The organism is Proteiniphilum sp. UBA5384, assembly GCF_002410825.1.
Classification (GTDB): Bacteria; Bacteroidota; Bacteroidia; order Bacteroidales; family Dysgonomonadaceae; genus Proteiniphilum.
This window is the reverse complement of the sequence record NZ_DHOS01000047.1, coordinates 129,693-187,363: the sequence shown is the minus strand read 5'-3', so window position 1 is coordinate 187,363 and position 57,671 is coordinate 129,693. Positions and strand designations below refer to the sequence as shown.

Below are 57,671 nucleotides of genomic sequence, written 5' to 3'. Positions count from 1 at the left end.
ACACCCGACAAAAAACGGTATAAAGGCACCTTTATCATGGCTGACAGCTGTTTTTTCGATTTGCTTCCCCGTCCGATGATTAGAGGGAATGCCAAAGAGGTGTTGTCGCGTCCGATGTACGCCATGGTCTCGCAATCCACTGCTGAGAAAATGGGAGGCGATGTCATTGGGAAACAGATACAATTAGAAACCTATCCCGGCAGGGAACTGACAATAGATGGGGTATTCAGCGATGTTCCTGAAAATTCCCATCAACGTTATGATGTGGTTGTTTCTCTCAACTCGATGGCCTCCTTCTACAGCTATGACGGACGGGAAAACTGGCTGGGAAACGACCGCTATCGGGGGTATGTGAAGTTGCATCCGGGAACCGATCCTGAAAAATTGGCTCCCTCCGTTCGACTGATGCAAAAGAAGCACCAGGAGATAGAGGAGATAGAGGCTAAAAACGGCTGGACTCTCACTTATGCTCTCCTCCCGTTAAAATCCATCCATAGCGATTCTCCCGAGGTCAAGAGGATGACACTACTGCTTACAATTATAGCTTTCGCACTGATTCTTACGGCTATCCTGAATTATGTACTGATTGTGATCACCGCATTGGTAGGTCGTTCCAGGGAGATAGCAGTATATAAATGTTATGGAGCTGAAAACCGGAATGTGGGTAGTTTAATAATGACCGAGACATTCCTTCACTTTGTCTTGTCCTTGCTACTTGCCGGTTTACTTGTATTCAGTTTCAGGGGAACCATTGAAGAGATGCTTTCTGCATCATTGGGTTCATTGTTCAGTCTCCGTTCTTCCCTCTATCTGGCGGTAATTGCCGTTCTTATCTTTCTGTTTACCGCATTCGCACCCGCATATATTTTATCCCGTATTCCCGTGGCAAGCATTTTTCGGGGTACAGGACAGATCCGGGCAAGATGGAAACTGGTATTACTTTCAGTGCAATTCGCGGCGGCAGCATTTCTTTTTTCGTTGTTGGTCATTGTCAGCAAACAATACAACCTGATGACCAACGATAACCCGGGTTATTCTTACGGGAACGTTTTACATGCCGGCACTTTCGGTGTACCCCGGAATACTGTCCAGACGGCTATAGATCGGTTGCGGCAATTGCCCCAGGTGGCATCAGTAGCAACGGCGAGTATGCTCCCATTCGAGAATATGTCCGGTAACAATGTAATTATACCCGGAGAGGAGCGTGAACTGTTCAATATTGCTGACATGTACTGGGCGGATGAACATTACATCCCGTTGATGGAGATACCCATTGTTGAAGGAAAAGCATTTGACGCCAAGAGTGCCCCCAATGAAGTAGTCGTCAGCCGGTCATTCAAAGAAAAAATGGAAACTATCGCCGGATGGGACGATGTGGTGGGGAAAGATATCATTATTACTGAGCATGGACTGAGCCGGATCGTGGGAGTATTTCCGGATATCCGGCTGGGGGCAATTTCCGATCAGGACACGCGTCCGTCGGTACTATTTTTCAGAAATACCCCAAGTAACAATATTATTATCAAACTTCATTCGATGAACGGAGAGAATATCGAACAAGTCTTCGATCTATTGCAGGAGACCATGCCCGAAAAGGAAATAGCGCTTTCGCCCTATGCCGACAGCCTGGTGAATATGTATTCAGGGGAACGTCAATTCCGTGATGCCATTTTTATCGGAGGATTGATTACCGTGCTTATCACTCTTATCGGGTTGATTGGTTATGTCAACAACGAGATGCTACGCCGCAGGGCTGAAATAGCTATCCGGAGAATTAATGGAGCGACTTTGAGTGACATCTTGGGGCTGTTCATGAAGAGTATCCTTGTTATCGCCCTGTCGGCCTGTGTGGTGGGAGAAGCTGCGGCAGCCCTGGTGGCTTCTAAATGGATGGAGAATTTTACTGAGAAAATCGGATTGTCTCCGTTTTTATTTATCGGATGCGGAGTCATAGTGATATTGTTTATCGAATTGATTGTGGGTATGAATTGTCTGAAGACAGCCAATCAGAATCCTGTCGATTCGCTGAAGAAAGATTGACGAAGTCAATGAGACTGATGAGGAAACAGTGGAAGTTTCGACTTTCATGTCTTTATTCTTGGCTCTTAAAAAAAATGATATGAATATTCTACGATCTTACAAACGTACCCGATTTTTCTTATGGGTAAATATTACCGGGTTGGCCATCGGGTTGGCGGTTTCTATTATGCTGATCCTGTTTGTGGTAAATGAACTGAGTTACGACAAGCATTTCGAGAACAAAGAGCGGATCGTACGCTTGATAACCGTTTGGGAGGGAAATGAGCAGACTACTCATTATGCGATCAATATGCGCAAAGCTTATACGGAACTTCCGGCGAAAATACCCGGAGTGGAAGCGGCTGTTCAACTCTATCAGAGAGGAACGTTAGAGGTCATTCAAGAGAAGGAGCGCTTTCAGAATGTCCGTACTTTATGTGTGGATCCTGAATTTTTCAAGGTATTCCGGATGAAGTTTGTGGAAGGAGATGCCCAAACGGCATTGAGTAACCCCAATTCAATTGTGTTAACACGTCGGCAGGCTGATATTATTTTTGGTGACAGCCACAGCGCGATCAACCAGATACTCAAAATCAGCGACCGGGATTATGCTGTTTCGGCAGTAGTGGAAAATCTTCCGGCCAATACTCACTTCTCATTCGATGCATTGCTTCCCATGAAGTCAATAGATGATTGGATGGGAGGTATGCCGGGATTGGAATTTCTGACCTACTATCTGGTGAGTGCGGATGCATCGCTCAGCGATGTAAGGAGTGCCATCGAAAAAGAATATTCCTCTATCACTACCGCTTTCGGAGAATCGTTCAGTGCGAAAGTTTATGGCAAAACAGATAAACTGACCGATATCTATTTACATTCCGATGGATTCAGCGGTAACATTGGCAGGATGGGAGACATGCGGTTTGTCTGGCTCTTGTCCGGTCTCGCATTGTTTATATTGTTGCTCGCTGTCAGCAACTTCATTAATCTGTTTATCGCACAGGGTGAGACCCGTATGCGCGAGATCGGTATCCGCAAAACGAACGGTGCGGCTATCAGTGATATTGTCAGGCAATTCTTTTCCGAGGTCTCCGGTATCGTATTGATTGCCTTTATCATCGGAGTGGTTCTCACGATCATACTTGCTCCCTATTTTTCGGAATTGATCCACAGGGAGATTGATATGGTCCAGTTATGGAATCCCACTTTTATCCTGTCTGCCGCCGGCCTTTTCATCGTGACCGTTGTTTCTTCGGCGTTTTATCCCGCACTGTATCTGAGCCGTTTCAGCCCGCTCGATATCCTGGGCAAAAGGATGATCCGGTTTTCAAAACGCAGGTTGATGGTGGGTGTAGTGGTTTTTCAATCCATCATTACCATCGTGCTTGTGTCGTTTATCCTGATTGTCAATAGCCAGACCAATTATCTCAAAAATATTCCCCTCGGATATAATCCTGAAAATGTAGTGACTATTCCGATGAATAATACGATTCGCAATAGTTTTGACGCGATAAGACAGGAATTGCTCTCCGTACCTGAAATAAAACAGGTAAGTGGAGCACAGCATACTTTCGGGAGGGGATGCAGCGGACAGGGTATCAGCCTGCTCGACAATAAGGAGGAAAGGCATAGCATCAATGAGTACCGGATCATGCCGGGAGTAGGTGAACTGATGGAATTGCAATTGGTCGAAGGTGATTTTTTCAAGGAAGATGCGCCCGACAGCATTTATCAAGTCGTGCTGAATGAAGCTGCTGTCAAGATGTTGGGGATGTCACCTCCGGTGGTCGGGAAATCTGTAATGTATACATGGGGTATTACTGAAATAGTCGGCGTCGCAAAAGATTTCTGTTATGCCTATCCGGCCGATAAGATTGCCCCCATCGCTTTGAGCAAAACAAATTGGGGAGGTACGATATATATCCGTTTCAGGGAAGGAACCGACAGGAGACATGCGCTCGAAAAAACGGCGGAAGTCTTTCATCAATTCGATCCCGACTTTATAATCAATGCCACCTGGAGTGAAGATATCTACAACCAAAAGTTTGAGACGTTCGCAACCACTTCGAGGGTAATCACACTGGCCTCGTTGCTTTCGATTTTTATCGCAATGCTGGGACTGGTAGCGATACACTTATACACCACCGTCCGCAGGACCAAGGAAATTGGGATCCGCAGGATCAACGGAGCTACCCCCGAAGCAATATTCACCTTATTGACCAGTGATATCGTCAAATGGATTGTGATTGCCGGAATCGTAGCCGTGCCTATTATCTATTATATGGCAACCCACATGCTAAATGAATACAGTAATCATACTTCATTGAACTGGACAATGTTCGTGATTCCCATATTGATCCAATGCATCATCGCCATTCTGGCTACATCGGGAGTGACGCTGTGGGTTTTGCACCAGAATCCGGTGAATGCGTTGAAGAAAGAGTAAACTCTTCCATTCTTCACTTCTAAATTCAAATTTCTAAACTTCTAAAATAAAAGCAACAATTATGATTAAGATTAACGATTTAAGAAAAGTATTCCGTACGGAAGAGGTGGAAACCATCGCGTTGAACAATATCGCCATGGAAGTAAAAGAAGGTGAATTTGTAGCCATCATGGGGCCGTCGGGTTGTGGTAAATCCACTTTGTTGAATATCCTCGGGCTGTTGGACAACCCCACGTCGGGAGAATACTGGCTCGACAGTAAGGAAGTAGGACATCTGAAAGAGAAAGAGCGTACCCAGACCCGTAAGGGTAAAATTGGTTTTGTGTTCCAGAGTTTCAACCTGATCGAAGAGATGACGGTATATGAAAATGTGGAGTTACCGCTTACCTATCTCAAAGTAAAAGCATCGGAGCGCAAGAAACGGGTGGAGGAAGTGCTTCGCCGCATGAATATCAGCCACCGTGCGGGACATTTTCCCAATCAGCTTTCGGGTGGTCAGCAGCAACGTGTCGCCATCGCCCGCGCCGTGATCGCCAACCCCAAACTGATCCTTGCCGATGAGCCGACCGGTAACCTCGACTCCAAAAACGGGAAGGATGTGATGGACCTGCTCACCGAACTGAACAGGGAAGGAACCACCATTGTGATGGTAACCCACTCGCAACACGATGCCTCGTTCGCACACCGCATCGTCAACCTGTTCGACGGACAGATCGTCACCGAAGTGCAGATGTAATTAAACGTTTCCAGCATAGATCTTTCTATCTCGCTGATGTTTGTGATTCAATGAAGAGGTAGCATAGAAATGAAAAAGTGAAGATGAAACAGTTTGTACGCGAAAACTGTCATCAGTGGGTGGGTGTTCCTGTTGTCGGTGATCTTCGCTGTGGTGGCGATGCTTACCGTTGGTTTTCAGATTTGGAAAGCGGCACGCGCCAATCCGGTGGATTCTTTAAAAGGTGAGTAAAATGAATATAACCCCAATTTTCCGTCGTTTAGTAAAGAGCAGGTCTCTGCGTATCGTCAACCTGTTGGGGTTGTCGGTGATCTTCGCCTGCCTGCTCCTGTCGTACCGGTATATCCGCAAAGAGTTGAGCTACGACCGTTTCAACGAGAATGCCGACCGTATGGTGCGGTTATCGATACAATATGACGATGAACCTTTGGACGGACGTCTCTATTTGCAAAACGTGGAATCGGAACTGGAGAAAATTGCTGAGATCGAACAATTTGTATCCATCACCAAAGTCAATACGGCTGTGTTGGCCTATGCAGGTGAACGACGCATCATGAACGACTTTTATGCGGTCTCTCCCAATTTCTTTGAAGTATTCAGCTATCCACTTGCGACAGGCGATCCTTCAAACGTGTTGAAATCGCCGGAGAGCATCCTTGTCAGTCAGTCATTGGCACAGGAACTGTTTGGTGACGAGAACCCCATAGGAAAAGAACTCTCTCTGGAAGGAAGGCGACTGGATTCAAAAACTTATTTTGTAAGTGGTGTATTCGACGATTTTCCCGAAAACTCCCATTTCCATACCGACCTGCTCTTTCACCGGCGACAAGACATACCCGAATGGACTTATGTATATCTTTTACTGAATGATATACGTAACCTTCCAAGAGTAAAAGAACAGATTGAAGCCCATTATGATGCATTCGAAAATCTAACCGAAGAGGTAACGGCCCACCTGATGCCGCTGACCGATATCCATCTCCATAGCCGGGCACAACGGGAAATGGAGCATAACGGAAATATCTATTATATCTATCTGATTGCAGGAGCCAATATCTTGTTGTTAGTAGTGGTATTGTTCAATTTATGGTTGAACCACAGCCTGCTATTCTCTTACAACAAAAGATATTACCGGCTATTGAGGCTAAATGGTGCCGACGCTTCCACTATCCTCTATAACGAATCCATACCGGCTGTCCTGATTGGTTTACTCTCTATCCTGATCGGGGGAATTGCAGCCTATTATCTGGCGCCCATACTTCATTTCCCAACGTTCCGGTTTCTCTCTTATGGAACAATCGGGCTGGCACTCTGTTTTTTGGGGCTTACGCTATTTGTGTCGCTTATCCCCGTACTGGCAAGCATTTCTTCTACGATGTTCATCAGTACACGCGATAGCCTGAACCCTTCTCGTTTCTCATTCTCCAATATCCGGTATATGCTTGTAATACAATATGCAATTGTGATATTTATCGTGATTATTTCATTCGGCATATCGAAACAGCTTAATTTGATAAAAACAACACAAGTAGGCGGCAAAACGGAGAATATCCTTGTGATGGAAGAACAGCCCGATGATGTAATCGATTATATCAGCAAAGGTACCATCTGCGGCGTAACCGATGATTTTACCTATATCAATATCTATGAAGAGTCTATTCCCCTGTTCATCATGCAGCGGCAACTGTTCCGGCATTGTTTTATGTTGAAATTCGCGCCGGACAAACAGGAAGAAGGATTGAGGATATTCGATGAAGTATGGAATAAAGTAAATCCTGATTACCCGCCCAACTATAGTTTTTTGCAGGATGTATATGGGACGGTCTACCGTAATGAATTCAATGCAGGACGGCTTGTCAACCTGTTCTCGCTATTATGCCTTGTTATCGCCAACCTGGGGCTGGTTATCTTTATGGCATTTATCGTCAAGCGGAGACGGAAGGAAATTGCCATCCGGAAAGTGAACGGAGCGCAACCCGGGCAGATCATCCGGATGCTGAATAGGAGTTTTATCTACCGCATCCTCTTCGCTTTTGTGATTGCCTCGCCGCTCGCCTGGTGGGTCATGCAACAATGGCTTGCCAACTTCGCCCACAAAACCTCACTCGACTGGTGGATATTTGCACTGGCAGGCATTGCCGTACTGTTATTTTCTGTGGTTTCCGTATCATGGCAAAGCTGGCGGGCATCCGTCCAAAATCCGGCTGAAGTGGTGAAAAGTGAGTGATGCAACGTAACTTTTTTCTTCCGTCGAGGTGAGGATTTTTAATGAGGAGTTTGACAAAGATACTGATAGACTTTATTCCCATTTCTGTTTTGCATGATTATAGCAGATAAAATTACCTGTTTACAATGAGATAAACAGATTTTCAACAGATATCAATGAGAGCTATCACACCTATCTGGACAGTGTGGATGCAGATGTTAAAAAAGGATCTATTACTCCCCTGTTGGATGACAGTGCAAAATTTCAATTTCTGGAAACAATCGATAAGGATGCTTTTTCTGCCATCTGGAGAAAGAGCTTGTCATATATCCCTTGGGAATCACAATGCAGAAAGTATCTTGAACTGAATTTTGAAGGAAAATATAAGAAATATCTGCAAGAGACAGGCAAATCTGACGATCGTTATGCCGGTATATACGAAGACTTGAATATGTCCGGTGATTTCTCCCCTGCGACTGTTGCAGAGTTTTTAAAGAATCACCAGGGACTTGATTTCACACTTTACAAGCACCGTTTATGGGCTACCGTATTCCTTCTTAGGATGGCTGAACCTCTTGAAATACCGGACGATCTCAACAGTAGGGTAGTATTATCTACGGATAAACGGGTTTATGAACTTTCTGCACTTCCCGAGAAAAGACCTATTTTAAATGCTCTTTAAAGAATATTTCCAACTTGTCGAATGGAATTACATCTACGTTGTCGTATAAATCCACGTGAACGGCATTAGGGATAATCATTAGCTCTTTTGGTTCGGAAGCATTTTTATAAGCATCTTCACTGAAATAACGTGAGTGTGCTTTTTCCCCTGCAATCAGTAACATGGGTCGTGGCGATATTTCTTTGATGTAAGTTAAAATCGGCATATTCATAAACGATAATGCATTGGTAGCATTCCACGCACCTGTCGAGTTTAGAGAGCGTTCGTGAAATCCTCTCGGTGTACGGTAATAGTCGTAGTATTCTTTTACAAATTGTGGTTCATCGCCTTTCAGCTTTTCGGGGTTTAATACTGCTCCTGCATGGAATATTCCCGCTTCTGCATCTTTCCAACGTTGCTCGCCCAATTGCTCTAATGTTTTGGTACGTTCTTCCAAAGTAACTACATCGTTATAGCCTTTTGACATTACTCTTGTCATATCGTACATGCTTGCTGTGGCTACGGCTTTTATACGCTTATCAATAGCAGTGGCGTTTAAAGCAAAGCCAGCCCAACCACAAATACCAATAATACCTATTTTATTTCTATCAACAATTTTTTGTATTCCAAGAAAATCAACTGCTGAACTGAAATCTTCGGTATTGATGTCGGGAGATGCAACGGCACGAGGTTCACCACCGCTTTCGCCTGTATAGGACGGGTCAAAAGCCAATACCACAAATCCACGTTCTGCCATTTGGTTAGCATATAGCCCCGAAGATTGTTCTTTTACAGCTCCAAAAGGCCCGCTAATAGCCAACGCAGGCAAAGCTTCGTTGCTACGACTTTTGGGACTGTATAAATCGCCTGTCAATGTTATCCCATAACGGTTGTTAAAGGTTACTTTTTGGCGTGTTACCTTATTGCTCAACTCAAAAGTATAGTGTTCTGTTTTTGCTGTTTCTTTCATATTTTCTACATTTTGATTGTTTATACTTTGTGTGCAGGACTGCCCTAAAAACAGAAGGCTTGCAACTGCTAAATTTGATAATCCTTTCATTTTTTCTGTTTTAAATGGCTTTAATGATTTTCGCGGGAATACCGCCCACAATTATATTGTCGGGAACGTCTTTTGATACTACCGCACCCGATGCTACAACCGAATTTTCGCCGATGGTAACGCCTTGCAATATGGTTGCTCCTGCACCAATCCATGCATTTTTTTTGATATGGATAGGTTTCGGTGCCAATGCGTGTCTGTTTTCGGGTTCTAATGGGTGTCCCTCTGATAATAGGCTGACTTTGGGAGCTATCAATACGTTATCTTCTATGGTAATTCCTCCCAAGTCAAGGAAGACACAATCAAAGTTTATAAATACGTTTTTGCCTATTTTTATGTTCTTCCCATAATTGAGGTATAGCGGTGTAAATACGGCAACGCTTTCGTCAATTTCTGTGCCTGTGATTTGGCTTAATAAAACCCTTATTTCTTTCGGGTTTGTGGCGTTGTTCATCTGTACCAATAATTCTTTTGTTTTGTATGATGCTTCACGCATTTTATAAGCTTCGGGGTCGTTTGGCAAAATGGTTTCGCCATTGCATAACCGTTCAAATATATCTATTTCTTGCATTACATTATTTTTTACAATGCAAAGTTAAAGACAAAGCCTTACAACAGCTTTGGCGTAAGGCTCAAATTATTTTGCTGTGAAGCTCAATTTTAAATTTCTGACGGTGGTATTCCGTATTGCTTTTTAAATGCAGTGGAAAAATGGGATGGATTTTTAAATCCGACTTCCATACAAACGTCCAGCACTTTTTTGTTTTCTTCTTTCAGCTTTATGTAAGCCATTTCCAAGCGCTTTTTTATCAGCCATTTTTGCGGAGTGAGGTTGCTTATCTTTTTGAAATCCCTTTTAAAAGTTGCCAAACTCCGCCCCGTAAATGATGCGATTTGCTCCATTGAAAGGTCCTCCATATAATTGTCATTAAGGAAATCCAAAAGGTCGATTTTCCACGGTTCGGCAAAGTCGAACAGTATTGGATAAAGCATTTCATTATTATTCAGCAAGGCATAAATTCCTTCCAATAATTTCAGATGAATAACGCCCTCCGTTGGTTTTACGTTGCTGTCAAAGTATGGGGTAAGCGACTGAAACAAACTTTCTATATCAGGGGTTTTATTTAGTTTGAAAACGTTCTTGTCGGAAATTGTTATGTCTTTCGGAATTTCCGATTTGTTCATTTTGCTGTAAAACTCACGCAACACATTGCGCTGAAATACAAGTGAAATTCCTTTGTACAGTTCCTTGCCCTTGCTGTTCTTGTACATTGTCAACCTGTGGTCACGTCTGATAAAGGCACACTCTCCTGCTTTTATGGTTATCCGTTTATTTCTGTCCTCGATAACCTGTTTGCCCGAATACAGATATAACAAAACGTGCTCGGGTTTTGAATGGACACAATGTGTACCCCTTTCGGAAAAACACGAAAGGAATATATCCGAATAGCTTATGGTCTGAAAGGCATCGTTTTGTTGTTCTGCCATAATTTTGTTGTTGCTGTTATTGAGTGGTACAAAGTTAGAAATTTTGTGTCTGCTTTAGTTTGCCGTAAGACTCAAATTATTTTGCTGTGAAGCTCAATATATTGTAGAGAAATATTCGGAGCACTCTTCTTAAGGTGAACAATACCTTAAGCGTGGATGCTTTTTTGCTGAAAATTCATTTTACAAATAGACAAAAAAGAACAGCCATCCTCCATTATATTTATCTGAATGAGTAATTTCTAAAACCCCGTTGATAACTTCTCCCGATATCTCCTCCTACCTTGGCCAATTTTCCGTATTTTTGTACACAGCTCAGAATAAAAAAATCGACCAATATATATGCATCCGTTTGTACATCTACACGTTCACTCTCAATACTCACTGCTCGACGGGCAGGCAAGTATACAGCGCCTGATTGACAAAGCCATCGGAGATGGCATGAAAGCATTGGCACTGACCGACCACGGTGCCATGTACGGCATCAAGGAATTCCTTAACTACGCAAGCAAGAAAAATGCACCGGTAAATGCCGAAATAAAAAAAATTAAAAGCGAGATCAGCGAACTGGAAAAGACCGGGAACGAGGAGAGCTTGGAGACTGGGGGACAGGGAGACGAGGCGACTAGGGCACAGGGAGACAGGGAGACAGGGAGACGGGGAGACAGGGAGAAGATCGGACAACTCCGCCAAAAGCTCACCGAAGCAGAAAATAAGCTGTTTAAGCCAATCGTGGGGTGTGAATGTTACGTGGCACGCCGCAGCCGTCACCTGCAGTCGGAGAAGATCGACGGCAGCGGATGGCATCTGGTAGTACTGGCAAAAAACCTGAAAGGATATAAGAACCTTATCAAGATGGTCTCCAAGAGTTGGACCGAAGGATTTTATTACCGTCCCCGTATCGATAAGGAACTGCTGGAGCAATACCACGAAGGGTTGATCGTATCTTCTGCCTGCCTCGGTGGGGAGATCTCCCGGAAAATAGACAGCGGACAAATCCAGGAGGCCGAAGAGGCGGTGCAATGGTTCAAAAACCTTTTCGGGGAAGACTATTATATTGAATTGCAACGGCACAAGACCGACCGGATAGATGCCGACCAGACTACCTATCCCAAACAGGAACGGGTCAACCAGGAGTTGATCCGAATCGCCCGGAAATATGATGTGAAGCTGATCGCGACCAATGATGTCCATTTCGTGAACGAAGAGGATGCAGACGCACATGACCGCCTTATCTGCCTGAGTACGGGAAAGGACTTCGATGATCCCAACCGGATGCGCTACACCAAGCAGGAGTGGCTGAAGACCACTGCCGAGATGAACCATATCTTTGCCGATATCCCTGAAGTGCTGACCAACACGCTGGAAGTAGCGGCAAAAATAGAATCTTACTCCATAGATCATGCCGCCCTGATGCCTTTCTACCCTATCGATTCCGCATTCGGAACCGAAGAGGGGTACAAACAAAAATATTCCGAAGCCGCCCTGATAGAAGAGTTCGGAGAGGCTAATTTTCATCGGTTGGGCGGCTATAATAAAGTAATCCGCATCAAGCTGGAAGCCGATTATCTGACATACCTCACGAAGGAAGGGGCAAGAAAAAGGTACGGGGAAACACTTTCCCCGGAAGTAGAGGAACGACTCGATTTCGAATTGGAGACCATCAAGACGATGGGTTTTCCCGGTTACTTCCTCATCGTGCAGGACTTTATCAGCGCTGCCAGGGCAATGGACGTGGCCGTCGGCCCGGGACGTGGGTCGGCTGCAGGGTCGGCAGTGGCTTTCTGTCTGAGAATCACCGATATAGATCCATTGAAGTACGATCTGCTCTTCGAGCGTTTCCTTAATCCTGACCGTATATCGATGCCCGATATCGATATCGATTTCGATGATGAAGGTCGTGGAAAGGTATTACGCTGGGTGACCGAAAAGTATGGCAGTGAAAAGGTAGCCCATATCATTACCTATGGTACCATGGCTACAAAATCGTCCATCAAAGATGTGGCGCGGGTACACAAACTGCCTTTGTCCGAGTCGAACCGGCTGGCTAAGCTGGTACCCGACAGGATTCCCAACGTCAAAAAAATTAACCTGAGAGCAGCTATCGAAAATGTGCCGGAGTTGCAAGAAGCCGCCCAAAGTAACGACCCTCTGGTAAAAAATACACTGAAGTATGCACAGATGCTTGAGGGCAACGTACGAAGCACGGGGGTGCATGCTTGTGGTGTAATTATCGGCCAGACCGATATATCCGATGTAGTGCCTATCAGTACGGCGGAAGACAAGGAGACAAAGGAAAAGTTGCTCGTCACACAATACGAGGGCTCTGTGATCGAGGAGACGGGATTGATCAAGATGGACTTCCTTGGCCTCAAGACACTCTCCATCATCAAGGATGCCGTAGCTATCATCGAACAGAACCGGGGGATAAAGCTAGATATCGACGCCATCGATATGAATGACGATACCACTTACAAGCTCTATTGCAGCGGACAGACCACCGGCACCTTCCAGTTTGAGTCGGCCGGCATGCAGAAATACCTCAAAGAGCTGCAGCCAAGTAAGTTTGAGGACCTGATAGCGATGAACGCCCTCTACCGCCCCGGTCCCATGGACTATATACCTTCTTTTATCGCCCGCAAACACGGCAGGGAGGAGATCGCTTATGATATTCCCGTCATGGAGAAATACCTCGATGAAACTTATGGGATTACCGTCTATCAGGAACAGGTGATGCTTCTTTCCCGTCTGCTTGCGGGGTTCACCCGCGGTCAGTCGGATGAATTGCGTAAGGCGATGGGGAAAAAACTGATCGACAAGATGACGGCGCTGAAAGAGAAATTCATCGCAGGTGGTACCAAAAACGGGTACGATGCCAAGGTACTCAACAAGATATGGAACGACTGGGAGAAATTTGCCTCGTATGCCTTCAACAAATCCCATGCCACCTGCTATTCGTGGGTAGCTTACCAAACGGCATGGCTCAAAGCCAATTACCCGTCGGAATACATGGCGGCAGTACTCTCCAACAACCTGAACAACATCACTGAAATTACCAAGTTCATGGATGAGTGCATGGCAATGGGCATCAATGTGCTGCCTCCTGACGTGAATGAATCGATGATGAAATTCTCGGTGAATGATGCGGGCGACGTCCGTTTCGGTCTGGCTGCTATCAAGAGCGTAGGTCAAAATGCGGTCAACGATATCATTGCCGAGCGCAAGCAAAACGGCCGTTATAGGGATATTTTCGATTTTGTGGAACGGGTGAACCTCTCTTCCTGCAATAAGAAGAATATTGAAGCGCTGGCGATGGCAGGAGCTTTCGACTCCTTTCCCGGCATACAGCGGGAACAGTTCGCGGCTCAGAATAGTAAGGGAGAGGAGTTTTTAGAGACCCTTGTCCGCTACGGCAATAAATACCAGCAGGATAAGATAGAAGCCATGAACTCACTGTTCGGCGACGATACTTCCTTCCAGATAGCACGCCCCGAAATACCCCAGGCCGTACGTTGGTCGGATCTGGAAAGACTGAACAAGGAGAGGGAATTGATCGGCATTTACCTCTCCGCACACCCGTTGGACGAATATGAGTTTATCCTCAAGTATGTATGTAATGCAGATACGCTGCAATTGCAGGATCTCGATTCGCTGAACGGGAAGGATATCACCTTCGGAGGGATTATTACAGCGGTACGTGAAGGGCAGACCAAAAGGGGATCGCCCTACACCATCTTCAAACTCGAAGATTATGCGGGTAAATTTGAGATCGCACTTTTCAGCGAAGACAGCGTGAATTTCGGCAGATATGCGCGCATAGGTTTATCCGTATATATCGAAGGAAGGGTACAACCCAAAAATTACCGGCCGGAAGAGATGGAAATAAAAATATCCTCTATCTCCCTCTTATCTGAAGTGAAAGATAAACTGGTATCAAAGATTACATTGCAAATACCTCTTTCAGAGATAGATGATACTTCGGTAACCGAATTATCGGCACTTGTAAAAAACAATTCCGGAAATTCATTGTTATATTTCCAAATCATTGGTGAAGAACCCCACATGAGAGTCCAGTTGTTTTCACGACCGGCGAAGATTCAAGTCAATAAAAGGTTCATCGATTACTTAAAGAGTAATTTATCTATCGATTTTAAAATCAACTAATTAATAATAAAAAAAGACAAATATGGCGCTTCAAATTACAGACGCAACCCTTGACTCAGTCCTGGATACGGACAAGCTAGTGGTCATAGATTTCTGGGCGGAGTGGTGCGGCCCCTGCAAAATGATCGGACCCATCATCGAAGAGATCGGGGAAGAATACAAAGATAAAGTGATAGTAGGTAAACTGAATGTGGATGAAAATGATGATACAACCTCAAAATACGGTATCCGCAATATTCCTACTGTGCTTTTTATTAAAAACGGAGAAGTAGTAGACAAGTTAGTAGGAGCAGGTCCCAAGACCCTGTTTACTGAAAAAATCAATAAGCTAATGTAAAGTAAATAGGTTATTTACGTTATCACTTATAAAACATCCCGGCAATTCACTTAACCGGGATGTTTTTTGTTTGGATGTCTGCTTTTGCTCTCTGACGGGTCAATATTCGTCTTCATTGAAAAAGAAATCCTCCTTGCTGGGATAATCAGGCCAGATATCTTCTATTGATTCAAATATCTCACCATCTTCTTCAATTTCCTGAAGATTCTCAATCACCTCCAGCGGAGCGCCCGAACGCTGGGCATAATCAATTAATTCATCTTTTGTAGCGGGCCAGGGAGCATCCTCCAATTTCGATGCCAATTCAAGTGTCCAATACATTGATAATATATTTAATTTGTTGTTACTGCTATTTTTCTATTTTTCCGCAAATGTATAAAAAGTTTTTATATATCGCCTTGTTCCCAAAATATTTCTTCGGATGTTTTATTGCTTTCATACCGGGCAAATACGAAAAGGTAGTCTGAAAGACGGTTCAGGAAAATCAAAACCTCTTCTGCGACCGGAAATTTTTCGGCAACCCGATACACGTTCCTCTCTGCCCTCCGCGCCACAGTTCTACATATATGGGCACGTGAGGCAGGTTCATTTCCTCCGGGTAACACAAACCGGTTCAATCGAGGTAATCTCCCGTCGATGATGTCGATCTGCTCCTCAATACGCGATATATCTTTCTCAGAGATAATACTGGCCGCTTTCGGATCCTTATTTTCTGTTTCTGTCGCCAGATAAGAGCCTACGGTAAAAAGTTTGTGCTGGATATACCGGAGAAAATCACGATGAATAGTATCATCCACTTCACAAATTAACCAGCCGATATAACTATTCAACTCATCCACTGTACCGTATGCATCAAGACGAACGTGCGTTTTACTTACCCGCATTCCCCTTACCAGGGAAGTCATCCCCTTGTCGCCGGTTTTCGTATATACTATGCTTTTTTTCATTTTTACACTTAACTATTTTTACACAAAATAATTCGCCTTTCCAAAGTCCTTCCTCAGAAAAACAACTCCTGTATCTTTCAAGTCGAACGTCATCCGGGCATTCACATCATGAACGATTTCATTCCAAAATTGTTTAGCCGATCCTCTATTTATAGGGTAAAAGACCCAAAAAGTGACTGGCTTACTCATCTCCGACAATACAGAAATATCGGGGATATCCCTATCTTTCAAATAAATAAATATAGCATCATAATGTTCACCCCTACAGTCAGCGAGGGAAGGCACCATCTTGCACTTCCGGCCGGCTTCTTCCTGCAGTCGTCCCGCCACTTCCACCTTATTCCTATCTTCTTCTACGCATGTACAATGGATATATGGTGACGGGGCAGTAAGAAACAGTGAATTCACACCTATCCCGGTATTGACTTCCAATATGTCTTTTGGGTTAAGATAATATACCAGACGAAAAGAAAAGTGATTAATCCTTCCAATTAAATAGGGATCAAGTCCGTTTTTAGAAAGGATCTCAGGGATATCTGAAAACGCATAAAAGCTATAAGGCGAATAAATAACATTGGTAATCAGATCAAAGGCAAAAGGGGAATGTACTCCATGTCCTTTCGACTGTTTTTTACGTAACAACCAGCGACACCGAGCATACAAACTCCCCCGACAAAAGGTCATGAACCTTGCTATTTTGTGAAAGCCGGACATATTCTGCCACCACTATGGCTTTTGGACAAGCGCCACCGCATAGGCGGTAATACCTTCTTCACGGCCTACAAATCCCATCTTCTCCGATGTGGTAGCTTTGATGGAAATGGCCTCTGCATCTACCTTCATCACTTCCGATAATTTCTGTTGCATTGCAGGTATATAGGGATTGAGCTTGGGCTGTTCAGCGCAGATAGTGGCATCGATATTTCCCACAGAATACCCCTTATCCCTTAATAAATCCATTGTCTTTTCCAAGAGAATCTTACTGTCCACATCGTGGAATTCGTCCGCATTATCAGGAAAGTGATATCCTATATCCCGTAAGTTGGCAGCTCCCAACAGTGCATCACAGACGGCATGGATTAGTACGTCGGCATCGGAATGGCCCAATAATCCTTTTTGGTATTCCAGTTTTATTCCTCCCATCCAGAGTGCTCTTCCTTCCTGAAGACGATGCATATCATATCCGAAACCTATCCTTATTTGCATAATTTATCGCATTAAATTTCTGATTCCCTGTATATCCAGACCGAAGGAAATACGTAATGTCTGATCCAATGGATTTGATTGCGCAGCTGATATCAGGTAAGCAGCGTCAATCTGGAAAATATCATTCCTGAAACCGGCTCCGAAAGCAAAATAACGACGATTACCCTTATATTCGTTCTCATGATAATAACCCGTCCGGAGAGCAAAGCGGTTATCATACCGGTATTCCGCTCCAACAGACCACATTACCTCCCTCAATTCTTCCTTGAATCCGCCGGGTGCATCGCCAAACGACTTAAAAATTCCCCCGATAGATGAGATATTCTGATAGTCAATTCTGCGCTGTTCAAAATCTTCATCGGTCTCATCTGCTGAAAGAAGCGGCGGTGTTGGCACCAGCAGCTTATTGATATCGAAGCTGACCGAGAGGGTATTTTTTGGGTCCAAAGGAAATCCTACCGAAGCACCCATCCGGAGATTCGCGGGAAGAAACATGCTGGTTGTCCCCCCGTCATAAGAAATTTTTGTTCCTATATTGGAAATATTAAAACCGAGCCCAAGGAGCGCTTCCGTACGCCCCATATGGAAATAAGATTCATTATAGCCGGCGATGTCTGCAGCGAAAGCATTGCCGGGGGTTGTGTCATCATCTCCGGTAGAATAATCTGCATGAATATAACGCATGGTGACAGCGGCAGAGAATGTTTCAGAAAGTCTCCTCGAATAGGCAACATCAATGGCAAATTCGTAAGGAGAAACGGTTTGCCAGAACTCATCGTTGAGGGTCCCAACCTCTGTGTCGCCCAGCGAAAAATAACGTATTGACGCGCTGATAGCATTCAGGTTCTCATTGCCGAATTTCCAATAGCCGGAGGCATAGAGCAAATTAATATCATTCACCAGTTTACTAAGCCACGGCGTATACGAAAAGGCAATACCCGCATTACCCGAAACAAACGGATACTTTGCCGCATTCCAATGTTGTGAGTAGACATCGGGCATGGTAGCCACCCCAATATCCCCCATACCTCCCCCCCTTGCGTCGGGAGCTATTTGTAGTGATGGTAACGCCACGGGGATAGGATTATAATCCTGCGCAGAGACAAAAGAATTCGATGCTGCACAAAGCGTACAACAGAAGATAGTAAAAATCACCTTGTTCATTTTGTATCGGTATGATGGTTGATTGAGTATCATTTTACTCTGAAATCCAATAGTTTTCTATCCTGGAGGTAACCCTGCAAATGATCACCAGTTGCTACCGGACCTATACCTGCCGGCGTTCCGGTGAAGATAAGATCCCCAATCTTCAATGTAAAGAATTGACTGATATAAGCAATAATTCTATCTACCGGATAAATCATCTCTTTGGTATTGCCCCGTTGAACAGTCTGATTGTTGATATCCAGGCGAAGATCCACGTTTTGAATATCTTCCATATTCCCTATGGGAATAAACTCCCCAATAACAGCAGAATTATCAAAACTTTTAGCGATCTCCCATGGCAGGCCGAACTCTTTCTGTTTTCTTTGCAAATCCCGTGCGGTAAAATCAATTCCTACGGTTACTTCACCGTAATAGCGGTGAGCAAAGCGTTCGGCAATATTCTTACCCAACCGGTTTATCTTTACCACCAACTCCGTCTCATAATGAATTTCAGAGGAGAAATCAGGCAAAAAAAACGGTTTATTTCCTTTCAGTAACGCTGTATCCGGTTTCATGAAAAGAACCGGCTCCTTACTGATAAACGTACGTTCCATCTCTTTATTGTGGGAAGCATAGTTCAATCCGACAGCAAAAATCTTCATTTCTTAAAAAATCATCCGTTCAACCGATTAAACATGACGGCAAGGTGGGCGTATAATGAGGTATTTTGAAGTACAATCCCTTCAGGAACACGTATGCGGAAAGGTGTAAAATTCCAGATAGCTTTCACCCCGCCCCGGATCATATAATCCGACACTTCCTGAGCGGCTCCGGGAGGTACGGTGAGAATGCCTATTTCTGCCTTCATCACTTTATTGCGTACAATAAATTCATCGGAGTGAAATACCGGAATATCGTGAGGATGATTAATCACAGTAGGATTCACATCATATCCGGCAATAATCTTTAACCCAAACTGCTCCAGTCCAGAGTCCGACAATAATGCCCCACCCAAGCTGCCCACTCCAAAAACTACGGCGGTATGGGTATTTGTAAATCCGAGAAACGATTCCAGTACATTGATCAGATCATCGATATCGTAGCCTACCCGGGTTTTGCCATTTATATCAACATAAGAAAGATCCTTGGCTATTTGTGAGGCGGAAACATCAATCTTTTTTGCAATGCGGGTAGAAGATACAATAGTTTCACCCTGACTTTTAAGCAACTTCACGTATGATAAATACCACGGCAACCTCCTGAGTGCCGGCTCTGGTATTTTTATGGAATATATCGGATCTGACATATCTTTTCCTCTTAATCTTTAGTAGCTCACAAAGATACATTCTTTTTAGGAAAAATAAAGAATAACTACGGATTCCTGGTTCCTTTTACATTCCGGAGGACAGCCCTGATAGTTCCTACTTTCAGCGTAGTATCTATAATTATCGGGATACGGTTCTCATCATTGGTAAGAGAGGCCTTCAAAGCATCTTTCTGATCTGTAAAAGCGTCATCGAGTATGGTCAGGGAGAGATTGATTACTTCATATTTCTTTCCGTTATTTGCTTTTACTGTTGAGATTCCCTGGTAATTGACATACATGTTCACCGACTTCTTTCCGGAAATAAACCGGATATGATGCCTGTCACCGGGCTTCATATCAGAATAATCAAGGTTACGGATATAAGGCATGACTGAAAGATAATCATAGGTACACTGGTCGGTAGTGATTACCTCGTCGAACTGCTCTTTTCCATTCCTCAACCGGAAAGTACGTATTTTCAACTGATCGCCATTATAGGTATAGGATTGCCTGTCTACAGAATAATCCTTTCCTTCAAATGCCTCCTTGGTAAACAGCAAAGGACGGAGATCCTTATCTACAAAAGAGGTAAGGGTATCATTTACCGTATATATATTACCGGCCAGACCGGAAGTATTGAGCATCATCACTATCTTATAAGCATTTTCACCACGGTAATTTGCTTCGGTCACCGAGAGGGACCCCTTACCGGCCCGTGCATTCAAAATACCCATATTCAGATAGAGATCATACTCTATATCTTCACCGCTTGCAAAAGCAGTATTGGTCAATTTACACTGTGCGTTCACCTCTATAAAAGAAAAAAACAAAAGCAGTAAAAAAAAGATTGATTTAGTTTTTTTATTGATCATAATTTCAATTTTAAGGGGAGGATGCAACAGGTGATTCAATATCGCATTCCTCCCGGTTGCTGCATCATATTGGAAGAGCTCCCGGCGCCTATACCTCCACCTGTTCCGGAAAAAGGAGGATTCTGCTGGTTTTGCTGCTGCCGTTGCCGCTCTCTTTCCTGATCCGGAGTAAGCCGCTTTTTCTCTTGCGGTTTATTTTTGGTTATCTCCTCTGGCTTCTGATTGATCACGGGCGTTGCATTGACGTTCCAATCCTGTTCATGATCAGAGAAAGCTCTTATAACCAATTTTCCGGGATAGTAAAACACCTGCTCCGGCTGCCGCCCCTCTTCATAATTACCGGTAGTCCATACACCATCGCCATTTTCATCTATTACAATACGTGCATAAATCTCACCGGGAGGCAGATCCTGAAATCTTGCCCTATTCGCTTTGACATCGCTTTTTCGAAAAGGTTTATCCGACTTGTCGAGCAGTTCCACGAAAGCCGGCTTCCCTTCAGGCAATCCGGAAATGGCGATTTCCAAATTTCCATACTGATCCAAGGGTTTCACGGTGAAGGATTGCTCATATTTATTGTTCCAAATTCCATAACGGCTGGTAACTGTCGCCGAATCGATCAGTATCTTGTATTTTCCGCCGGGTGTCCAACGAGGTCGCAGAGTAAACTTGCGGGGATTCAGGGAATCAGATTCCAGTCGGAAAGGAATAGGTTCAAACAGTGAATCGATTTCAGCCAGCAGGTGCACGTGGGTAGTGTCGAAAGCAACGACGGGATGTTCAAACTCTATCCGCACGGGATTGAACAACTCAAATGTTGATTGGACATTGGTCTTCACACTTAAAAATGTGAGCTGTTCTTCTTCCTCTTCTTTTTTCTTTTCTTTCTTTTCGGTCCCGCCCCGATCGTGCCCCTTTCGCCGCATATTAAAATTGAGTGTATCGGTGGCGATATAGTTTTTATTGAGCGAATCGGTACGGATATAATTGATTTGCATACTCAGCGAATCCTGTCGATATACCAGCGAATCAGTGATCCATAACATGAGCGTATCGTTTTTAGCACTTCGTTCAGTCACATACCAATCGTCTCCTCTCTTATCCGGTCTTAATAAGAAAAATGACGGTTTCTCTGTAGGGGCAGAGAAAAAAAGATTGATTCTATGTGCTTCAGGACGTTCATATTTTTGTAAGTATTGCCGTTGAAAATCCGAAAGGAAAGAATAAAGGACCAAATCATCCGGGGTAAAACGGGTATAATGAACTGTACGAACCGTATCAATTGTCAGGCTATCCTGAAAAATTGTGTCCTGCCGTACAGCCGGCATAGTAGATGGTATGACTATGGAATCCAGGAAGGCAATACTTTCCTGCGGGTTATCATATTTATAATCCCTGTTCAAGTCATCCAGAGCAAATACCTTATATTTTCCGGGAGCCATTCCCCTAACGGTGAATTTCCCGCGTGAATCCGTTCTGGAAATCCGCTCGAAAGGGATATGCGTAAATGCCGTATCACTGTGATTGGAATGGATGCCCACATAGATTCCCGTTACGGGTTCAAGGTTTTGAGCGGTAAGCACCTTCCCGGCAATAGATAAGGTATCAAGCCGGTCACCGGTAGAAAAGGAATAGACAAAATTTTCCAGCGGATTGCCTTCATTATTGTCTGCAATAGCATCGGTAAAATCGATAGTATAAGTTGTATTCAGCGACAGGGTATCTTTAAGTTCCACAATTGCTTTTCTCCCTGCAGAGCGGATCACTGGCATATTCTTCTGCGGAGGGGTTACGATCACCTTCTCGCTGGGCTTCTCGATCTTGATATTCTCGTCAAATTCTATCTCGATCCTGGTAGGAGAAGCATTCAGTGAATTAAAGTCGGGAGAAGCCCTTCTCACTACCGGTGGATCATAGTCCTGAGGCCCTCCGGTAGGTGCAGCCATATTCGCACAGGAATGATACAAAGCGGCAATTCCGATGAGAAGAAACAACCATATAAGAGGTCTGAAAATTCTATGTAACATTATATCTCAATGCTGTTTTCAACGCAAATGTACAATGTTTTACGCAGTATCATACCATTTTTTCATTTTTTACAACTCAAAACTCTATATCCTATTCTGCAGAAAGGACACTTCCGCAAATCACAATAAGCACTTCGAAGTTGTATAAGTGCCTGCGATTCTAAGGCATTACGGGGAATTATACCCGCCTCCCAAAAACCAGACACAATACTGTTTTTTTCCGGCTTCAACGACTCTAACAAGAGAATTGCCCTATCACAATAGTGGGTTGAACCGGTTTTTTGACCATAGGAGAATAATATGGGTGCCACTGTATTGATCAATAAAATCTGACGTGACGCATACCCTAATTGCCCGGTCGATTCGGAAGACCGCTTCCCGAAAGAATAATGGGTGTGCCAGTAGATAGAGGGAGATACTTCGAACAGCGGCATCCACTCGTTGACATTTTTCCGCTCCAACAGATGGGAGAAGAAGCGACCGGATGATTGTAATAATGCGGCCAGTTGTGCAATCCGTAATTCAGGGAAAGAATGGGGACGAATCCTCATGCGTTTGAAGAGATAACTATCCAGCGGTATCAGCGAATACTTGGTCTTCAGAAAACGATATTCATCTTGCAACTGCAGAAAATAATCATCCTCAGTCCTCAGGTCTCCAGGTCTCCTCGTCGCCCACTCCCCTCGTCGTCCACTCTCCCCAACTCCCCTATCCTCAGGTCTTCCCGTTTCCCTCTCTCGCAGTCCTCCGGTCTCCAACAGCCCTGCCTGTCCAAAAAGCAATGCCTCCACCTGTAATAGACTATCGCCATGACGACGGACATATTTAAACGGTAATGACAGAGCAAGCCGCTCAAATGCATCACCATTAATTCCAAATCCGAAATTACGGCTAAGCAGCACATAGAATACGTCATCCCACGACTGGCAAAAACGATCAAGGTGCGCATAAATGTCCTTAGTTTTCCGCTCCAGTCGCTCAATAGCCAGTTTATCAAGGAAAGAATATACAAATGTTGCCGGTAGTGAAGAAAGATAATCCTTACAGGGAAGAGAGACGTTACTGTAGAGAAGATAATCTGCATTTTTCCGTATATCTTCCGGTATTTTTAATTCGCATTGGGGAATCTGTTGGCCTCTCTCATTGACTACCGTCCTGTTCACACGTCCCGACAGGTGAAGAATCACCGAATTATATGCCTTATCAATATGATGACCATGCCGTTCCCATTCATCCGAAGCACGGTGAATCTCCACATCACCTGCCCACATTTTATCACCGATCCTTATCTTGGCATTAAAAAAATCGGGACCCGCATGCAGGTTATGCATGCCCGGATCAATCACCTCCACCCTCTGTCCATCCGTCGTCTCAAGCGAATCGGCAGGATAAAGCCTGAATTTCCATATATAATGCAATAGTTCTTCCTTGTCAGGCATAGTTATCAGGTTTATATTCCAAAAATAAAATGAATTATTCAAAATACCAAACCTTTAACTTTTCCGATATCATCGAATTATCACATCATCACACCCAATTTTCCACCATTCTCCTTCAATCATTGAGGAATTTTGACTAATTTTGTTGTTACATTACTCATTATTTTGCATTTGTCTTATGCTATCTATTGATAAAAGAAACCACATTCAGCAACTGATGCGTCAGGAGATAGTACCTTCTGTCGGGTGTACCGAACCGATTGCCGTGGCCCTTTGTGCCGCCAAGGCATGTAGTGTGCTTGGAAGAAAAGCAGAAAAGATAGAGGCATACTTGAGTGGCAACGTGTTGAAAAACGCATTGGGCGTAGGTATTCCGGGTACGGGTATGACAGGACTGCCTATTGCCATCGCTTTAGGCGCATTGACGGGCAAACCGGAAGAAGAACTCGAATTATTAAAGAATGTAACTCATGAACAGGTAGAGCAAGGAAAACGTTTCATTGAAGAGGAAAGAATAGGAATTCACCAACAGACCGGTATCACCGATAAACTATATATCAATATCCGATGCAGCGCGGCCGGGGAATCAGCTGTTGCTACTATTGCCGGCCACCATAACTATTTCACTTATATAGAGAAAAACGGGAAAGTACTGCTCGATAAGCCTGTATCAGGAAATCCGGAGGAAGATGCTGAAAACAACTTAACGCTAAACTTCCGCACAGTATATGAATATGCTGTTGAGTCTCCCCTCGAAGAACTCTCTTTCATACTGGAAGCTGCCCGGATGAACAGGAATGCATCAAGACAGGCAATGCTTCACAGCTATGGACATAATGTAGCGGGTAGTCTGAAGAACCAAAACGGACTTCATGTATTTGGTGACAACTTACATACTCGCATGATAATCTCAACTGCAGGCGCCTGCGACATGAGGATGGACGGAGGTTTGGTACCGGTAATGACCAATTCCGGCAGTGGCAACCAGGGAATAGCCGCCACTATGCCTGTCCTTACCTATGCCGAAAGTGAGTCGTGTAGCGACGAACAACTGATACGTGCGCTGACGATGAGCAGCCTGCTGATTATTTATATCAAACAGCAACTAGGCAAGCTCTCAGCCCTCTGTGGTTGTGTAGTAGCCTCTACAGGTTCCAGTTGTGGAATTACTTACTTAATGGGAGGCAGCTATGAACAAATCGTGTATGCGGCAAAAAATATGATCGCGAACATCACAGGCATGATCTGCGATGGTGCCAAACCGGGTTGTGCGCTTAAAATTGCCAGCGGAGTATCGACGGCTGCCCTATCGGCTGTGATGGCTATGGAAGACGAAGTGGTCACCTCCAAGGAAGGAATCGTCGATGAAGATATCGACCGCACCATAGAAAATCTGGCACGCATCGGCAATAGCGGGATGCAGGAAACTGATAAACTGGTGCTGGATATTATGACGAAAAAATAGGACGAAGCAATGGCTCGCCCGGGGTATTAAAACAAAGAAATTGCAATCAATAAGAGAACAGGATTTTCAGACTAAGAAAATCAGTAAATTAGTATGGGATTACGCTCTCCCCGGTATCGTGGGAACGATGGTCACAGCAATGTATAACGTAATCGGCCGTATCTTCATCGGACAGGGGGTAGGTGCCTTGGCTATTTCCGGTCTTGCCATTACATTCCCCGTGATGAATCTTGCCTCCTCCATTGGAATGTTGGTTGGCGCAGGTGCAGCAACCCGTATTTCCATCAGCCTCGGAAAACAAGACAGGATCACCGCAGAGAAGATACTCGGCATTTCATTATTGATTACGATCTTGCTCAATGCCATATTTATCACCCTTATGCTGATCTATCTCGACCCCATCCTCAGGGCATTCGGTGCCAGCGACTTTACTATCTCTTACGCACGTGACTACCTACAAATCGTCTTACTGGGGAATGTGTTCGTGAGCTTGTGCTACAACTACAATGCGATGATGCGCTCTTCGGGTTATCCAAAAAAGGCAATGATTACTATGCTGATTGGTGCTATACTGAACATCATCCTTACTCCCATCTTCCTGTATGTGTTTGATCTGGGGATAAAGGGAGTGGCTTGGGCTACGGTGATTTCCATGTTCGTCGGAATGCTGTTCGTGATGAACCATTTTACCAGAGAAAGCAGTCTGATCCGTCTCCGGTGGAAAAATATACGCTTCAACAAAAAAATCGCCGCATCCATCCTTTCGATAGGAATTTCTCCATTCAGCATGCAGGTAGCCGGATCGGCAGTAGCGGTACTGCTGAACACTTCCCTCCTGCATTACGGGGGCGATATGGCAGTAGGCGCATACGGGATCATCAACACAGTTATTATGATTTTCATGATGATCATTATGGGATTGAACCAGGGCACACAGCCTATTATCGGCTACAACTATGGAGCACGTAACTTCGGAAGAGTAAAGGAGACCCTCTTCTACTCAATGAAAGTAGCTACCATAATTACCACGGCAACCTTCCTTGTCGGCCAGTTCTTTCCCCATCTGTTCGCATCAATTTTCACCTCCGACCCGGAACTACTCTCAATTACCGAAAAAGGGCTACGGATTACTGTTGCGGCATTTCCGCTGGTAGGAATACAGATAGTAGCATCCAGTTTCTTCCAGAGCCTGGGCTATGCGGTTAAATCAATCATACAAAGCCTGAGCCGCCAGTTGATTTTCTTAGTACCCTTTATCATCATCTTTCCCCGTTTATGGGGATTAAACGGTGTATGGATCGCCATGCCCGTAGCAGACACGCTGTCCACCATCCTTTCCCTCTTTTTGTTGGCCATACAGCTGCGCCTGTTGAACAGGATGGAAGAAGAAGATAAAAGCAGAGAGTGTGTGAAGGATATACCTTTTTAATAAATTTGCAAGCCGATCGTCCTGTAATTAGGTTAAATTTGTGTAGTTTTGCAGAAAAATTAAAGAGCCGGGGCTTAGGGCTTTGGATTTGGGATGTAAGAATTGGGATGTAATCCTAACCACCTTGCCACTCCTAAAACAACGTTCTATCTCCCCCAGAGATAATTGGTAATCAGCAATTAACAATTTATAATTAATATAAATCAGTATGAAGAAAGTAGTCTTGATTCGCCACGGCGAAAGCGTATGGAACAAAGAGAATAGATTTACAGGATGGACTGATGTCGATCTTTCTGAAAAAGGAATTGCAGAAGCACATAAAGCGGGTAAGTTGCTCAAAAAAGAAGGTTTCCAATTTGAAAAAGCCTATACCTCCTATCTGAAAAGGGCTGTAAAAACATTGAACGTAGTACTTGACGAGATGGACCTGGACTGGATACCGGTAGAAAAAACCTGGCGGTTGAACGAAAAGCACTACGGTATGTTACAAGGACTCAATAAGGCAGAAACGGCAGAAAAATATGGTGATGATCAAGTACTTATCTGGCGTCGCAGCTATGATGTCCCTCCTACGCCACTTGACAGGGAAGACGAACGTTCTCCGTTTCAGGACCCTCGTTATAAAGGGGTAGACGAAAAAGACCTTCCTCTCACCGAAGCACTGAAAGATACCGTAGAACGTATTCTCCCCTACTGGAATAATACCATCGTTCCGGAAATGAAAAAATTCAACCAAGTGATCGTAGCTGCCCATGGTAACAGCCTGCGCGGCATCATCAAGCATCTGAAAAATATCTCCGACGAAGATATTGTAAGCTTGAATTTGCCCACTGCGGTTCCTTATGTTTTCGAATTCGATGATAATATGAATTTGCAAAAAGATTATTTCCTCGGCGATCCGGAAGAAATCAAAAAACTGATGGATGCCGTGGCTAACCAGGGTAAAGCCAAATAAATGACGGTTATAACTCCACATCAACCGGAAACAAAAAACAGGGCGGATTAAGTCTACCGTCTAAATAGAAAAACGGGTGCCGAAACTATTTCGATACCCGTTTTTTAATTCAATATTCACTCAAAGGATTGTCTTCAAATTTTCGGGAGTGACATTCATCGCGATGATTACTCCGTTCTCATCTATTAAATAGCTACGAAACCCCTCGTTCAGCTTTAAACCTCTATATACTTCTGAACTGGTTCCCCTTATCTCATAGAACTGAGATATATTCTCCAGCTTATCCAACATCAACGTCCTTTCCACTACATTCTTGTTTTCATCGAAAGCGACTGAAACGAATTCAATATCACTTTTATTCTTTCGCAGATAATTGTAGAGTTGAACATTGTTCGCTCTGGATTGCGCATGGTAAGTGGCCCAGAAATTGACCACTACTTTTTTGCCTTTATAATCATGCAGGTTTCGGGAATTACCTTCAGCATCCTTCAATACAATATCGGGAATCATTTCTCCAGGATAGTACCCGAAAGAAGGTAAGCCTGTTTTTACCGAACCGGCCGATAACACAAGAGTTATCACCAATACAAGGCAAAAGCTCAAATACTTCATAAAAAATTGAGTTTGGTTAGTATTCGGATAAAGCTACGGCTTCACGCAATAGTCTGAATCCCTTAACTGATAGGGCCTTTCGCTAAACACCCCATTTTTGGACTGGGCAAAATTACGTCACTTTTTTTATAAATGAATAATTTCATCAAAAAAAATCACTCTCAAATGTTAATTTTAGTTCCTTCCACCCATCAAATAATTGAATATAAATATATTACAAAAAAGAGACAATCACCTATAAATTCCGCCTATCAGTGATGTAGGGAAAAGAAGGATTCGATTAATTCAACAGAGGTATCCTTCAGTATCACTTTTTTATCCTTATCTAAGAGATAGAGCGTAGGATATGCACGTATATCGTATAGTTTTTTTCCTATGATCTCAGCCGTCTTGTCATATGCATATATCCATCTGGCCGGTATATCAGAAATGCGGGCAGTCCACTCATCCAGATTCTTATCGGGATAAAGGGCAAGCACAGTGAGCATGGTGCGTGTGGGACTATTCAATGCCAATGCGCTATTCAATTCTTTCGATTTATCGAGATGCTGCGTCACAGCAGCGCAAGTACTACAGTCCGGATCAATGAACATCAAAAGGGTATATTCACTCTTCAGGTCATATAACCGGAATGATTCTCCCGAGGAGACCGTATAAGAAAAATCATTGGCTTTTTCCCCAAGGCGGTTTTTCATACCCATTTCGAATTGAAACCCGTACCGGGAACGGATTTCGTCTGTCAATTGCGGAGATTTCGTAGCCTCTCCCAATACAGATAAATAATATTCTTCATTGCGAAAAGGAGAGTTGGGGTCGTATAAATATTTTTCGAATAATTCCATGAAATGGACAAGCATTACCGTATCAATCTGTGCCTTGCGCAATGTATATGAAAGAGAGGCATCGCTATCTTTTTTGGGCACATAGCCGAGGATATTGATATAATCCACAAAAGCCTGCTCTGTAATTTCGGGACGCCAGATAAGGCTCCTGTCTGTAAAATCGAACCTATCCCAATAATGCATTACCAGATATTTAGCCCTCTCATCAGTATCTTTAATTGTGACCGGCATCTGAGGCAACACAAACGTATCTGGTACAATGCTCTGAGGAGGAATCACCACTTCCTCCTCAGACAGCTCTGAATGCGCTTTTTTACTGGAGAGACAAGATAAACCTGTCATCAATACCATTCCTCCAAAAAGCAAAATTGAATAAATATATTTCATTCTTATTCCTAATTATAGCTCCAAAAATACATGAAAATTAAGTCATTTCCAAACAAATTCGGCATTTCACTCGGCTTTCACTATATTTCCATAATACTAGGATGCGCCTCGGAAAAGTTTGGCATTTCACTTGGCTTTCACTATATTTGTAACCTTACTTTTACAATTGCCCGATATATTTATGGATACATTTGTTGTTTCCGCAAGAAAATACAGACCTTCCACCTTCCGTTCAGTAGTGGGACAAGAAGCACTTACCACAACGCTGAAAAATGCGATTGCCGGTAATAAACTGGCACATGCCTATCTTTTCAGCGGCCCCAGAGGTGTGGGAAAGACTACCTGCGCCCGCATCTTTGCGAAAACGATCAATTGTCTCAATCCTGCAGCCGATCATGAAGCATGTAACGAGTGTGAATCGTGTGTGGCATTCAACGAACAACGCTCTTATAATATCCATGAACTGGATGCTGCTTCTAACAACGGGGTGGATGATATCCGCAATCTTATCGACCAGGTACGGGTTCCGCCGCAGATAGGTAAATACAAGGTGTATATCATCGATGAGGTACACATGCTCTCACAAGCAGCATTCAATTCTTTCCTGAAGACCCTGGAAGAACCACCCGCTCATGCCATCTTTATTCTTGCAACAACTGAAAAACAAAAAATTATCCCCACCATCCTGTCGCGTTGCCAAGTATATGACTTCAACCGCATCACCATTCACGATACGGTAGCACATTTGCAATATGTGGCAGATCATGAAGGGGTAAAGACAGAACCGGAAGCATTGAATATCATTGCTCAAAAAGCCGATGGAGGAATGCGCGATGCGCTTTCTATTTTCGACCAGACAGTAAGCTATACCGGTGGAAATATCACTTACCAGGCAGTGATCGAGAACCTTAACGTACTCGATTATGAATATTATTTCAAATTATCAGATGCCATTCTTAATGCCAATGTCACTGAATGCCTACTGATATTGAACGATATCCTCAACAGGGGTTTTGAAGGCCAGTACATTATCAGCGGTATTTCTAATCATTTCCGCGACCTGTTGGTATGTAAGGACCCGGCAACGGCACAACTTTTCCAGGTGGGCGCATCCATCCGGGAACGGTACATAACGATGGCAAAAAAATGCAGCAATGAATTCCTTTACAATGCTATCGAAATTTCAAACGAATGTGACTTGAATTATCGATTAAGTAAAAATAAACGCCTGCTTGTAGAATTGGCTCTAATAAGACTGTGCCAGCTACAAAAACCGGAAGGTGCGTCCTCCGGAAAGACGGAAAAAAAAAGTCCCATTGAACCGATAACCGCTAAGGAGAGGATAACACATAAGAATCCTATACAGGAAAAAATTCCCGATAAAGAATCTGTTTCATCGCAAACCCCGGCTCAAGACAGCACGCAAAAGACAGTTGAAAATAGTACCCAAAAACCGGTAGCGGAAAGCAACGTACGGAAACCGGCAGAAAAAGCAGCGCCACTAAAAAAGAGAACCGTTTCGCTTTCCGGAATGGGTGTATCCCTTGCGTCCCTCACCAATAAGGGAGAAGAAGAAACTCCTGACACGGGTCCTGCTACATACCATATCGGAACCAACCTTTTTACCGAGAAAGAACTCGTCAATGCATGGAAAAATTATGCCCGACAATTAGAAGAAGAGAAACTTCTTAAGAATACAATGTCGCTCTATATTCCTAAAATGCTGAGTGAAACGGTGTTTGAGGTTGAGGTAAATACGGAACTAAACAAACAATATCTTACGGATCATGCCAATTCCATTCTCTCTTTTCTGAGAGAGAAACTGGACAATGGAGATATCACCATGACTATCCGCATCGCGGAAGGAAACGCCATCAAGAAAGCACTAACCTCCCACGAGATATTCGAAGAGATGGTACAAAAAAATCCTTCACTTCAAAAGCTTTCAGATGAATTTGGCTTAGAACTGAGTTAACAACCATGCTTACAGGTATGTAAGAGATAAAACCTGTAACATACCGGTTGAAAATGTTAAACGAGATTTCCCTAATGAAAATTATCTTTTCGCTTTTATATATTCTTCTCACTCTTTTTGCATGCACGGAAAATAAAAAGGGAAAAAGCCCATTCACAGCATCAGAAAATCCGGCAGACACTACAATCACTCACTACCGATTTTCCCGACCACAAGAAGAGTTTCAACCAACATCAATAAATAAAGACACAATTGTTGATGCTGATTATAGTTTTGAAGAAGCGATATCCGGTACTGGAGCACCCCGGGAAATTATTGACCAATTAGCTCTTTTTGAAGTATTTTATCTCTCCACCGATGGAAGGATTCACCGTGGACAAATCCTTTCTAACAAAATAATTGCCGGGGATATCAGGACAATTTTCAGGTTTATGATGGAAGAGGGATTTGTGGTGGAGAAAGCAATTCCTATTGTAAAATACAACTGGAACGACAGTCTATCAATGAACGACAACAACAGTTATAGCTTTTGTTACCGAAATACTTCTTATTCCAAACATGCCACAGGAATGGCTATCGACATCAACCCCCGGTTTAATCCTGTGCGCTGGAAAACAGAAAAGCGCCCCAACCAACCCGAAAGGGCAGTATCAGATACTACTGTAAACGGCACATTCCATTCTGACCACCCCGTCGTCAATAAATTCCGTAAACTTGGCTTCCGGTGGGGGCACTCGTTTACAAAATACTACGATGATCATCACTTTGAAAAGAGGTAACCATTTCTCCTCTTTATAACGCCCAGCCCTCCCTATCAAGGTTCCGGTAGCTAATCGCTTCTGCCAGATGAGATGGTTGCACCTGTTTACTGCTGTCGAGATCGGCAATAGTACGTGAGACTTTAAGTATACGGTCGTAGGCGCGGGCAGAAAGGTGTAATCTTTCCATGGCTGTTTGCAATAACTTCAATCCGGTCCGGTCAGGAAGGGCATATTCACGCAGCATCTTTCCATTCATCTGTGCATTACAAAAGACGCCGATTCTATTTTTGAACCTGCGCAATTGAATTTCCCGTGCTTTCACAACCCGTTTACAAATATCAATACTCCGTTCCGCCGGCGTATCATCGGATATCTTCCCGAAGGGAACAGGTATAATCTCAATCTGTATGTCAATCCGGTCAAGCAATGGGCCGGACACCTTGTTCAGGTATTTCTGCACCGCTCCCGGCGGACATACGCACTCCTTACCGGGATGGTTATGATATCCGCAGGGACAGGGATTCATCGCCGCCACCATCATAAATCCAGCCGGATAATCCACTGTAAACTTAGCACGTGAAATAGTGATTTTACGGTCTTCCAGCGGTTGCCGCATCACTTCGAGCACATTCCTGCTGAATTCGGGCAACTCGTCGAGAAATAAAATACCGTTATGTGCCAGGCTTATCTCGCCCGGCTGTGGATAAGAACCTCCGCCCACCATGGCTACATCACTAATGGTGTGATGGGGGGCGCGAAAAGGACGTTTAGTCATCAATGAGTTGTTGAATCCTGTCTTTCCTGCGACACTATGGATTTTGGTTGTTTCAATTGCCTCCTCCAAAGAAAATGGTGGAAGGATAGAGGGCATTCGTTTTGCCATCATCGACTTGCCGGATCCGGGCGGCCCAACCATAAGAATATTATGCCCTCCGGCAGCGGCAACTTCCAGGGCCCGTTTTACATTTTCTTGCCCTTTCACTTCGGAGAAATCAAATTCAAAGGAAGAGCGATTCTCCAAAAATTCCCTCTGAATATCTATACTGGTGAGAGGCACATTTGATTCTCCATTGAAAAACCTTACCACCTCCCGGATATTATTCACACCATAGACCTCCAGTCCTTGCACTACGGCTGCCTCCTTTGCATTTGCCCCGGGCAGGATAAATCCTTTCAGACCGTTTTCCCTCGCCATCAATGCTATAGGCAATGCCCCTCTCAAAGGGAGAATCGTTCCGTCAAGCGATAGTTCACCCATCACCAGGTAATCACCCAGCTTATCAGTGGATACGGAACCGGAAGCAGCAAGAATACCAATGGCAAGTGGCAAATCATACGCTGACCCCTCCTTGCGGATATCGGCAGGAGACATATTGACAACAATTTGCCGACGGGGAAATTTCAATCCGTTCACTTCGATCGCCGAGACGATGCGCTCATGACTCTCCTTTACGGAGGTATCGGGCAGACCTACCAACATAAATCTGATCCCTCTCGAGCAGTTCACCTCAATGGTAATGAGCGTAGCTTCGATCCCTTGTACTGCCGCTCCAAATAACTTGACCAGCATGTTACCAAGACTTTTCTTACATTCAATCTTCTTCCGTAGTAGAATTTCTGATTGCATCCGCTACTCCCTGGGCGGGAATATTGCGTACCTTGATATTCCCGTCGGGAGCGATCAGAATATTAAAAGGTATATATTGCACATTGTACGCATCCACAATATCTGCACCCCAGCTTCTCTTTTCCGGAACCACCTTCCATGGAATAGAATCATTCTCCAGGTAATCCAACGGGTAAACATCCGAATCGATGTAAATTGTGAGGAAATCTACACTATCTTTATTTACCACCTGATAAACTTCTTTCAGCAGATCGATCGTCTCACGCGACTCTATTCCTGCAGTGGAAACAAATGAAAGTAAAAGATATTTTCCGTTGAAATCATGGGAATAGATATTTTTATCATCTTTATCTTTAAGCATAAAATAAGGCATCCGCGCACCTTCAGCAGAGCGATTGATCTTTTCAGAATAAAACTTCAGCTGGGCTGCATATTCTGTTTTGCCCACATCTCCTTTCAAATAGCCCAAAACCCTCTCTAGGGCTGAAGGATTATCACTGTTCATGAAAAAATTATTAATTAGGATAAGACTGGAAAGCTTGGTTGGATTAGCCTTGACAAACTCTTCCGCCTGTGATGTCAATTCATGATTAAGCAGTTGTAACTTAGTCATTTCATCATGGCGTATCATCGACTTATTGGTAATAGTATCTGATTGAGATTCCCTACTCAGGTTCAATAACAATTGTCCCCGTTGCATAAGTAGTTCCCGGTTTTGGGTTTTAAACAAAATAAGATCATCGTTGATCTCATTTCCACTCACTTCTATTAAATCCGGCAAAAGCGCATCACCCTTCACTTTTAAGGTCTCTCCCTTATCAGCAAAAACGACGGCGGCACTCTCATAATTATTCAGATAGAGAGAAAAAGAGGTAAGGGTGTCAATTTGGTTGGTGTAACTGAACTTTCCTTTTGTATTTACGCGGACGGTATCGATAGCTAGTGTATCGGCAGAAAGATAGGTCACCAGAATATAAGGAACTTCAAGATTTGAAATCTCCCCCCTGATGATCATCCCTTCTCCATTTTTACATGATAGGACGGAATATAAAACAAGCAAGTAAATAATTATTCTAGAGCATCTTATCATATAGCTGACAACTTTTCCCCATGCTTATTATTGTTTTCTTACGACAACGCTTGCAATACAACAAAATCAAATTTTCTTCGAAAAAACAAAGATATTCCTTTTTTTTAAATATTCAATGATTTTCACATTTATTTAACAGTTTTTTCTTTTATATCATTTCGCCTTCTATTCTCATCATGATAAGTTCCATTGAAATAAAATAATTAACTTTGTGTCGCTTAAATGAGTATAGCTTATGTTTTTTTCGATCATTATTCCTCTCTATAACCGTCCCGAAGAAGTGAACGAACTTCTTATGAGTCTTTGCGAACAGACCGATAAACGATTCGAGGTAATCATCGTAGAAGATGGCTCAACCCGTAGAAGCAACATCGTGGTGGAAAAATACTGCGACAGGCTCGATCTCACCTATTTCGAAAAGCCCAATTCTGGTCCGGGCCTCACCAGAAATGCAGGTGCAATGAGAGCAAAATATGATTATTTGATTTTTTTTGATTCTGATTGTATCATCCCTCCTCATTACATTGAGACCGTCTCCGGTTTTCTCGGAGAACATTTTGCAGATGCTTATGGAGGGCCTGATGCAGCATTGCCCTCCTTCACCCCCATCCAAAAAGCAATCAATTACTCTATGACCTCTTTCCTTACTACCGGCGGCATTCGTGGAGGGAGGAGATCGATGGAAAAATTCAATCCCCGGAGTTTTAACCTGGGTGTTTCCAAAAAAGCATTTGACATGTTAGGCGGCTATGGGACAATGCGGTTCGGGGAAGACATCGATTTTAGCTTACGTCTATTGGAAAAGGACTTCAATACTACGCTTATTCCCGGAGCTTATGTCTATCATAAAAGAAGAAGCACTTTCGCCCAATTTTTCAAACAGGTATACAATTCCGGCATCGCACGAATTAATTTGCATCTTACACATCCGAGGTCACTCAAGGCTGTACATTTATTACCTTCAGTTTTTGTCGTTGGTATAGCCTTCTGCTTTCTTTTATCTCTTTTCTACCCTCCCTTTCTATTTATTCCTCTGTTTTATTCATTGTTAGTCTTTATTGACTCCTTTATAAAAAATAATTCATTCGGTGTAGCAGCTTATAGCATTATTGCAGCCTGGATTCAGCTGACAGGCTACGGCACGGGATTTCTATCCGCCGCATGGAAAAGGTTAATCCTTAAAAAAAGGGAATTCAGGGCTTTTGAAAAAAATTTTTACGATTAGATCTTCTCCCCATAAGCAAGATCTCCGGCATCTCCGATACCCGGCACGATATATGCAGACTCATTGAGAAGAGGATCAATGGCAGCAGCCCAAATAGTTGTTTTCCCTTCCGGGAAGTTAGCCCTGCAATAATCGATCGCCTGCCTACTGGCAATAATAGTGGCTATATGGATATGCGCTGGGGTTCCCCGGGTAAGCAGCGCCCTATAGGTCAATTCCATACTGCTCCCCGTGGCCAGCATCGGGTCGGCCAGAATCAGCGTCTTGCCCTCTATGGAGGGTGAAGCAATATATTCGATATGAATGTCGAACGACTGGTGACCCGTTTCTTTGTATTTCCGGTAGGCTGAGACAAAAGCGTTCTCTGCCCCATCGAAATAATTCAGTATTCCGTGATGAAACGGAAGCCCCGCCCTGAGAATAGTGGCGATTACCACCTGCTCCTCAGGTACACTCACCTCCACTACATCAAGGGGAGTAGTAACCTCAATATTTTTATAATTAAACCCTTTGCTGATTTCGTAAGCCATAATCTCCCCAATACGCTCGATGTTTCGACGGAACCGGAGACGATCATTCTGAATAGTGATATCCCTTATTTCACGGATAAAAGAGTTAAGTAAAGAATTACTGTCCGAAAAGTTATTTACTTCCATTATATGAATCGATTTTTATTTCTTCCAGTCTGCCACGCGGCAAAACAAACGGGTACCGTAACTGACTGAATAAAGTAATTATTTCCGGAAAACAAAGGTAATGATTTTCCGTATTTGACTAAACTTTTGGCATGTTTTTTTGTTGAATTGTATTGTGTGGATAAAAAAACAGCCAATTAAAGAAAAATTTCTTTAATTATTTTTCTGTTTTAAAGAATTTATGTATTTTTGCATGCCTGTTTTAGGTTCACTAAAGTGGGTCGTTTCCCCACAACGGCACCATCCAAACGAGTTTGGTTTCTGCACGTTTTGCTTAACGAAAGCGTTAGTTCACAAGCAAGTTTTATAATCATAATATTAAACCCTAATTTTATTAAGATGGCAAATTTAGATTTAAGCAAGTATGGCATCACGGGTGTGACAGAAATTGTACACAACCCATCATACGAACAGCTTTACACAGAAGAGACCAAGTCGGAACTGGAAGGTTTTGAAAAAGGTCAGGTAACCGAATTGGGCGCCGTAAACGTAATGACCGGTGTCTATACAGGCCGCTCGCCCAAGGACAAATTCTTCGTAATGGACGATGTATCGAAAGACACTATCTGGTGGACTTCCGATGAATATAAAAACGATAATAAACCCATCACTCCGGCCACATGGCAGGAACTGAAAAAAATTGCCGCCAAAGAACTCTCCGGAAAAAGACTGTTTGTGATGGATACTTTCTGCGGCACCAACGAAAATACCCGTCTGAAAATCCGCTTTATCATGGAAGTGGCATGGCAGGCTCATTTCGTTAAGAATATGTTTATCCGCCCCAACGAAGAAGAATTGGCCAATTATGGCGAACCTGATTTCGTGGTAATAAACGCATCCAAAACCGACGCCGGTGAAAACTGGAAAGAATTGGGACTGAACTCCAAAACTTTTACCGTTTTCAACCTGACCGAAAAAATGCAGTTGATTGGTGGCACATGGTATGGTGGTGAAATGAAAAAAGGTATGTTCTCTTACATGAACTACTTACTTCCGTTAAAAGGAATTGCTTCAATGCACTGCTCTGCCAACACCGACAAGGAAGGCAAGAATACAGCTGTATTCTTCGGACTCTCCGGTACCGGCAAAACAACCCTTTCAACTGACCCGAAACGTCTTTTGATTGGAGACGACGAACATGGATGGGATGATGACGGTGTATTCAACTTCGAAGGCGGTTGCTATGCAAAGGTTATCAACCTGAGCAAAGAAAACGAACCCGATATTTACAACGCCATCAAACGCGATGCATTGTTGGAAAATGTGACTGTAGATGGAAACGGCAAGATTGATTTCTCCGATAATTCGGTGACTGAAAACACCCGTGTGAGCTATCCTATCTATCATATTGAAAATATCGTGAAGCCCAAATCAAAAGGGCCCGCCGCTCAACAGGTAATCTTCCTTTCGGCTGACGCTTTCGGTGTATTGCCTCCGGTATCTATCCTTACTCCTGAACAGACCAAGTATTACTTCCTGTCAGGGTTTACCGCTAAACTGGCCGGTACGGAACGTGGTATCACTGAACCCACTCCTACTTTCTCAGCTTGCTTCGGTGCAGCATTCCTTTCGCTCCACCCCACCAAATACGCAGAAGAACTGGTGAAGAAAATGGAGAAATCGGGTGCAAAAGCCTATCTGGTCAATACCGGATGGAACGGAACCGGAAAACGTATCTCCATCAAGGATACCCGTGGTATCATCGATGCTATCCTCGACGGATCGATTGACAAAGCACCGTCCAAGAAAGTTCCTTACTTCGATTTTGAAGTACCTACCGAACTGCCCGGTGTTGATTCCAAGATCCTTGATCCTCGCGACACTTATGCCGATGCTTCGCAATGGGATACCAAAGCGAAAGACCTCGCCGCTCGCTTCATCAAGAACTTCGACAAGTTCACCGGAAATGAAGCCGGAAAAGCACTCGTTGCTTACGGCCCGAAATTGTAAATAAAAGGAAGCATTGCTTTCCTCATAATAAAAAAATCCCGCTTCAAGGAGAGTCGGGATTTTTTTATTATACAATAACCCATACACCGGCATAAAAATCCGTTCCCTGCTATTTCTCCAGTACCATAATCTCTACTTTCCGGAAATCAATCGGATGCCCTTCGCTCTGCAGGGAGATGGTACCACTGCTCAGCATCTTATCTCCATCGTTCAGGTCAATCAATAAAGGATAAGTCTCATCTCGTTCATCCAGTTGCGGCTGCGTATACTGAAGTACGGTATCACCGTTGATAATATGTTTTATCACATCATTCCCTCTCACCTCTACTTCTGCGGTAATCCACTCTTCACCATAAAAATACCCGGTAGAGGAGTTGATACAATGATCGAGAATCAACTCGCCATTCATCACAATATTGGTTCCCGGAGTACAAACATTCATATTGGTACGCTCTACCAGAGAATCACTTCCAAGTAATTGTACTTCGATGGAAGTAGGGAAATCCTGATCTATTTCCATTGATTCAGGAGTTTGCCCATGGATCATAATACCACTATTTTTATATGCCCAATCAGGTGCACCGGGACATTGAAGCCCTACTATACGATATTCCACACGGAGTTTGTAGTGAGAAAACTCATCCTGATAGAACAAATGCCCAAAGCGGTTATCAAACGAATCATAAGCGTTGTAACGAACTTTGATCATTCCATCTTCCACACGGAAGGTATTTCCAAAATTATCACCTGCTTCATACCCCGTAATTTTGGGTATCCACCCCGACAAGTCCTTACCATTAAAGAGCTGCACCCATTCGGGCTGGGATGTTTTCTTCGCACCATTACAAGAAGCTAAAAACGTGATCGAAATAACACTCAACAAGATTAAAAACCTACTATACCTCATGATTATCTGCCGTTTAAATAAATGATAAAAAACAAAGATAATCATTTTTTCATCCCATGCCTTTAAAATATTCGAAATCATACGACCACATACTATTCCGCCTATTTTTATAATCTCAAAAAACAGCGCTTTTAAACTTTCATAACATACCTATGGTTAATTTATCTTTACAGCCTCAATAAATAATTCTTTTTATCCATTTTTCCACGACTCTATTTAATTATCTATTATTAAGCATATTAGCACACTATACCCGTAAATGACGTGATCAGCAATAATTCCTTTGCGACTTGTCACAACAAAAAAAATTACGAAACTGTCGTAGAGTTTAACTCAAAAAGCGACAGAAAACGTCCATTAAAAAATCGTAATCAGCTATTTAATCCACTATTTTATGGCTACTTTTGCTTGGTAGTCCGGTGTTTTTCAACGGAACTTTCAACATACCAACCTCGTAATCAATGCGTTTGAATATAAATTGGTATCTATCCGGCTATTTTGCTGTAATTTACTCAAAACTCGTAACCTTTGGCAATGAAACATCAAACCTCTGTTCTAATTGTTAATTCCAAAGAGAAGACAAGTAAAGTCCGTCAGGTGCCCACCCACATCATTGTCCACTGGCGGAAATACGCGGCGTTTCTCTCGTTGCTTATCATCTCTTTTATTCTGGTCTCCGGCTTTCTGGTCTATCAGAACACCAGCAGATTTTATCTGGAAAGGCTGGAAAGGGCAAATTTTGTCCAGAGCCAGATTGATCTTCAGAAAGCTCTTACCGCTTTTGCAACCATTGATTCGGGGATGTACCGCATTAATTTATTCCTTCAGGACAGGGGATTGGAAGAATTGAGAATGGAAAATGCGGGGGGAATAAGCGCTGATTTTGACATCGTCCTCATTAATGAATTTGCCGATTTTTATCAAAAACAGTTGCTTGGGCTGGAGGAAACATTGAATTCCGCACCTATAGGCAAACCATCCGACGGAAATATGACCTCCGGGTTTGGGTATCGCCGTAATCCGTTCACAGGAAGGAACTCGGAGTTTCATTCCGGTATAGATTTTAAAGGCCAGGTGGGAGACAGCGTCAAAACCACCGGTAGCGGGATTGTCACTTTTGCAGGTTATAAAGGCGGATACGGACGATGTGTGATCATTGAACACGAGAAAAATCTCCAGACATTATACGCCCATCTCTGGCAAATCAATGTGAAGACAGGGGATCATGTGAACAGTGGACAACTGATCGGGTTGATGGGCAGTTCGGGAAGAAGTACAGGCCCACATTTACATTATGAAATCATTAATCACGGGAAGAGAATTGATCCTAAAAAATATGTCAGTTTTGAAAAAAAAGCAGAAAGTTATGGCTAGAGAAGAAAGAAAAAAGGATCCCGGAGTTTCAAAGTTGGATTCACTGCCTATTACCACAGTGGTAGGTAACGATATGATTTTCAACGGGGATATCCATGGAGAGGGTATTGTGCGGATCGACGGGAAAGTGGAAGGAAACATATCGTCGAAACAAGGCATTATCCTGGGGGAAAAAGCAGACGTAGAAGGCACTTTGCAAAGCGACAACATCATTATCTTCGGGCATATCAAAGGTACTGTCAAAAGTAAAGAACTTATCTTAAAAACTACCGGATGGGTGCAAGGCGATATCGTTTCAGATTTTTTAGAGGTGGAAATGGGAAGCAAATACGACGGGAACCTGAAAATCGGACAATGCGAAACGCACAACGACAACAAGCAGGACAAGGTAAAAGGAAAAAATTTTTTTGTAGCTCCGCCGGGAATCGAACCCGGATCTACGGTTTAGGAAACCGCTATTCTATCCATTGAACTACAGAGCCAAATAGAAGTGCAAAAATAGCACTTTTCCGCTTATTTGCAAAAGATATTTGCGAATGGCAAAAATAAACAATATTCTTTTTAGGTTGTTTAGTGTAAATCCATGGGGTTACTGCTCATCTATTGTGGAACTATTGTGGAACATTTATAAAAATATTACAGAAATATTACAGAAAAAAATGAATAAAATAGCCATTTTATACGGATCATCGGGCGGAAACGCGGAATCTGTGGCAAGGCAGGTGCAAGACCTGTTCGATGGTAATGCCGACTTATATAATGTGGAGTATGTCTCCATCGATGAAATAAAAGATTACTCCTATTTCGTGGTAGGAACATCCACTACCGGTATTGGTGATTTACAAGATGATTGGGAAGGCTTTCTTCCCTCTTTCGCCGGAATAGATTTCACCGGGAAAAAGGTAGCCATCTTCGCACTGGGCGACAGTGCCTCCTACTCCACCAGTTTTGCAGAATCGATGAAAGTGGTTTACGACGAGATAAGCGACAAGGCCAAAATTGTCGGTGGGGTGCCGGATGAGGGTTATACCTACGACGATTCTACCGCCGTGATCGACGGCCTATGGGTGGGACTTCCTATTGATGAGGATAACGAATACGATATGACCGAAGAGCGTCTGTCTAAATGGGTGAAAACCTTAAAGGATGAGTTTGTCTGACCAAAGGAAGGGGAATGGGCTTTCCGATCATTTACCGGAAAATGAAACAACATTTTTCCGACCGATCTTTCAGGTTTTTGTCCATTACACGGTAACATCGACAAATCGACATTGTAATAGGCGGATGCCACATTTTGAATATTATAGCTACACAATACATTGTGAGCGAGAAATTTGTAAAGAAAATAGATAATTCTGTCTTTTACTAAAGATAATGAGCAGTACAGAACACGGCTATCAGGGTGTCCCTGTCTCGAAATTAGGAAAGAGAGGCTGTTATACAGGTTATACCTGAAAACAGCCTCTCTTATCTGACTTACCCTACAGGCAAGCGGAAAAGACCGCCTGCGTTAATTATCTTGCGTCAATATCAGCAATTATCGTTGTTAAATCGATATACATTTTTGCAGTATATCCTCCCAATGTTATACGATCCGCCGGAGCCAGCTCGTATGTGCTCCAATCCGCTTCGGACGGAGTTGCGGTTTTAAAGATATGAGTGATAAGCCGTCCATCGGGTTTAATGGTGCACTCTCCGTCGTTATTGAAATTGATTTTCTGCAATTTCGGAGTACCGGCAAGGGTTCCGTCTGCCGTCAACTTGTTATCGTAATAGAAGTAATAATCCGTATTCTTAGGGCCTTTGAACGTGGGATAGGCGGTGACCGCCACATATTCTCCCGACACAGGCTCACCGGTCACCCAGTTCACAATGATCACGGGTGAGATCTTCATCTCCTTTCCCGAAAGGGTAAAGCAGTAGCAGTTATTGCGCCCCAATGCAGCATCGTTGTTCAAGGTGACTTTTTGAACATATTGGATAGGCTGTTGGAGAGGATTCCCCTTCGTACTGTATTCCACTGTCATCCCGGCCGATGTAGATACTGTTTCCGGCAGGATAAGCATACATTCCAAAACACCTGCCGTCCTTACGTTATATGGCGTGTAAACATCACTGCCTAACCGGACACGCACACTGCCTTCATCAATATCACTCCGTACAATATCCTCGAACCTAAAGTTGATCATTGCCCGTTGATGTTGCAATTGTACTGTAATTTTTTTCTCGATGGTCAACTTGCTTTTGGGCCTATACAGTAAGTCCTGAGCAAGAAAATCTGCTTTTGCCGACTGGTCCATTACCACGCTTGCTTCTTTTGAAACTGGATAGAGCCAAGCTTCAGCATCAGGATGGAAATAGTTAGGGAAAAGAAGTTGCCTGTACGGATTGGGAATCCAACCCCCTACTCCGCCATCATATTCCCCTCCATCGAAAGATCCGTCAGCATACTTTACCGACGAGGCTATATCATTATTGAATAGATGAAGATCCAACTTCCAGCTTCCTCTCGCGGTAGTAAGATTGGTGCCATGAGTAAAGGTAGGATCCTCGATGGTGTTGACGGCATACGAAACACCGCCCACGGTGGCTCTGGTCATAGCTTGTGCGGATAATTCCCTCCCGGCGGATGTCTCGGTGAGTTCTCCCAATCCCAGCACGATACCGTCGACTTGCTGCATATCATCACCGAAGCCGGGATTGTCGGATTTGTCGCAACCGGCGAGGCCCAATACCAGTACTAAGGCTGATGCATAATATATAATATGTCTCATACTTATCTCTATTTATAAACTTTCAACATTAATCGAAGACCTTGGTACCATCAGAATAGGTGGCGTTATCAGTATTCTCAAACTTTCCAATATTGGTTTTTAGAACCGACACTTTCAGGTAACGGTCAGCTTCTGCCCGCACCTTGTCAGATACCACGATGGGGACTGCGATACTGAATTGGCTACCTGCCCAATCCGTTGCAGTATCCCATTCCGGGCTGAACGTCTCACTGCTCAACAGCCACGACACGGTAACCAGCTGCGCAACGGTAGTGATATCATATTTGTCGGTGGTGGCATTCCATATCGGCAATTGATAGGGAACCGCCACATGCCCCTCAGACTGGCTGAAACCTCCGACCGTAATGGTGGCGTACAGATCGTATCCTTCGGGTGTGAGGGTTACCAAATAGTCGGTATTCTCCTTCAATATAATATGGGTGCTGTTGGGAATATAGATCAAACCGCGATAATCATTTGCCGCAGTTCCCGCAGTACCCACCGTCACTAATCCAACTCTCATTCTACCGCCATCACTGAGATTCGGACCGAATTGGATATCTGAAGGCAGAATCATCCGTGCATTCAGTGCCCCTTTTCCTACTTCTTCAGGATCCTCAGTGCCATCGCCGCAATAGGCCCAGAAACCTTTTTTACCCAATCCCTCGGGATCCGGCCGCTCATCATCCAACTCAAGAAGCAGCTCCTTGATGATCAACCCGTTTGCGTTCTGTCCCGCCAACCGGTAAGTGATCCGGCTCTGTTCATGCTTGAACAACAGCGGCACGGGAGCGGCGGTAGGCATGATATTATTCGCATCGGCTTCGGCCTTCAAACGGTTTGCCTGTTTGTAATCTACATACTTTCGCTGGTCGGTGATCACCTCTTGTCTCCCCGGAGAGCCATCTGCCGGCCATAATGCCACCAATTCGGTGATATAGGTCATATCGGGACGGAAAAAGAAGTCTCCTTCAAACGTACCTGCGGTATATTTGTAAAGATGATTGCTCTCAGGGTTGACAGCCCTATTGGTAGTCACCGTAACAGTTATCTCATCTCCATCTTCGAAAAACGAAGTACCGCCTGCCCGGGTATGAATTTCAGTTGTACCCATTTCTCTTATGGAGGGAAGCACTTTCAGTTGCACTTCGTCAGTGGACACGGTATCTATAATATCGTTCCGGCACGAGGAAAGGGTAACCGCGACACCAAGTGCCAATAAAGCATATTTCATTGATCTTATCTTCATAATCGAATTCTTATTTTTGTACATCCAAACGGGTTTCCCATACCAAAGAGGGATAGATGGAGGGAGAAGCTCCCATACTGCCCCAATAGGTACCCAACGTGCTTGCCACTACCGGCCAGTCACCTCCATACAGACCCCATGCCGGCCATCCCGAATCAAACCGGGTCACGCCGTCTTCCGTACCTTTATAATAATAAGTGAAACTCGATGTCACTGTTTGGGTAACACCCGTTGGCATCTCGTCATAACTTTGAACGTTGGCAAATCCTTTCGCCACATCTTTAGAGATAGCGACAGGCGGGTCATCTGAAGAGACCTCCTTCACATACGCTTCCGCCTCGGCAGTAGTATAGCTATTGGTAATACTGCCATTGCTGAGCAATCCGGTGAAAGCACCTACCCAAGCGTTGTTGTAAGTTTGCTTCACGGCATCATCCGCATTTACCTTTATGGTTCCACCGGAGACGTAGGAATCCTTGACAGCACCCTTATAGCCGTCGCCATCACCCACCGATCCAGCAAGGCCGCCCACGATCACGTTCTCACCTTTCACGGTAATAGTGGGATCAGACACCTTGCTTCCTTCTATCCGGCTGGTAGTGTTTATGGTAAACTCCTTCATCGCATCCGCGATCAGGGCATCGATCACTGACTGCGGCAGTCCCGGGGGAATATCCACGGTCAATCTATTTTTGATCTCCTCGATTTCCTCCGGCGTCAATGCCCGGTTCAATTTACCTACCAAGCCTCCCACATGAAGGATTTCATCCGGGCCGGCAGACGAAAAATCAATCTCGATCATCGGATCCTCGAGGCTCAGATTCTTGATTAACGAGTTACCGGTGGCGCTGCCAAACAGACCGACGTTTTTATCTGCCGGCACATTAGTAATCGTCATATTCTTCACCGCGTGCCCCCCACCGTCGTATGTCCCGGTCAATATTTGTGGCGTCCATTCAGCCACATCTTGCAGGTCGATATCACACAGCTGGTAACCTCCTCCACCTGCCGCAGCTAATGTCGCCGCGTCATAAACCAATGTTTCGGAGGTAGGGATAAACAATTCACCGGTATCCATATTATAGCCGTATCGGTACACCCTCCCTTCTTGAATATCCACATCCTCAGGGAAGAAGAGTGTCAACGCGGCACTTTGCAGCAATATCTCTCCCCTTTTGATGGTGTTATCGTTGTGATTGGTGTTATTTCCGTGATGCGGGGCGGTATTGTCATCGTTCCTCCAGGCATAGATGCTGAAACGCTGCACATATTGACCGCTGCTCACCGGGTTGGGGGCGGCAAAACCCTGCTCCACGACATCCACCCAGTTCTCCCGCTTGTCACCCGAGGTGGCATCTACCGGGTCAATCTCCGGCACTAATTTTACCACACCGTTGGTTTTGGTCGTTGCAGCGGGGAAGCTGCCCGGATCAGACGCCACCAACACCACCTGTATCTTGGTAGTATGCACCGGATAGAGCGACAGACTCATATGATACGCCGTAGTGGGGTTCACATTGGCCTGTGCCCGATAAGGAATATAATACTGGTACGCGTAATCTCCCTCGGTGATAAAATACTTCTGCTCGTCAATCTCATTTGTAAATGTATAGTCCGCCGGAGCATTGTTATAGGGATAGAAAGCCACGATGGTCATCCTGTCGTAGATATAGATGGCACTTCCATCTACCGGGACTACCTTACCTCCCTCCACTTTACACTCCATATTGCGGACGTAGGGATTGACAAGATTACCGGCGTCATAATCGTCCTGATAGTAGATATAGAGTCCGATATTTTTTTTGTCGGTAAGGTTCGGATCATTGGTAGGACGCTCCCCTCCGCTGATATTACCGGTACCACCCAGCTCTGCCAGCCGGGTGGTGCCCGTTGGCACTATATCGCCTATATAGAGGTTCAGCAGCGTGCCTTCACCCTCCACACTTGGTTCGGAAATGAGCGTATCCTCCGAACAGCTATGGAAGGCGAGCATTAACAGTGCCGTACTTAAAAAAGATATATATTTCATTGTTAGTTTCATATCATTCTATTTTGATTAAGGATTCAGTACTGCCATTGGCCAGGAAGATATCGCCGGATTCATTACAAATTTCCAAGGTGACCCGGCGTTAGTCAATGCCGTATTTAAGAGGTTCATCGCCTCGCCACGGATAGAGGACTCCGCTAGATCGGCACTGATGGCATCCACTCCGTCAACTACCAACCCATTTCCAATAGCCAGTTCATCGCTTACTTCTTGATTTTTCCGTGCCGTGCCTGTCAACCAGAAGCTGCTTTTCACGACTGGATAAGTATTCGTTAAATTTCCAATTATGCCTCCAATATACTCCGCATCTTTATATAACATCCCTGTATTGACGCAGGCGATAATATTACCACCGGCTGCAGATCCCACGATACCACCTACCTTGGTTCCACCCAGGATATTCCCGCTATTGACGCAAGCGGTAATATTATTATTATTAAATCCTGCAATTCCCCCTGCATTGGCTTGTCCGGGAGTGGGTTGAATATTAGCCTGGTTTACCACCGCTTCAATCGTTCCGTAATTTTCTCTGCACACAGATCCTATATAAGTACTTGTAGTACCTTTAATAACTCCCGAAACAATCCGGAAATTCTTTAGGGTACCATGATTTTGGTTGAACATTCCGTTCCCATCGATTTCTACATTAAGGATCTCGTTTCCATTTCCATCCAATACCGAACCGCTTGGAAAATTTTGCGGTATCAACTTAATGGTAACCCCTCCCATATCGATGGTGTTGGTTATGCCATACTTTTGATTATCCGGCTTAGACCATGAATTGAGCATCAGCGCGAATTGCAATGGCGTTGAAATCTCAAGGACATCACCGTTTATTTTCATGCCGTATTGTCCTAAATTGAGCACTTGCAATACATCTCCTGATGAAGGATTGATGGTGATACCATCCACCAACAAGCCGTCTTTGGTATAAAGGTCTGCCGTAAGGCTTTTTCCTGCCGAGAGATCAGCCGGTAGCGTCACAAAGTCGATTTTGTTGTCACTCCCGTCCATCTTTCCATTGCCAATATATTGGTACACCTTGTCGTCAGTGTCCTTATATTTCAATACCATCTGGGTAATCTGATTCTCTCCAGAGAATGAGTAGCCACTACCATCGTTTTCTAACGTAATTGTTTTGGGGTTGTAACCCCATTCGGTGCTTCCCGGCTTGGGATCCCAATCTTTCAATGTCAGTTGGATATCGACTATTTTCAGGCGATTGATCACGAATGTCAGGTCATACGCAAGCCCCGGTGAAAGAATAAAATCTGTTTCAACTCCTCCTTTATTTGCCCGGGAAAACGTAAGTGCTTTCAGGTCATCCTCTGTAGCCACGTAATCGTCAATTTTCAGATAGGAAACGATCTGGTTTGCATAAGTGGTAAGGTTCGTACCGTTGGCCACCAAATAGTGGGTCTGTGCGGTTGTACCAATATTTGTGAACTGGTATTGCGCCGATGCGTTATTCGTCGCATTTCCACCGTTGAATATATTATAGGTTCCCCTGTTCACGATTGGGCCACTCTGCAAAAATCGCATATTCATTGTTATGGGTTTGGTAACTTCCACGTCACCATCTACTTGTATCTTTACATCCACCCGTGTCATCAGGTGTTTGAAGGTGATATATTCGATAGGGTCGTCGGATTTTCCCGATTTGGATGTTGTCCCGTTAACATCCGTACCGGTACCCAACAGGTAATCGTTGGTGCGTGCGGTGCCCGCATTTAAAGTGATGTTCCCGTTCGCTGCCGCAGTTGCTCCGGTATACGCGTACAGGTTGATCGCTTTCTTCCCTAAAGGATAGTAGACGTTCCCGGTAATTTTATTCCTTCCTCCCATATCTCCTGCGTCACCAATTCCTATCGAACTATTTATAAAATAGTTCGACACGGGACTCTCCACTGTCCGGGCTGCAAGACGGAAAGTGATTCCGCTGTAAGCCGCTAAAGGATTTCCGGTAGTTATCAATAGTCCGTCCCCCGGGTCACTGGCATCTCCCAATGTCCGAGTCATCGCCCCATTCAACTGGATAGGCTCGTCACCTTCGGTCAACGGCACATTATCCAACGTGTCGGAGGAGCAAGCGACAGCCATTCCCACGATTAGGAACACGGTCATATTTTTATAGATTTGTTTCAACATATCTTCAATCTTTGCTTTTATTCAATTGTAACTGTACTTTCCCCTTTATAATCCCATTCCACCAATTGCCCTTCAAGGATTAGCTCTACATCAGGGTCCTCCGGATCGGGAGGCGTAGGGATAGCCACATATTTGACTTTGATGGTCAGTTTGGTTATTTTCCCCATCTCAAGCATAGCACCCACCCCGGCAGAAACTTCGAACTCCGAAATTTTAGCTTTCCTGGTAACCATGGTAACTGCAGTACTCTCTGTGGGTTGTAACTCCTGAACGGTGATGGTCACATAACTCTTACCTTCCGTTCCCGGCAATAACATACAACCGGTATACAACGGGAGATCAGAAGTCAAGGTTGTTGACGAGCTGATATGGGTACGCACTGTCTGTTCTGAGCCCGTGGCATCCAGCGCTGTCCACGCTTTGGGCGAGGCAAGCAGGTTGAATTCCCCGTTCTTCACTTCGGTAGAGACCTTCAGTTCGGTGATCCGTAACCGGTTGGGGTTAGGGAATTGAGCCGACGGTATCGGGTCTCCATGTTTATCCACCAGGATCACCTCGATATCAAGTTTTGCCAGCGCATGTTGGAACTCACCCAGTGAAACAGCTTTGTCCGGAGCAGCCTTGGCTGTCTCCTTGTTCCAAGGGCCTACCGGTTCGGTATAGACAAAATCAGGAAAAGCATCGGTAGTATTTGCCGTAACCTTCAAGGTGTTTGAGGTACCCACGCGGGTCACCCTGCCATCGCCACCATTATGCGGGCTATAGGCCACGAAAGCCAGATACTCAGCCGGATTATAGGGCCACCATTGAGGGGTTGCGAAAACGACCTCTTTCTCGCTGTTCAGGGGCGTATTTGTACCGTTTGCCCGGACATGATCGAGATAATAATCTGACCAATCAACAGCGGCAAGGGGAGTAGTCTCATCTGTATTTACCGCCACCACCCCTATGGATCGGCCGTTGATTGTTTCCGCCCGGGTCTGCATATCCCGTGAAGGGGATACCCTTACACTTTCTATATCCACCGTTACCGGTTGGGAGGGTGCTGAAAGGGTAATCGCCACTTTCTCCCCCTCCCCCGTATCGGGAGTATCGACGGCATCCTTGTCGCAGCCCGCAAATACGAGCAACGCACAAACAACCGCACTATATATATACTGTATTCGCTTCATATTCTACTCCTTTACACATTAGTCAATCGTGATGGTACCGTTTGTACCGGGTTGCCACTCTGCAATTTTCGCCGAAAGCTTCAACTCCGTCTTTGCCAAGGTGATATCCAAGACATGATTTTTACCCGGTTCAAAAGTGAAGTCACTTGGATATTTTGCTTCATACTCGATACCGTTGAGTGTTATTTTTACCAGTGTGGTGTTCGCATCTTTCTTCTGCGGGAGGATCAATGCCGAGTAACTCAACTCGACCATGCCGGTAGGAGGAATCGACGTAGGCGCAAAATCCTCCGGAGTATTCAAACCTGAAACGTTTCCATTGGTGATATCCACCGTTCCTTTCTGCATAAACTGGATAAGCTCCACCAAGGGATTGCCGGCAGTTATTTCACCGGGAGCAAACCCTGCGCCCGGAATGATGTTCACCGTCACCTTGCTGAGTGCATGTTCGAACGTTAAATCGACGTTGGCATTTTTATCTTTGATGACTCCGTCGGAAGCCACCTGGATATCATTTTCACGGTTGGTTGGATCACTCTTTCCGGTCATATCCACGTCGAACGTGTTATCACCGGCTGGCACATTGGTCCTTGTCCCATCGGGATAGACCGCCACGATCTTGTCGCCGGTGCCGAAATCATCCCTGTACCAAGGGGTTCCGTCTTTAGGTTCCAACTCTTTTTTACCACCCACGGTAGTCACTACATATACTTTGCTATCGACCACTTTACCGCTTCCATCGAGACGATAGAAGGTAATTTCGTCGCCATCCTCAAAACCATCCACATTCGTGGGACTTTCATCGAACGAGTAACTCAGTTCCACAGGAGTTTGATCTTCCCAGGGAGTTACCTTCACACTTACCAATACATCCGCTCCCTTGATGGTGATAAAGAGGTGGGTAATCTCACCTGCGTTATACTCCACATCGTGGTTATAGGTAACATGGTAAGTACGGTCAGTACCTGAAGGGGTAACACTACCCGGTATAGTTACCCTTACCACCTCTTGCCCTGTAGCGATTCTCTGTGGTTGCAGGTAGGTGCGGGTAGATATCTCGGTGTTATTCGGCTCGTCTAAGCGGATATCGCCTCTGTTAGTTCCCGGCACATATACGCCCTTGTCGAGGCTTCCGCCGATGGCATACCCCGGAAGGGTGATTATCGCCGCTTTCAGTTGCTCTGCCGTATAAGTATCGGAGGTTCTCAAAACAACCTGTACCTGTGATGTCGCATGTTCCATCGCAAAGTCTATCCGGGTACCTGTAGCCCCTGTGCCACCGTAGTTATCCACGGGGGTAGCCACAATATAATCTTTCGACTGGTTATAGGAGACGGTGGCGTTCACGGCATCACGCTCCATTTGGGCATAGAACTTACCGTTGTCAGGCAACTCTTCCCAGAATAAAGGATCGCCCGGTGTTGAAAATGCCCAAGTTCCGGCATTGTATTCAAAATAGCCTCTCACAGCGGAGCGGGTACCACTCTCTTCCGTGAAGAGATAAAGCTTGTCTCCATCCTCAAGGTTTTCATTTGTCGCACTACCTTTGGGAGTACCAATCTTTACTTCTGCTTCATAATCATCTCCGTCTTCCCAATCTTTCAGGCTGACCGTGATCTCCACACCCGACTTGGTAATATCCAGCCTGAGCTCATGACGCTTGCCTGCTTCATAAGTAAATGCGGGATCAGCTTTCACCTCATAGATATGTCCATTAATCACCACCTTGACGATGGTGACATCTGCCGCAATTGTCTGGGGCGGCAGGATGGCTACCCGTTCTTTAGGAGTGCCCGTTCCCTGTTTTTCGGGAGTGATATCGCCTGTTACTGCGGCGGTAGTATAAGTTACGGTAGCCGCATCAAAATCGTAAGCGTTACGATAACCCGGCAGGGTGACCGTGGCGCCGTCCAAGTCAGCCGCAGAATAGGTTCCGTCGCTTGAGCTCAGCTTGATGGTCGCTTTTGCACCCACATGCTCCATCTCGAGATGGAGACCGGTATACAAGGGCACATCCGGGGTGGCAGCCACTAAATAGTCAGCCACCTGCGCGGCGTTCAATGCAGGAGCAAAAGTGGAGGTCGCTTTGAAATCGACTGTCGGTCCTGTAAAGCTTTCCCAGTAGAGCAGTCCGCCGCTTCTTGTCCATTTGGAGCCATCAAAGGTGAATGTCCCCCCGTCGCTATAGCTTGTTTCACCCTCGTCCAGGGTATAAAGTTTCAGTTCTGCGCCATTTTCGAAACCGGCGTTGGTACCGGTGCCGGCAATGATATTCACCACGTCGTAATCTCTGGTCGGCCCGTCGATCCAATCCTCTATGCTGGCGGTGATCAGGGTAGGCGTGGTCTTCAACGTCAGGTTGAAGGTGTATTTGGTGCCTCCTGACAGATCCTGGTCGGACGGCAGTGCCGCAGTGTACACACCACCATCGGCGGTAGTCACTTCGAAAGCAACACCCGCAGCCGCTGCCCTCGGCAGCAGGATGGCTTGCCCGGTATGGGAGGGCGACAAAGGAACAATGATATCCTGCATGCTCGTCGCATCGGGTGTCAACACATCGGTCGCCAGATTATACTTTGCGGCAGTCTTCATCCCTTTCAGCACCAACTTGCTATCTGTCAAATCGATGGGGGATTCGGCAGCCAGATTAACGATAATCATGGTCATCCGGTGATGAAATACCAAATGCGCCTCCTTCTTATCCTTGCTGTTGACAGCCGTGTTATCGCTGTTCTTATGTTCGGCCGTCATCAGGTCTAATTTAGCCAGATCCGACTGTCCCGACACATCGAGGTTATACTCGGGATAAGCGGGTAACCCCGTATAAGGATAATAGGCCTTGAAGGTCACATCGCTACCGTTGATGGGGTAATACATCTTTTGCCCCTCCGATTCGGGGTTAAACGCCACGCTCCCCGATCCGGCGCTCACGGCTTGATACTCGCGGTTGGTATAAATAGGCGTGGCCGGAGTGGATGTACCCAACATGGTCACCCCGATCAGGTCGCCGGCTTCCCATTCGTTATTCGCAGCACGGGTAGTAGACCGGAGATCGGCGGAGAAAGTACCTGCCGACAGGATCACGGCATCCTTATCGTTGGTGGACGGCGAACCGAAATCTTCGGAGGTACAGCCGGTCGCCAAGAGGGCGAACAGGGCACCGCCCAACAGTGATTTATATATCTTTGAAATTGATTGTAGTCTCATATCTAATCAAATTTTTAATTTGTTGCTCGGGTGTGATTAATGTAGTTCTATATCGATGGGCCCTTCATGATTCCAGTCCACAATAGAGGCAGAGAGTTCTGCACCTGTCTTGTTCAGCGTCAGGTTCAGCGTGTTGTGCACACCTGCGGCAAACACTCTATCCGCCGGTAGTTTGGCTTGGAATATACCGTCGCCCAGTCTCACCGTCACCATCACCGTATTGCCTACGATAGTTTGCGGCATCACGAACGCCTCATAACTGGATACTACCGTTTTGCCTGTCACACTATTGGGTGTACCCAACTTCGTGGGGTTAAAAGTGGTAGTGGCAGTCCCCGTCGGAGTAGCTATACCGTTGATCGCATCAACTGTTCCCGACAGCTGGAAGTTATTCATCGCTACCGTGGCAGGCATTATTTCGGTGGATGCAAATCCCTCACCCACGATCAGGTTGATCGTGACCTTGCTCAGTACGTGTTTGAACTCGAACTCCACATCGCCATTGGCTTGTATCTCTCCCAAGTTCCTCGCTGCGACAGGAGCCGCAATCATCAGGTCGTCTTCGTGCGCGTTGGTAATTCCGCTACTCTTGGCAGTCCAGTTGAATGTGCGTTCGCCGGCGACAAGAGCGGTCGCATTGGCGGGATAGATTGCCGAAATAAGATCGCCTGTTTGGAAATCATCTCTATACCAGGGTGTTCCCACAGGGCTTAACATGCCACTGGCAGATCCACCGGTATACTGATATACATTACTGATATCCTCTACAGCGATACCACCGGCGTTCAGCTTGTAGAACTTGACTTGATCGTTGTGCTCAAACCCGGCCGATGCCTTATTGGTCACTGAGAAGAAGAGCGCTTCGTACTCCAATGCGGGCAACTCTGTCCATCCGGTCACTTCCACGCTGGCGCTCAATCCTGTTTTCTCGATGGTGATGATCAGGTTGGCCACCTTGCCTGCTTCATATACAACAGGATCTGAAGGGGCTGCTGTTAAATCCTCCGGCTTCACGGTATAGGTACGCCCATCCATCTCCACCGTCACGAGGTCTTGCGACAAACCAATTGTTTGCGGTTGCAAGTATGACGATGTGTTGTATGTTATCTCCGGGACGGCACCTGTTTTCACCGGCTTCCCGAGCAGGATGGGTCCTACCCCGGTTCCGGGGACATAGATCCCTTTATCTAATCCTCCGCCAATAGCGTAACCGGGAAGGGTTACATTGGCATTCAACAGCTTAGACTCTTCGTATGTGGTGGAACGGAGCATCACGTTCACTTTGGCCACTTGGTGCGTCATCTTGAAATTCAGCGCGGTATTGTGGGTACCTCCCTTGTTTTCGATGGGAGTAGCGGTAATATAGTCGGCGGACTGGTTATTACCCGAAGCCGCATTAAAAGCGGGGCGGGTAATGGAGGCGTAGAGATTTCCCGTGTCGGTGATATCTTCCCAGTAGAGGGGTGCCGACGGTCCTTCGTAGGTCCATGTGTCAGTCGTTTCGTTATATACAAATCGGCCTGGGAGGGTAGCACGGTTGGTGTTGTCACCCGAGAAGAGATAGAGTTGGTCTTCGTCTAACAGGTCGCCTTCGTTGTTATCGAGGTTTGCCGATCCGATACGAACTTCATACTCGCGCGTCTCCTCTATCCAAGGGCTGACCAAGGTACTCAGCTCCACTTGGGCTTTTCTCGCGTCGACCACAAAGGTGTAGTCGTATCCTTTTTCATAATCGAAGCCACCTACTTCTTCCACCTTCACCTCGTAGAGGCGTCCATCAATCTCCACTGTGAGCAGGTTATCGCCATTGGCCACGGATTGCGGCGGGAAGATGGCTACCCCGTTCTCGGGACTTATATCGCCGCGCGCAGTGCCGGGTACAAACTCTCCCTTATTGTTATAGGAACCGGCGTTCAGGTAGCCGGGCAACACAACGGTCGCACCTTCAAGATCGGCATCGGTATATGTTCCGTCGGAAGATTGCAATATGATATTCAGCCTGGAGCCCGCATGTTCCAGTTCGAGGTTGATGCCTTTAAACGGAGCCACCTCAATATCTTTCGAAATAAGGATATCGGCCATCTGGGTACTGTTCAATGCTTCTTCATAGACGGTAGCACCCCGGAATACCGCGGGTGACCCGACGATGCTTTCCCAATAGACAGGCGAAGCGGGAATCCAGTTGTTCTCTCCATCAAGGGTGAACTTTCTTAACAACGAGAAGTCAGGCGCAGCCCCTTCCTTCAGGAAGAGATCCAGTTCGTGTCCCATGTCAAACCCTTCGGTCACCCCTAATCCCGTCACTAAGTGTACCGCGTCATAGGAGCGCTCCGGACCTTCTATCCACGGCTCTATGGTAGCGGTGATCTCCACATCCGATTTCAAGCGGATATGAAACGTGTGGATATAACCGGCTTTCAACTCAAGGTCTTGGTCCATCACTGCCGTGTATATACGCCCTTCGGCAGTAGTAATTTTAAATTCCATACCTTCACCGGCGTCTCTCGGCAATACAATGGCATCCCCTTTCGCACCGGAAACCGGGATGTTTATGATGGCGTCGGGAGCACTGTTGTTGACAATCAACTCCTCGCTGACCAGGTCGTAACTGGCCTCTGTCTTCTGGGCACCCATTGTCAGTTGCACCCCGTTAAGAATGGATATGCTGTTGTTATCCACGGTGAGGTTCACCACTACTTTTGCCAACCGGTGGTAGAAGTGGAACTTCACGTTGGGATCCTGGGTAGAGGTTCCCGCAAGGTGATCGGCTGTCATCAGGTCGATGCCGGCCAGGTTGGATTGATCCTTGGTGGATACCGGAATCACCAAGTTCGAGGCAAGTTCCTTATTGTAGGGGTAATATGCCCTGAAAGTCACCTGTTCGTCACTGGTAGGGAAGTAAATTATCTGCGAGGCATCGTTGGGTGAGAATGTAATATCGTCGCCCGATGTCTTCTTGTACCCAAAGTTACGGTAGGGGCTGATCACGTCAAATGATACGGGTTTGACCATCGTCACCCCGATCACGTCACCCGGCTCCCAGGTAGTGTTCGCTGCCCGGGTTGCTGCTTTGGGTATTGCCGGATTTTGCATTCCACCCATATCGGCGGAGATACGGACAGCCACGCCATCCTCCCGTCCCGGGTTCACCACATCATTCGTACAAGCTACGGCAAACATGGCCGCAAATGTACTTACAAAGATAAATTTGAATAATGAGCTCTTCATATATTTGCTGTTTTTGTTTTCTTTTACTGATTAATTATTGGGTGTGGCATCCATCCACTTTTCGGGTCCTGACTGCCAGTCTTCTATAGTGGCTGTAAAATCGGCTCCCGCCCGTAAGACGATATGTATAAACCAAGGCTCGATTACCTTACGGGTATGAAACCCGTCGAGGTCTCCGGTAATATCATAGAGGAAACTCTTCTTGAATCCCCCCTCGTAATGGATGGTCAGCGCAAGGTTCTGTTTGGCATTGCCATCTAATCCCAACAACCGCCGGGAATCGGTATAAAATCCATCATTCTCTTTGACATCCATTGCATAGGCCGCATATCCTGTGCTCAGCGAGGGGTAACGGTTGCGTTCCCCGTCCTCGATAAAGGCATCGCGTAACTCACGGGACAGTGCGATGCCATCCACGGTAGCCGATACCGATTCCACCAAACTGCTGTTATCTCCCTCGATTTTCACTTTCAGGGTCAGCAGGCGGGTCTGGAT

45 protein-coding genes and 1 tRNA gene (2 of these 46 cut by a window edge) are annotated in these 57,671 nt (G+C 45.0%); 18 read left to right on the top strand and 28 right to left on the bottom strand.

Annotation, left to right across the window (positions count from 1 at the left end; genetic code table 11):
- From B4G81_RS09550 to B4G81_RS09525, 6 genes are all read left to right on the top strand, one after another.
- Positions 1–2,040, top strand: the 3' portion of a protein-coding gene (locus B4G81_RS09550; protein ID WP_294081918.1) for an FtsX-like permease family protein. 327 nt of this gene lie to the left of the window's left edge; only the last 2,040 of its 2,367 coding nucleotides appear in the window; its start codon lies beyond the left edge, outside the window; its stop codon occupies positions 2,038–2,040.
- Positions 2,041–2,119: 79 nt separating this feature from the next.
- The gene (locus B4G81_RS09545; protein ID WP_294081917.1) at positions 2,120–4,465 is read left to right on the top strand and encodes an ABC transporter permease; all 2,346 of its coding nucleotides are present in this window, start codon (positions 2,120–2,122) and stop codon (positions 4,463–4,465) included.
- Between the two features lie 61 nt (positions 4,466–4,526).
- Complete coding sequence (locus tag B4G81_RS09540) at positions 4,527–5,201, top strand: ABC transporter ATP-binding protein (protein WP_294081916.1); 675 nt, start codon at positions 4,527–4,529, stop codon at positions 5,199–5,201.
- 93 nt (positions 5,202–5,294) lie between these two features.
- Positions 5,295–5,432: a hypothetical protein gene (locus tag B4G81_RS09535; protein ID WP_294081915.1), complete on the top strand. Its 138-nt coding sequence runs from the start codon at positions 5,295–5,297 to the stop codon at positions 5,430–5,432.
- A 1-nt stretch (position 5,433) separates the two neighbouring features.
- Positions 5,434–7,428 carry an ABC transporter permease gene (locus tag B4G81_RS09530; RefSeq protein ID WP_294081914.1) on the top strand — a complete coding sequence of 665 codons (1,995 nt, stop codon included), beginning with the start codon at positions 5,434–5,436 and terminating at the stop codon, positions 7,426–7,428.
- 184 nt (positions 7,429–7,612) lie between these two features.
- The gene (locus B4G81_RS09525) at positions 7,613–8,089 is read left to right on the top strand and encodes a hypothetical protein (protein WP_294081913.1); all 477 of its coding nucleotides are present in this window, start codon (positions 7,613–7,615) and stop codon (positions 8,087–8,089) included.
- Here B4G81_RS09525 and B4G81_RS09520 read toward each other — a convergent pair.
- The 3 genes from B4G81_RS09520 to B4G81_RS09510 all read right to left on the bottom strand — a co-directional run bounded on the left by B4G81_RS09520 (position 8,070) and on the right by B4G81_RS09510 (position 10,616).
- The gene (locus B4G81_RS09520; protein WP_294081912.1) at positions 8,070–9,128 is read right to left on the bottom strand and encodes an alpha/beta hydrolase; all 1,059 of its coding nucleotides are present in this window, start codon (positions 9,126–9,128) and stop codon (positions 8,070–8,072) included. The genes B4G81_RS09525 and B4G81_RS09520 overlap by 20 nt on opposite strands.
- A 10-nt stretch (positions 9,129–9,138) precedes the next feature.
- Positions 9,139–9,699 (bottom strand): sugar O-acetyltransferase, encoded by a 561-nt coding sequence (locus B4G81_RS09515; protein WP_294081911.1) that lies wholly within the window; start codon positions 9,697–9,699, stop codon positions 9,139–9,141.
- A gap of 89 nt (positions 9,700–9,788) precedes the next feature.
- Positions 9,789–10,616 carry a helix-turn-helix domain-containing protein gene (locus B4G81_RS09510; RefSeq protein WP_294081910.1) on the bottom strand — a complete coding sequence of 276 codons (828 nt, stop codon included), beginning with the start codon at positions 10,614–10,616 and terminating at the stop codon, positions 9,789–9,791.
- 339 nt (positions 10,617–10,955) lie between these two features.
- Between B4G81_RS09510 and dnaE the strand changes: the two genes are divergently transcribed.
- Positions 10,956–14,777: a DNA polymerase III subunit alpha gene (gene dnaE / locus B4G81_RS09505; protein WP_294081909.1), complete on the top strand. Its 3,822-nt coding sequence runs from the start codon at positions 10,956–10,958 to the stop codon at positions 14,775–14,777.
- 22 nt (positions 14,778–14,799) lie between these two features.
- Positions 14,800–15,114: a thioredoxin gene (trxA, locus tag B4G81_RS09500; RefSeq protein ID WP_294081908.1), complete on the top strand. Its 315-nt coding sequence runs from the start codon at positions 14,800–14,802 to the stop codon at positions 15,112–15,114.
- Between the two features lie 99 nt (positions 15,115–15,213).
- On the opposite strand, the gene B4G81_RS09495 is transcribed toward trxA, so the two are convergent.
- The 10 genes from B4G81_RS09495 to B4G81_RS09450 all read right to left on the bottom strand — a co-directional run bounded on the left by B4G81_RS09495 (position 15,214) and on the right by B4G81_RS09450 (position 24,099).
- Complete coding sequence (locus B4G81_RS09495; protein ID WP_019538324.1) at positions 15,214–15,435, bottom strand: DUF2795 domain-containing protein; 222 nt, start codon at positions 15,433–15,435, stop codon at positions 15,214–15,216.
- Between the two features lie 65 nt (positions 15,436–15,500).
- On the bottom strand, positions 15,501–16,061 hold the full coding sequence (locus tag B4G81_RS09490; RefSeq protein WP_294081885.1) for a cob(I)yrinic acid a,c-diamide adenosyltransferase: 561 nt from the start codon (positions 16,059–16,061) through the stop codon (positions 15,501–15,503).
- A gap of 18 nt (positions 16,062–16,079) precedes the next feature.
- Positions 16,080–16,745, bottom strand: coding sequence for a hypothetical protein (locus B4G81_RS09485; RefSeq protein ID WP_294081883.1), 666 nt, complete (start codon positions 16,743–16,745; stop codon positions 16,080–16,082).
- A gap of 42 nt (positions 16,746–16,787) precedes the next feature.
- Positions 16,788–17,267: a 2-C-methyl-D-erythritol 2,4-cyclodiphosphate synthase gene (gene ispF / locus B4G81_RS09480; RefSeq protein ID WP_294081881.1), complete on the bottom strand. Its 480-nt coding sequence runs from the start codon at positions 17,265–17,267 to the stop codon at positions 16,788–16,790.
- Between the two features lie 3 nt (positions 17,268–17,270).
- On the bottom strand, positions 17,271–18,431 hold the full coding sequence (gene porV, locus B4G81_RS09475) for a type IX secretion system outer membrane channel protein PorV (RefSeq protein ID WP_294081879.1): 1,161 nt from the start codon (positions 18,429–18,431) through the stop codon (positions 17,271–17,273).
- Between the two features lie 29 nt (positions 18,432–18,460).
- Positions 18,461–19,075 carry a fumarylacetoacetate hydrolase family protein gene (locus B4G81_RS09470; protein ID WP_294081877.1) on the bottom strand — a complete coding sequence of 205 codons (615 nt, stop codon included), beginning with the start codon at positions 19,073–19,075 and terminating at the stop codon, positions 18,461–18,463.
- An 11-nt stretch (positions 19,076–19,086) separates the two neighbouring features.
- The gene (locus B4G81_RS09465; RefSeq protein ID WP_294081876.1) at positions 19,087–19,719 is read right to left on the bottom strand and encodes a redox-sensing transcriptional repressor Rex; all 633 of its coding nucleotides are present in this window, start codon (positions 19,717–19,719) and stop codon (positions 19,087–19,089) included.
- Between the two features lie 65 nt (positions 19,720–19,784).
- Positions 19,785–20,591 (bottom strand): DUF3108 domain-containing protein, encoded by an 807-nt coding sequence (locus tag B4G81_RS09460; protein ID WP_294081874.1) that lies wholly within the window; start codon positions 20,589–20,591, stop codon positions 19,785–19,787.
- A gap of 35 nt (positions 20,592–20,626) precedes the next feature.
- Entirely contained in the window at positions 20,627–22,618 is a 1,992-nt protein-coding gene (locus tag B4G81_RS09455) for an Ig-like domain-containing protein (RefSeq protein WP_294081872.1), read from the bottom strand.
- Between the two features lie 62 nt (positions 22,619–22,680).
- Positions 22,681–24,099: a DUF2851 family protein gene (locus tag B4G81_RS09450; protein WP_294081871.1), complete on the bottom strand. Its 1,419-nt coding sequence runs from the start codon at positions 24,097–24,099 to the stop codon at positions 22,681–22,683.
- A 136-nt stretch (positions 24,100–24,235) separates the two neighbouring features.
- On the opposite strand from B4G81_RS09450, the gene B4G81_RS09445 reads away from it, so the two are divergent.
- From B4G81_RS09445 to gpmA, 3 genes are all read left to right on the top strand, one after another.
- Positions 24,236–25,522, top strand: a complete 1,287-nt coding sequence (locus B4G81_RS09445; protein WP_294081870.1) for a serine dehydratase subunit alpha family protein — start codon at positions 24,236–24,238, stop codon at positions 25,520–25,522.
- Positions 25,523–25,562: 40 nt separating this feature from the next.
- Complete coding sequence (locus tag B4G81_RS09440; protein ID WP_294081869.1) at positions 25,563–26,951, top strand: MATE family efflux transporter; 1,389 nt, start codon at positions 25,563–25,565, stop codon at positions 26,949–26,951.
- Between the two features lie 208 nt (positions 26,952–27,159).
- Positions 27,160–27,906 carry a 2,3-diphosphoglycerate-dependent phosphoglycerate mutase gene (gene gpmA / locus B4G81_RS09435; protein WP_294081868.1) on the top strand — a complete coding sequence of 249 codons (747 nt, stop codon included), beginning with the start codon at positions 27,160–27,162 and terminating at the stop codon, positions 27,904–27,906.
- A gap of 120 nt (positions 27,907–28,026) precedes the next feature.
- Here gpmA and B4G81_RS09430 read toward each other — a convergent pair whose 3' ends face one another.
- Both B4G81_RS09430 and B4G81_RS09425 read right to left on the bottom strand, forming a co-directional pair.
- Positions 28,027–28,518 (bottom strand): TlpA family protein disulfide reductase, encoded by a 492-nt coding sequence (locus B4G81_RS09430; RefSeq protein ID WP_294081867.1) that lies wholly within the window; start codon positions 28,516–28,518, stop codon positions 28,027–28,029.
- Between the two features lie 251 nt (positions 28,519–28,769).
- A complete protein-coding gene (locus B4G81_RS09425; protein ID WP_294081866.1) occupies positions 28,770–29,747 on the bottom strand; it encodes a DUF5106 domain-containing protein in 978 nt (325 codons plus the stop codon).
- A gap of 181 nt (positions 29,748–29,928) precedes the next feature.
- Here B4G81_RS09425 and B4G81_RS09420 point away from each other — a divergent pair, with 181 nt between their 5' ends.
- Positions 29,929–31,722, top strand: a complete 1,794-nt coding sequence (locus B4G81_RS09420; protein ID WP_294081865.1) for a DNA polymerase III subunit gamma/tau — start codon at positions 29,929–29,931, stop codon at positions 31,720–31,722.
- Positions 31,723–31,796: 74 nt separating this feature from the next.
- A complete protein-coding gene (locus B4G81_RS09415; protein WP_294081864.1) occupies positions 31,797–32,501 on the top strand; it encodes a M15 family metallopeptidase in 705 nt (234 codons plus the stop codon).
- Between the two features lie 13 nt (positions 32,502–32,514).
- Here B4G81_RS09415 and B4G81_RS09410 read toward each other — a convergent pair whose 3' ends face one another.
- The gene (locus tag B4G81_RS09410) at positions 32,515–34,053 is read right to left on the bottom strand and encodes a YifB family Mg chelatase-like AAA ATPase (RefSeq protein WP_294081863.1); all 1,539 of its coding nucleotides are present in this window, start codon (positions 34,051–34,053) and stop codon (positions 32,515–32,517) included.
- Between the two features lie 22 nt (positions 34,054–34,075).
- Entirely contained in the window at positions 34,076–35,125 is a 1,050-nt protein-coding gene (locus B4G81_RS09405) for a thioredoxin-like domain-containing protein (RefSeq protein ID WP_294081861.1), read from the bottom strand.
- Between the two features lie 310 nt (positions 35,126–35,435).
- Here B4G81_RS09405 and B4G81_RS09400 point away from each other — a divergent pair, with 310 nt between their 5' ends.
- A complete protein-coding gene (locus B4G81_RS09400; protein ID WP_294081859.1) occupies positions 35,436–36,425 on the top strand; it encodes a glycosyltransferase in 990 nt (329 codons plus the stop codon).
- On the opposite strand, the gene upp is transcribed toward B4G81_RS09400, so the two are convergent.
- Positions 36,422–37,081: a uracil phosphoribosyltransferase gene (gene upp / locus B4G81_RS09395; protein ID WP_294081857.1), complete on the bottom strand. Its 660-nt coding sequence runs from the start codon at positions 37,079–37,081 to the stop codon at positions 36,422–36,424. The two genes, B4G81_RS09400 and upp, sit on opposite strands and share 4 nt — an antisense overlap.
- Positions 37,082–37,459: 378 nt before the next feature.
- Between upp and pckA the strand changes: the two genes are divergently transcribed.
- Positions 37,460–39,070 (top strand): phosphoenolpyruvate carboxykinase (ATP), encoded by a 1,611-nt coding sequence (gene pckA, locus B4G81_RS09390; protein WP_294081854.1) that lies wholly within the window; start codon positions 37,460–37,462, stop codon positions 39,068–39,070.
- Positions 39,071–39,179: 109 nt separating this feature from the next.
- Here the strand turns inward: pckA and B4G81_RS09385 are convergent, their stop codons facing one another.
- Positions 39,180–39,977: a 3-keto-disaccharide hydrolase gene (locus B4G81_RS09385; RefSeq protein WP_294081852.1), complete on the bottom strand. Its 798-nt coding sequence runs from the start codon at positions 39,975–39,977 to the stop codon at positions 39,180–39,182.
- Positions 39,978–40,511: 534 nt separating this feature from the next.
- Here B4G81_RS09385 and B4G81_RS09380 point away from each other — a divergent pair.
- Both B4G81_RS09380 and B4G81_RS15340 read left to right on the top strand, forming a co-directional pair.
- Complete coding sequence (locus tag B4G81_RS09380; protein ID WP_294081850.1) at positions 40,512–41,351, top strand: M23 family metallopeptidase; 840 nt, start codon at positions 40,512–40,514, stop codon at positions 41,349–41,351.
- On the top strand, positions 41,272–41,799 hold the full coding sequence (locus tag B4G81_RS15340) for a bactofilin family protein (RefSeq protein WP_414703187.1): 528 nt from the start codon (positions 41,272–41,274) through the stop codon (positions 41,797–41,799). The genes B4G81_RS09380 and B4G81_RS15340 overlap by 80 nt, the downstream gene beginning before the upstream one ends.
- Here B4G81_RS15340 and B4G81_RS09375 read toward each other — a convergent pair.
- Positions 41,762–41,833: transfer RNA gene (locus tag B4G81_RS09375), tRNA-Arg, on the bottom strand. The two genes, B4G81_RS15340 and B4G81_RS09375, sit on opposite strands and share 38 nt — an antisense overlap.
- 177 nt (positions 41,834–42,010) lie before the next feature.
- Here B4G81_RS09375 and B4G81_RS09370 point away from each other — a divergent pair.
- Complete coding sequence (locus B4G81_RS09370; protein ID WP_294081848.1) at positions 42,011–42,511, top strand: flavodoxin; 501 nt, start codon at positions 42,011–42,013, stop codon at positions 42,509–42,511.
- A gap of 354 nt (positions 42,512–42,865) precedes the next feature.
- Here the strand turns inward: B4G81_RS09370 and B4G81_RS09365 are convergent, their stop codons facing one another.
- The 8 genes in view from B4G81_RS09365 to B4G81_RS09330 are tightly spaced (at most 36 nt apart) and all read right to left on the bottom strand, a layout consistent with a single transcriptional unit that may run on beyond the window.
- Positions 42,866–44,125, bottom strand: coding sequence for a hypothetical protein (locus B4G81_RS09365; protein WP_294081845.1), 1,260 nt, complete (start codon positions 44,123–44,125; stop codon positions 42,866–42,868).
- A 28-nt stretch (positions 44,126–44,153) separates the two neighbouring features.
- Entirely contained in the window at positions 44,154–45,374 is a 1,221-nt protein-coding gene (locus tag B4G81_RS09360; RefSeq protein ID WP_294081843.1) for a fimbrillin family protein, read from the bottom strand.
- A 10-nt stretch (positions 45,375–45,384) separates the two neighbouring features.
- Positions 45,385–47,415: a fimbrillin family protein gene (locus B4G81_RS09355; protein ID WP_294081840.1), complete on the bottom strand. Its 2,031-nt coding sequence runs from the start codon at positions 47,413–47,415 to the stop codon at positions 45,385–45,387.
- Positions 47,416–47,430: 15 nt separating this feature from the next.
- Positions 47,431–49,569: a fimbrillin family protein gene (locus B4G81_RS09350; protein WP_294081838.1), complete on the bottom strand. Its 2,139-nt coding sequence runs from the start codon at positions 49,567–49,569 to the stop codon at positions 47,431–47,433.
- A 17-nt stretch (positions 49,570–49,586) separates the two neighbouring features.
- Positions 49,587–50,741 (bottom strand): hypothetical protein, encoded by a 1,155-nt coding sequence (locus B4G81_RS09345; RefSeq protein ID WP_294081836.1) that lies wholly within the window; start codon positions 50,739–50,741, stop codon positions 49,587–49,589.
- Positions 50,742–50,759: 18 nt separating this feature from the next.
- Positions 50,760–53,948, bottom strand: a complete 3,189-nt coding sequence (locus tag B4G81_RS09340; protein ID WP_294081834.1) for a fimbrillin family protein — start codon at positions 53,946–53,948, stop codon at positions 50,760–50,762.
- 36 nt (positions 53,949–53,984) lie between these two features.
- Positions 53,985–57,176: a fimbrillin family protein gene (locus tag B4G81_RS09335; RefSeq protein WP_294081832.1), complete on the bottom strand. Its 3,192-nt coding sequence runs from the start codon at positions 57,174–57,176 to the stop codon at positions 53,985–53,987.
- Between the two features lie 30 nt (positions 57,177–57,206).
- A protein-coding gene (locus tag B4G81_RS09330; protein WP_294081830.1) for a hypothetical protein crosses the window boundary here: on the bottom strand, positions 57,207–57,671 show its 3' portion. 438 nt of this gene lie beyond the right edge of the window; 465 of the gene's 903 nt are visible here — the last part of the coding sequence; the start codon falls outside the window, past its right edge; the stop codon is at positions 57,207–57,209.

Coding starts and splice junctions, on each gene's coding strand:
- B4G81_RS09545 (WP_294081917.1), top strand. CDS start 2,120: ATGAATATTCTACGATCTTACAAACGTACCCGATTTTTCTTATGGGTA.
- B4G81_RS09540 (WP_294081916.1), top strand. CDS start 4,527: ATGATTAAGATTAACGATTTAAGAAAAGTATTCCGTACGGAAGAGGTG.
- B4G81_RS09530 (WP_294081914.1), top strand. CDS start 5,434: ATGAATATAACCCCAATTTTCCGTCGTTTAGTAAAGAGCAGGTCTCTG.
- B4G81_RS09520 (WP_294081912.1), bottom strand. CDS start 9,128: ATGAAAGGATTATCAAATTTAGCAGTTGCAAGCCTTCTGTTTTTAGGG.
- B4G81_RS09515 (WP_294081911.1), bottom strand. CDS start 9,699: ATGCAAGAAATAGATATATTTGAACGGTTATGCAATGGCGAAACCATT.
- B4G81_RS09510 (WP_294081910.1), bottom strand. CDS start 10,616: ATGGCAGAACAACAAAACGATGCCTTTCAGACCATAAGCTATTCGGAT.
- dnaE (WP_294081909.1), top strand. CDS start 10,956: ATGCATCCGTTTGTACATCTACACGTTCACTCTCAATACTCACTGCTC.
- trxA (WP_294081908.1), top strand. CDS start 14,800: ATGGCGCTTCAAATTACAGACGCAACCCTTGACTCAGTCCTGGATACG.
- B4G81_RS09495 (WP_019538324.1), bottom strand. CDS start 15,435: ATGTATTGGACACTTGAATTGGCATCGAAATTGGAGGATGCTCCCTGG.
- B4G81_RS09490 (WP_294081885.1), bottom strand. CDS start 16,061: ATGAAAAAAAGCATAGTATATACGAAAACCGGCGACAAGGGGATGACT.
- B4G81_RS09485 (WP_294081883.1), bottom strand. CDS start 16,745: ATGACCTTTTGTCGGGGGAGTTTGTATGCTCGGTGTCGCTGGTTGTTA.
- ispF (WP_294081881.1), bottom strand. CDS start 17,267: ATGCAAATAAGGATAGGTTTCGGATATGATATGCATCGTCTTCAGGAA.
- porV (WP_294081879.1), bottom strand. CDS start 18,431: ATGAACAAGGTGATTTTTACTATCTTCTGTTGTACGCTTTGTGCAGCA.
- B4G81_RS09470 (WP_294081877.1), bottom strand. CDS start 19,075: ATGAAGATTTTTGCTGTCGGATTGAACTATGCTTCCCACAATAAAGAG.
- B4G81_RS09465 (WP_294081876.1), bottom strand. CDS start 19,719: ATGTCAGATCCGATATATTCCATAAAAATACCAGAGCCGGCACTCAGG.
- B4G81_RS09460 (WP_294081874.1), bottom strand. CDS start 20,591: ATGATCAATAAAAAAACTAAATCAATCTTTTTTTTACTGCTTTTGTTT.
- B4G81_RS09455 (WP_294081872.1), bottom strand. CDS start 22,618: ATGTTACATAGAATTTTCAGACCTCTTATATGGTTGTTTCTTCTCATC.
- B4G81_RS09445 (WP_294081870.1), top strand. CDS start 24,236: ATGCTATCTATTGATAAAAGAAACCACATTCAGCAACTGATGCGTCAG.
- gpmA (WP_294081868.1), top strand. CDS start 27,160: ATGAAGAAAGTAGTCTTGATTCGCCACGGCGAAAGCGTATGGAACAAA.
- B4G81_RS09430 (WP_294081867.1), bottom strand. CDS start 28,518: ATGAAGTATTTGAGCTTTTGCCTTGTATTGGTGATAACTCTTGTGTTA.
- B4G81_RS09425 (WP_294081866.1), bottom strand. CDS start 29,747: ATGAAATATATTTATTCAATTTTGCTTTTTGGAGGAATGGTATTGATG.
- B4G81_RS09420 (WP_294081865.1), top strand. CDS start 29,929: ATGGATACATTTGTTGTTTCCGCAAGAAAATACAGACCTTCCACCTTC.
- B4G81_RS09415 (WP_294081864.1), top strand. CDS start 31,797: ATGAAAATTATCTTTTCGCTTTTATATATTCTTCTCACTCTTTTTGCA.
- B4G81_RS09410 (WP_294081863.1), bottom strand. CDS start 34,053: ATGCTGGTCAAGTTATTTGGAGCGGCAGTACAAGGGATCGAAGCTACG.
- B4G81_RS09405 (WP_294081861.1), bottom strand. CDS start 35,125: ATGATCATCAGGGGGGAGATTTCAAATCTTGAAGTTCCTTATATTCTG.
- B4G81_RS09400 (WP_294081859.1), top strand. CDS start 35,436: ATGTTTTTTTCGATCATTATTCCTCTCTATAACCGTCCCGAAGAAGTG.
- upp (WP_294081857.1), bottom strand. CDS start 37,081: ATGGAAGTAAATAACTTTTCGGACAGTAATTCTTTACTTAACTCTTTT.
- pckA (WP_294081854.1), top strand. CDS start 37,460: ATGGCAAATTTAGATTTAAGCAAGTATGGCATCACGGGTGTGACAGAA.
- B4G81_RS09385 (WP_294081852.1), bottom strand. CDS start 39,977: ATGAGGTATAGTAGGTTTTTAATCTTGTTGAGTGTTATTTCGATCACG.
- B4G81_RS09380 (WP_294081850.1), top strand. CDS start 40,512: ATGAAACATCAAACCTCTGTTCTAATTGTTAATTCCAAAGAGAAGACA.
- B4G81_RS15340 (WP_414703187.1), top strand. CDS start 41,272: ATGAAATCATTAATCACGGGAAGAGAATTGATCCTAAAAAATATGTCA.
- B4G81_RS09370 (WP_294081848.1), top strand. CDS start 42,011: ATGAATAAAATAGCCATTTTATACGGATCATCGGGCGGAAACGCGGAA.
- B4G81_RS09365 (WP_294081845.1), bottom strand. CDS start 44,125: ATGAGACATATTATATATTATGCATCAGCCTTAGTACTGGTATTGGGC.
- B4G81_RS09360 (WP_294081843.1), bottom strand. CDS start 45,374: ATGAAGATAAGATCAATGAAATATGCTTTATTGGCACTTGGTGTCGCG.
- B4G81_RS09355 (WP_294081840.1), bottom strand. CDS start 47,415: ATGAAACTAACAATGAAATATATATCTTTTTTAAGTACGGCACTGTTA.
- B4G81_RS09350 (WP_294081838.1), bottom strand. CDS start 49,569: ATGTTGAAACAAATCTATAAAAATATGACCGTGTTCCTAATCGTGGGA.
- B4G81_RS09345 (WP_294081836.1), bottom strand. CDS start 50,741: ATGAAGCGAATACAGTATATATATAGTGCGGTTGTTTGTGCGTTGCTC.
- B4G81_RS09340 (WP_294081834.1), bottom strand. CDS start 53,948: ATGAGACTACAATCAATTTCAAAGATATATAAATCACTGTTGGGCGGT.
- B4G81_RS09335 (WP_294081832.1), bottom strand. CDS start 57,176: ATGAAGAGCTCATTATTCAAATTTATCTTTGTAAGTACATTTGCGGCC.